42 protein-coding genes, 4 tRNA genes, 1 rRNA gene, 1 pseudogene and 1 CRISPR repeat array are annotated in these 54170 nt (G+C 39.2%); of the genes and pseudogenes, 32 read left to right on the top strand and 16 right to left on the bottom strand.

The window, feature by feature from the left end:
* Positions 1-157 precede the first annotated feature (157 nt).
* Complete coding sequence (gene hisS / locus ACYPZI_RS09375; protein ID WP_459600900.1) at positions 158-1525, top strand: histidine--tRNA ligase; 1368 nt, start codon at positions 158-160, stop codon at positions 1523-1525.
* Between the two features lie 236 nt (positions 1526-1761).
* On the opposite strand, the gene ACYPZI_RS09370 is transcribed toward hisS, so the two are convergent.
* On the bottom strand, positions 1762-2070 hold the full coding sequence (locus ACYPZI_RS09370; RefSeq protein WP_459600898.1) for a hypothetical protein: 309 nt from the start codon (positions 2068-2070) through the stop codon (positions 1762-1764).
* Between the two features lie 86 nt (positions 2071-2156).
* Between ACYPZI_RS09370 and ACYPZI_RS09365 the strand changes: the two genes are divergently transcribed.
* The 18 genes from ACYPZI_RS09365 (at position 2157) to ACYPZI_RS09280 (ending at position 19219) form a co-directional block, all read left to right on the top strand.
* Entirely contained in the window at positions 2157-2612 is a 456-nt protein-coding gene (locus tag ACYPZI_RS09365) for a GNAT family N-acetyltransferase (RefSeq protein WP_459600896.1), read from the top strand.
* Positions 2613-2848: 236 nt separating this feature from the next.
* The gene (gene rpsU, locus ACYPZI_RS09360; protein ID WP_459600894.1) at positions 2849-3040 is read left to right on the top strand and encodes a 30S ribosomal protein S21; all 192 of its coding nucleotides are present in this window, start codon (positions 2849-2851) and stop codon (positions 3038-3040) included.
* Positions 3041-3110: 70 nt separating this feature from the next.
* A complete protein-coding gene (locus ACYPZI_RS09355; RefSeq protein ID WP_459600902.1) occupies positions 3111-3992 on the top strand; it encodes a tyrosine recombinase XerC in 882 nt (293 codons plus the stop codon).
* A gap of 19 nt (positions 3993-4011) precedes the next feature.
* The gene (hpf, locus tag ACYPZI_RS09350; protein WP_459600892.1) at positions 4012-4311 is read left to right on the top strand and encodes a ribosome hibernation-promoting factor, HPF/YfiA family; all 300 of its coding nucleotides are present in this window, start codon (positions 4012-4014) and stop codon (positions 4309-4311) included.
* Positions 4312-4482: 171 nt separating this feature from the next.
* A tRNA-Thr gene (locus tag ACYPZI_RS09345) sits at positions 4483-4556 on the top strand.
* Positions 4557-4687: 131 nt separating this feature from the next.
* Positions 4688-4759 (top strand) — tRNA-Thr (locus ACYPZI_RS09340).
* Between the two features lie 80 nt (positions 4760-4839).
* Positions 4840-6027 carry an elongation factor Tu gene (gene tuf, locus ACYPZI_RS09335; protein WP_459600890.1) on the top strand — a complete coding sequence of 396 codons (1188 nt, stop codon included), beginning with the start codon at positions 4840-4842 and terminating at the stop codon, positions 6025-6027.
* A 51-nt stretch (positions 6028-6078) separates the two neighbouring features.
* Positions 6079-6150 (top strand) — tRNA-Trp (locus ACYPZI_RS09330).
* Between the two features lie 19 nt (positions 6151-6169).
* A complete protein-coding gene (gene secE, locus ACYPZI_RS09325) occupies positions 6170-6358 on the top strand; it encodes a preprotein translocase subunit SecE (RefSeq protein ID WP_459600888.1) in 189 nt (62 codons plus the stop codon).
* A 14-nt stretch (positions 6359-6372) separates the two neighbouring features.
* Positions 6373-6918, top strand: a complete 546-nt coding sequence (nusG, locus tag ACYPZI_RS09320) for a transcription termination/antitermination protein NusG (protein ID WP_459600886.1) — start codon at positions 6373-6375, stop codon at positions 6916-6918.
* A 62-nt stretch (positions 6919-6980) separates the two neighbouring features.
* Positions 6981-7424 (top strand): 50S ribosomal protein L11, encoded by a 444-nt coding sequence (rplK, locus tag ACYPZI_RS09315; RefSeq protein ID WP_459600884.1) that lies wholly within the window; start codon positions 6981-6983, stop codon positions 7422-7424.
* Between the two features lie 18 nt (positions 7425-7442).
* The gene (gene rplA / locus ACYPZI_RS09310) at positions 7443-8138 is read left to right on the top strand and encodes a 50S ribosomal protein L1 (protein ID WP_459600882.1); all 696 of its coding nucleotides are present in this window, start codon (positions 7443-7445) and stop codon (positions 8136-8138) included.
* Between the two features lie 20 nt (positions 8139-8158).
* Positions 8159-8671, top strand: coding sequence for a 50S ribosomal protein L10 (rplJ, locus tag ACYPZI_RS09305; protein ID WP_459600880.1), 513 nt, complete (start codon positions 8159-8161; stop codon positions 8669-8671).
* A gap of 42 nt (positions 8672-8713) precedes the next feature.
* Positions 8714-9088, top strand: coding sequence for a 50S ribosomal protein L7/L12 (rplL, locus tag ACYPZI_RS09300; protein WP_459600878.1), 375 nt, complete (start codon positions 8714-8716; stop codon positions 9086-9088).
* 101 nt (positions 9089-9189) lie between these two features.
* A complete protein-coding gene (gene rpoB / locus ACYPZI_RS09295) occupies positions 9190-13002 on the top strand; it encodes a DNA-directed RNA polymerase subunit beta (RefSeq protein WP_459600876.1) in 3813 nt (1270 codons plus the stop codon).
* A 117-nt stretch (positions 13003-13119) separates the two neighbouring features.
* Positions 13120-17403, top strand: coding sequence for a DNA-directed RNA polymerase subunit beta' (rpoC, locus tag ACYPZI_RS09290; RefSeq protein WP_459600874.1), 4284 nt, complete (start codon positions 13120-13122; stop codon positions 17401-17403).
* 217 nt (positions 17404-17620) lie between these two features.
* A complete protein-coding gene (locus ACYPZI_RS09285; RefSeq protein ID WP_459600872.1) occupies positions 17621-18451 on the top strand; it encodes an outer membrane protein assembly factor BamD in 831 nt (276 codons plus the stop codon).
* 18 nt (positions 18452-18469) lie between these two features.
* Positions 18470-19219, top strand: a complete 750-nt coding sequence (locus ACYPZI_RS09280; protein ID WP_459600870.1) for an NUDIX hydrolase — start codon at positions 18470-18472, stop codon at positions 19217-19219.
* A gap of 231 nt (positions 19220-19450) precedes the next feature.
* On the opposite strand, the gene ACYPZI_RS09275 is transcribed toward ACYPZI_RS09280, so the two are convergent.
* From ACYPZI_RS09275 to ACYPZI_RS09265, 3 genes are all read right to left on the bottom strand, one after another.
* Positions 19451-20125 (bottom strand): OmpA family protein, encoded by a 675-nt coding sequence (locus ACYPZI_RS09275; protein ID WP_459600868.1) that lies wholly within the window; start codon positions 20123-20125, stop codon positions 19451-19453.
* A gap of 32 nt (positions 20126-20157) precedes the next feature.
* A complete protein-coding gene (locus tag ACYPZI_RS09270; protein ID WP_459600866.1) occupies positions 20158-20487 on the bottom strand; it encodes a hypothetical protein in 330 nt (109 codons plus the stop codon).
* Between the two features lie 299 nt (positions 20488-20786).
* A complete protein-coding gene (locus ACYPZI_RS09265) occupies positions 20787-21446 on the bottom strand; it encodes a rhomboid family intramembrane serine protease (protein WP_459600864.1) in 660 nt (219 codons plus the stop codon).
* Between the two features lie 117 nt (positions 21447-21563).
* Here ACYPZI_RS09265 and ACYPZI_RS09260 point away from each other — a divergent pair, with 117 nt between their 5' ends.
* Positions 21564-22991, top strand: a complete 1428-nt coding sequence (locus ACYPZI_RS09260; protein WP_459600862.1) for a tetratricopeptide repeat protein — start codon at positions 21564-21566, stop codon at positions 22989-22991.
* A 56-nt stretch (positions 22992-23047) separates the two neighbouring features.
* Here the strand turns inward: ACYPZI_RS09260 and nagB are convergent, their stop codons facing one another.
* The 6 genes from nagB to ACYPZI_RS09230 all read right to left on the bottom strand — a co-directional run bounded on the left by nagB (position 23048) and on the right by ACYPZI_RS09230 (position 29442).
* Positions 23048-23857 carry a glucosamine-6-phosphate deaminase gene (gene nagB / locus ACYPZI_RS09255; RefSeq protein ID WP_459600860.1) on the bottom strand — a complete coding sequence of 270 codons (810 nt, stop codon included), beginning with the start codon at positions 23855-23857 and terminating at the stop codon, positions 23048-23050.
* 83 nt (positions 23858-23940) lie between these two features.
* A complete protein-coding gene (locus ACYPZI_RS09250) occupies positions 23941-25926 on the bottom strand; it encodes a glucosamine-6-phosphate deaminase (RefSeq protein ID WP_459600858.1) in 1986 nt (661 codons plus the stop codon).
* Positions 25927-25984: 58 nt separating this feature from the next.
* The gene (locus tag ACYPZI_RS09245; protein WP_459600856.1) at positions 25985-26806 is read right to left on the bottom strand and encodes an ROK family protein; all 822 of its coding nucleotides are present in this window, start codon (positions 26804-26806) and stop codon (positions 25985-25987) included.
* Positions 26807-27158: 352 nt separating this feature from the next.
* Positions 27159-27689 carry an REP-associated tyrosine transposase gene (locus ACYPZI_RS09240; RefSeq protein WP_459600854.1) on the bottom strand — a complete coding sequence of 177 codons (531 nt, stop codon included), beginning with the start codon at positions 27687-27689 and terminating at the stop codon, positions 27159-27161.
* An 80-nt stretch (positions 27690-27769) separates the two neighbouring features.
* On the bottom strand, positions 27770-28825 hold the full coding sequence (locus ACYPZI_RS09235; protein ID WP_459600852.1) for a DGQHR domain-containing protein: 1056 nt from the start codon (positions 28823-28825) through the stop codon (positions 27770-27772).
* Positions 28822-29442, bottom strand: a complete 621-nt coding sequence (locus tag ACYPZI_RS09230) for a hypothetical protein (RefSeq protein WP_459600850.1) — start codon at positions 29440-29442, stop codon at positions 28822-28824. Before ACYPZI_RS09230 ends, ACYPZI_RS09235 begins: the two co-directional genes overlap by 4 nt.
* 311 nt (positions 29443-29753) lie before the next feature.
* Between ACYPZI_RS09230 and ACYPZI_RS09225 the strand changes: the two are divergent.
* Positions 29754-29906, top strand: a pseudogene (locus ACYPZI_RS09225) (IS982 family transposase); the annotation flags it as partial.
* A 782-nt stretch (positions 29907-30688) separates the two neighbouring features.
* Positions 30689-32785 (top strand): ATP-dependent DNA helicase RecG, encoded by a 2097-nt coding sequence (gene recG, locus ACYPZI_RS09220; RefSeq protein WP_459600848.1) that lies wholly within the window; start codon positions 30689-30691, stop codon positions 32783-32785.
* On the opposite strand, the gene ACYPZI_RS09215 is transcribed toward recG, so the two are convergent.
* From ACYPZI_RS09215 to tsaB, 4 genes are all read right to left on the bottom strand, one after another.
* Positions 32778-34226, bottom strand: coding sequence for a tetratricopeptide repeat protein (locus ACYPZI_RS09215; RefSeq protein ID WP_459600846.1), 1449 nt, complete (start codon positions 34224-34226; stop codon positions 32778-32780). The two genes, recG and ACYPZI_RS09215, sit on opposite strands and share 8 nt — an antisense overlap.
* A gap of 62 nt (positions 34227-34288) precedes the next feature.
* Positions 34289-35977, bottom strand: coding sequence for a TonB family protein (locus ACYPZI_RS09210; protein ID WP_459600844.1), 1689 nt, complete (start codon positions 35975-35977; stop codon positions 34289-34291).
* Between the two features lie 18 nt (positions 35978-35995).
* Positions 35996-36358: a BlaI/MecI/CopY family transcriptional regulator gene (locus tag ACYPZI_RS09205; RefSeq protein WP_459600842.1), complete on the bottom strand. Its 363-nt coding sequence runs from the start codon at positions 36356-36358 to the stop codon at positions 35996-35998.
* Positions 36359-36437: 79 nt separating this feature from the next.
* Positions 36438-37151: a tRNA (adenosine(37)-N6)-threonylcarbamoyltransferase complex dimerization subunit type 1 TsaB gene (gene tsaB / locus ACYPZI_RS09200; protein WP_459600841.1), complete on the bottom strand. Its 714-nt coding sequence runs from the start codon at positions 37149-37151 to the stop codon at positions 36438-36440.
* A gap of 875 nt (positions 37152-38026) precedes the next feature.
* Here tsaB and rnr point away from each other — a divergent pair.
* From rnr to ACYPZI_RS09165, 7 genes are all read left to right on the top strand, one after another.
* Positions 38027-40183: a ribonuclease R gene (rnr, locus tag ACYPZI_RS09195; RefSeq protein ID WP_459600839.1), complete on the top strand. Its 2157-nt coding sequence runs from the start codon at positions 38027-38029 to the stop codon at positions 40181-40183.
* A gap of 106 nt (positions 40184-40289) precedes the next feature.
* Positions 40290-40982, top strand: coding sequence for an AIM24 family protein (locus ACYPZI_RS09190; protein WP_459600837.1), 693 nt, complete (start codon positions 40290-40292; stop codon positions 40980-40982).
* A 216-nt stretch (positions 40983-41198) separates the two neighbouring features.
* Entirely contained in the window at positions 41199-41738 is a 540-nt protein-coding gene (gene hpt / locus ACYPZI_RS09185) for a hypoxanthine phosphoribosyltransferase (RefSeq protein WP_459600835.1), read from the top strand.
* A 41-nt stretch (positions 41739-41779) separates the two neighbouring features.
* A complete protein-coding gene (locus ACYPZI_RS09180) occupies positions 41780-42352 on the top strand; it encodes an adenylate kinase (protein ID WP_459600833.1) in 573 nt (190 codons plus the stop codon).
* 79 nt (positions 42353-42431) lie between these two features.
* Positions 42432-43601: a GTPase ObgE gene (gene obgE, locus ACYPZI_RS09175; RefSeq protein WP_459600831.1), complete on the top strand. Its 1170-nt coding sequence runs from the start codon at positions 42432-42434 to the stop codon at positions 43599-43601.
* Positions 43602-43622: 21 nt separating this feature from the next.
* Positions 43623-44384 carry a DUF5040 domain-containing protein gene (locus tag ACYPZI_RS09170; protein WP_459600829.1) on the top strand — a complete coding sequence of 254 codons (762 nt, stop codon included), beginning with the start codon at positions 43623-43625 and terminating at the stop codon, positions 44382-44384.
* A 6-nt stretch (positions 44385-44390) separates the two neighbouring features.
* The gene (locus ACYPZI_RS09165) at positions 44391-45020 is read left to right on the top strand and encodes a 4'-phosphopantetheinyl transferase family protein (protein ID WP_459600827.1); all 630 of its coding nucleotides are present in this window, start codon (positions 44391-44393) and stop codon (positions 45018-45020) included.
* A 49-nt stretch (positions 45021-45069) separates the two neighbouring features.
* Here ACYPZI_RS09165 and pepE read toward each other — a convergent pair whose 3' ends face one another.
* Positions 45070-45780: a dipeptidase PepE gene (gene pepE, locus ACYPZI_RS09160; protein ID WP_459600825.1), complete on the bottom strand. Its 711-nt coding sequence runs from the start codon at positions 45778-45780 to the stop codon at positions 45070-45072.
* Positions 45781-45975: 195 nt separating this feature from the next.
* Between pepE and ACYPZI_RS09155 the strand changes: the two genes are divergently transcribed.
* On the top strand, positions 45976-46680 hold the full coding sequence (locus tag ACYPZI_RS09155) for a helix-turn-helix domain-containing protein (RefSeq protein WP_459600823.1): 705 nt from the start codon (positions 45976-45978) through the stop codon (positions 46678-46680).
* A 410-nt stretch (positions 46681-47090) separates the two neighbouring features.
* Here ACYPZI_RS09155 and cas13b read toward each other — a convergent pair whose 3' ends face one another.
* Complete coding sequence (gene cas13b / locus ACYPZI_RS09150) at positions 47091-50480, bottom strand: type VI-B CRISPR-associated RNA-guided ribonuclease Cas13b (protein WP_459600821.1); 3390 nt, start codon at positions 50478-50480, stop codon at positions 47091-47093.
* 208 nt (positions 50481-50688) lie between these two features.
* A CRISPR array of direct repeats spans positions 50689-51910; the repeat unit is 36 nt; unit sequence GGTGTATTTACCTTTCAAATATAAGGCTTCAACACC.
* A gap of 739 nt (positions 51911-52649) precedes the next feature.
* On the opposite strand from cas13b, the gene ACYPZI_RS09145 reads away from it, so the two are divergent.
* Positions 52650-52723 (top strand) — tRNA-Ala (locus ACYPZI_RS09145).
* A 273-nt stretch (positions 52724-52996) separates the two neighbouring features.
* A 23S ribosomal RNA gene (locus ACYPZI_RS09140) occupies positions 52997-54170 on the top strand; the annotation flags it as partial.

The raw sequence follows: 54170 nt of genomic DNA, 5'->3' as shown, positions 1-54170 counted from the left end.
CATAGACCACGGTAAATAATTACAATCTGTGGATCACACGCTGATACCACTCAGCCTATAAAGATAAGGGTGGTCTTGGTTTTTTATACAACTGGCCTAAAAATCGAAGATTTTTATGTAGGTTTGCAGTCCGAATAACAATTTGAACGATAAAGCTATGTCGCAACCTTCAATACCTAAAGGTACAAGAGATTTTTCGCCGGAAGAAATGGCGAAACGGAACTATATTTTCGATACGATACGAGAGGTTTACAAATTATACGGTTTCCGCCAGATAGAAACTCCGGCAATGGAAAACCTGTCCACGCTGATGGGAAAATACGGAGAAGAGGGGGATAAGCTTTTATTTAAGATATTGAATTCCGGAGATTATCTGAAAGATATAAGCGATGAGGAATTGACCGAAAGAAACGTGAATCGTTTGGCAACCAAGTTGAGCGACAAAGGACTTCGTTACGACCTGACAGTCCCGTTTGCCCGCTATGTGGTAATGCACCGCAACGATATTACTTTTCCGTTCAAGCGTTATCAGATACAGCCTGTATGGCGTGCCGACCGTCCGCAAAAGGGGCGTTACCGTGAATTTTTCCAATGCGATGCCGATGTCGTAGGTTCAGATTCCCTAATCAATGAAGTGGAACTGATTCAGATTATCGATGAAGTATTCAATCGTTTTGGTATCAGGGTTAGTATAAAACTGAACAACCGCAAGATACTTTCCGGTATCGCCGAGATTATCGGTGAATCGGATAAGATAGTGGATATAACCGTTGCTATTGACAAGCTGGATAAGATCGGTCTGGATAAAGTAAATGAAGAACTCGCATCGAAAGGTATTCCGCGAAAGGCAATAGATCAATTGCAGCCTATTATTCTATTGCAGGGAAGTAACGAGGAAAAGCTTGCGACACTGAAAACTGTTTTGCAGGCATCAGAGATAGGAATACAAGGTGTCGGTGAACTCGCCTTCATCCTCGATAAGTTGAAAATTGTAGGAGTTCGTTCCGATCTGGAGCTTGATCTGACTCTTGCCCGCGGCTTGAATTACTATACAGGCGCTATCATTGAGGTGAAAGCGTTAGACGTGCAAATAGGTAGTATTACCGGAGGCGGGCGTTACGATAACCTGACCGGAATATTCGGTTTGCCGGGAGTGTCGGGCGTTGGTATTTCTTTTGGAGCCGACCGTATTTTCGATGTACTGAATCAGTTGGATCTGTATCCGAAAGATTCGATACAGAACACGCAGGTGCTTTTCGTTAATTTTGGAGCGAAAGAAGAAGCACACATCCTTCCTCTGGTAACAAAGATGAGACAATCCGGAATTGCTACGGAAATATATCCGGAGCCGGCAAAGATGAATAAGCAGATGAAATATGCCGATTCGAATAAAGTTCCTTATGTGGCCATTATCGGTGAGAATGAAATGAATGAAAATAAAATCATGTTGAAAAACATGGTCTCCGGCGAACAAAGGTTGTTGAGTTTGGAAGAATGTATTTCAGCTATTAATGCACATCAGTAGTTGAATTAATATTCACAGGAACGAAGTGTATGTAATTAATTGTTCTATTATCTTCATCTGCGCGCAATCTTAGATTGCTTGTGTCCCTTTTGCCCAAAGCCGCAAAAGGAACCAAAAAGGCTTTTGCGCCCCGCTTCAACGTCCGACCCATAACGGACTTAAAGGCTAAACAAAAAAACTCGCTCCGGGTTTTGTAGTATACGAATCATTAGATAAGCTCAGACACGTTTTTGTTTTTAACGCCTTTTTCGTCCTATGGGTGCCCCGTACTTGAAGCTAACGGCGCGGCTAAAGCCAGACAAGGCAGGCTCTTGTCGTGCGTCAGCTTCCCGCGCATTAGTTCCGCAGGCGGGGGCACCCACCCGGTGCAGGCGGCGTAGAAAGGGACGGGGCGATAGCCCGTTCGTTCCTTTCAGCCGGCAAACCGGTTGTGGGTCGCCGAGGGACGAAGCGCTAGCTTTTTGCTTACTTTTGGGCAATGCCAAAAGTAAGGACAAGCCCGGCAGGGCGCGGCAGTAATGAGCATATGTTGAGAATATAAGCAATCTGTGATTGCGCGCAGCATAAAATAAAAGAACATTTTACACTACAATAATAACTTTAACTGCTGATTGGCATTATTAAGTGATTTATGAGAAAACCAATTATATGGAAAGTAAGTGCATTCGATGAGTTGTCGACAGGCGAACTTTATGCGATATTGCATTTACGGGGAAAAGTGTTTGTGGTGGAACAGAATGCCCCTTATCTCGATCCGGATTATAAAGACCAGAAGGCATTACATCTGCATGGGTATATCGATGATAAATTAGTAGCGTATTGCCGGTTATTTAAGGCTGGAGATTATTTTGAAGAAGCATCCATCGGCCGGGTAATTATTGCCGGGGAGTATCGTAAATATGGATATGGGCATGAACTGATGAAAAAAGCGATTGAAATAACGGAAGAAGTTCTCCAAGAAACTGCGATTACCATATCGGCACAGCAGCATTTGAAGCGGTTTTATGAAACCCATAGCTTCTATCAAGTGGGAGAAATGTATATTGAAGATACAATACCGCACATCCGAATGGAAAGAATAAAATAGAAAAAAGTCTTGGAAGTTAAGATTTTATATAATAAATTTGCAGCCCGAAACAGAGAGGAGGTTTGATGATCTTTTGAACATACATATAATTTGAGAGAATTAATGTCGCTTTAATAGCGGTGTTCATAAGATTATTAATGAAGATTCCTTATATATAAAATAGAGGCTATTATAGTCTTCACGTTTCCAGAAAAAATAGAATTAATAAAAAACAAAAAATAAAACAGAATACAATTATGATTATTGTTCCGTTAAAAGAAGGCGAAAATATCGAAAGAGCCCTAAAAAAATTTAAAAGAAAATACGAAAAAACAGGTGTTGTTAAAGAATTAAGAAGACGTCAGGAATTCCGCAAACCGTCTGTAGTTAAGAGAGAGCAAAGATTGCATGCTGTTTATGTTCAGGCAATGCATCGTTCTGAAGACTAAAACAGGTATTGTCTTTTTCACATAAAAATATTAACTTCGTCATTCACGATTGAAAAGTGGACGAATGATGTTGTTAATAGAGAAATATATAAAGTATCTCCGTTATGAAAAGAATTATTCTTTACATACGGAGATTTCTTATTCTAAAGACCTGCATCAGTTCTCTGAGTTTTTGTTGTTCCACTTTCCCGATGTCGATATTAAGTCTGTAGATAACGATCTTATCCGTATGTGGATTGTATCCCTGATGGAAGATAAAATGTCGCCCCGGTCGGTCAACCGGAAGTTGAGCGCACTCAAGTCGTTTTATAAATATCTGTTGCGGATAGGCGAGATGCCGGCCAATCCCATGAAAAGGATAGTAGGGCCTAAAAATTCAAAACCGATACCTGCATTTGTGAATAATTCCGATATGGAAAAAATATTGGATGAACCGGTGGTAGAAAATGGTTTTGAAGCTTTACGGAATCATATTATGATCGAACTGTTTTACGTGACAGGTATACGCCGTGCCGAACTCTTGGGGTTGAAAGATCTTGATATTGATTTCAGTTCCAGAACAATACAGGTTACAGGAAAGCGGAATAAACAGCGTCTGATCCCCGTTAGTGACAATATGCTGTTGCTGATAAGGCAATATATAGACGCGCGGAATGAAGAAATAGAGAACCAATCCGGCTATTTCTTTGTTAAGAAAGACGGAGAGAAGCTTTATCCGATGATGATCCATCGCATAGTGACAGAGAGTCTGAAGCAAATTTCAACACTATCGAAAACAAGCCCGCACGTTCTGAGGCATTCCTTTGCAACGAGTATGCTGAACAATGGGGCGGATATTAATGCGGTGAAGGAGTTATTGGGGCATTCAAGCCTTGCGGCAACTGAGATTTACACACATACTTCGTTTGAAGAATTAAAGAAAATTTATAACAAAGCTCACCCAAGAGCTTAAAAGTAAAGGAGGAAATATTATGAACATTGCAATTCAATCAGTGCATTTTGATGCGTCAGTCCAATTGAAAGAGTTTATAGAAAAGAAATTGTCTAAGTTGGATAGATTTTCAGATCTAATTATTGATGCAGAGGTTATTCTTAAGGTGGTGAAGCCTGAGATAGCAAACAATAAGGAAGCGTCTGTGAAGCTGAATATAAAAAGTGGGGAACTATTTGCGAACAAAATCGCGGATACGTTCGAAGAAGCTATTTCGTTGAATGTAGAGGCCCTTGAAAAGCAAATACTCAAGGTAAAGGAAAAGATAACCGCTAAATAAAAGTCGGGCTATAATATGTTATTCCTCAAGGTGGAATAGAAGATTTGATGCAAAAGAGAAAGCAGAAGAAAAATAAATACATAAAGTATTGTTATTCTAAAAAATAATTTCTAATTTTGTCGCCGTTTCGCTTCCGGAAAAGCAGAACGGTGGCGAAGTTAGACCTTTTGTGCCTCTTTAGCTCAGCTGGCCAGAGCACGTGATTTGTAATCTCGGGGTCGTTGGTTCGAATCCGACAAGAGGCTCAGCATTAAAGGATTAAAAAGATTAAGAGTGCTTTGCGCCTTATGGTTTTTAACTGTTTCTTTCAATAAATACTCCTGCGTAAATCAGATCTTATAAAGGATGGTTTTTATTGAAGAAAGTGTTTTAATCTGCCAATGTAGCTCAGTGGTAGAGCACTTCCTTGGTAAGGAAGAGGTCACGGGTTCAAGTCCCGTCATGGGCTCTAGTAAAATAGACCGACTTAATTACTTGATTCAAAATTGAATTAAATATATACATTAACTAAATAATAGAAGATTAATTATGGCAAAAGAACATTTTAACCGGGCGAAACCGCATGTTAACATCGGTACAATCGGTCACGTAGACCATGGTAAAACTACTTTGACTGCTGCTATTACTAAGGTATTAGCTGATAAAGGCCTTTCTGAAGTCCGTTCATTCGATTCGATCGACAACGCTCCTGAAGAAAAAGAACGTGGTATCACTATCAATACTGCTCACGTTGAATATGAAACAGCTAACCGTCACTATGCTCACGTTGACTGTCCGGGTCACGCCGACTATGTGAAAAACATGGTTACCGGTGCCGCTCAGATGGACGGAGCTATCATCGTAGTTGCTGCTACTGATGGTCCGATGCCTCAAACTCGCGAGCACATCCTTCTGGCACGTCAGGTAAACGTACCAAGATTGGTTGTTTTCATGAACAAATGTGATATCGTTGAAGACGAAGAAATGTTGGAATTAGTAGAGCTTGAAATGAGAGAACTTCTTTCATTCTACGATTTCGACGGCGATAATACTCCGGTTATCCGTGGTTCTGCACTAGGCGCTTTGAATGGCGTTGAGCCTTGGGTAAGTCAAGTAATGGAGCTTATGAATGCTGTAGATACTTGGATTCCGCTTCCTCCACGCGATGTGGATAAACCATTCCTGATGCCGGTTGAAGACGTGTTCTCTATCACTGGTCGTGGTACAGTAGCAACAGGCCGTATCGAAACAGGTAAGATCAAAACCGGTGAAGAAATTCAGATCATTGGACTTGGCGCTACAGCTAAGAAATCAGTTGTAACAGGAGTTGAAATGTTCCGTAAGATTCTTGACGACGGACAAGCCGGTGACAACGTTGGTCTACTTCTTCGTGGTATCGACAAAGAAGAAATCAAACGCGGTATGGTTATCACTCACCCGGGAAAAATCACCCCTCATACTACAATCAAGGCTGAGGTTTATATCCTGAAAAAAGAAGAAGGTGGACGTCATACTCCATTCCATAACAAATATCGTCCTCAGTTCTATCTACGTACTCTTGACGTAACCGGTGAGATCACTCTTCCGGAAGGAACAGATATGGTTATGCCTGGTGATAACGTGACTATCACAGTAGAACTAATCTATCCTGTGGCATGTAACGTAGGTCTTCGTTTCGCTATCCGCGAAGGTGGACGTACAGTAGGTGCCGGACAGATTACAGAAATTGTAAGCTAAGAATCTCTAATATAAAAGCCGGTTTTGCGACATAAGCCGGCTTTATAATCTACGGGCGTAGTTCAGTGGTAGAGCGTTGGTCTCCAAAACCAAATGTCGGGAGTTCGAATCTCTCCGCCCGTGCAAATAACTCAAAAGAGTGATGAAGAAAATAATTAATTATATTAAGGATTCGTATAGCGAACTTGTACACAAGGTTTCTTGGCCTTCTCGTGCAGAATTGACAAGTAGTGCGGTTATAGTCATGATAGCTTCCATTCTTATGGCTTTAGTTGTATGGGGTGTTGATTCAACATTTGAACGGGTGATTAAATTTTTCTATGGTCTTTAATTTTATCTAAAGCTATGACTGAAATCGAAAAGAAATGGTACGTCCTGCGTGCTGTTAGCGGAAAAGAAAATAAAGTCAAAGAATATCTTGAGGCTGAGATAAAGAAAACGGACTTAGCAAAGTATATTTCACAAGTTCTTATCCCTACCGAGAAAACTTATATTATGCGTAACGGAAAGAAGGTTCTGAAAGAAAGGGCTTATCTTCCCGGTTACATTTTAATTGAGGCGGCTCTTGTAGGTGAAGTCATCCACGAATTACGTAATATCAATTATGTAGTCGGATTTTTGCCTGATACGCAAAATCCTCAACCGTTGCGCCAATCTGAAGTTAACAGAATCTTGGGCACAATGGACGAGTTGGATGAACAGGAGGTGAGCATGGACGTTCAATACTATGTGGGAGAAAATGTGAAAGTGACCAATGGCCCTTTCTCAGGATTCTCTGGTATTATTGAAGAAGTAAATGCGGAAAAGAAAAAACTAAAAGTGATGGTAAAGATATTCGGACGGAAGACTCCGCTCGAATTGAATTACATGCAAGTCGAAAAAGAACAGTAAGTCTGGTTACGCATACCGATGTTCTATCTTAAGTTTATTAAAACTAAAAATTAAAAACAGAAATGGCTAAAGAAATTGCTGGACAATTAAAATTACAGATTAAAGGCGGTGCAGCAAATCCATCTCCTCCCGTAGGCCCTGCATTGGGTTCTAAAGGGATTAACATTATGGATTTCTGTAAGCAATTTAATGCCAGAACTCAAGACAAAGCAGGTAAGATATTGCCAGTGGTGATTACATACTATGCTGACAAGTCTTTTGATTTCATTGTAAAACAACCACCGGTAGCAGTTCAGTTGCTTGAAGCAGCTAAAACCAAAAGTGGATCGGCAGAACCAAATCGTAAGAAAGTAGCAGAAGTTACTTGGGATCAAGTACAAGCTATTGCTGAAGATAAAATGGGCGACCTGAACTGTTTTACACTGGAATCAGCCATGAAAATGGTTGCTGGTACAGCAAGAAGTATGGGTATTACCGTAAAAGGGGCTTTCCCTGATGTTAAATAATTAAACTTCAATTGAGAAATGGGTAAACTTACAAAAAATCAAAAGTTAGCTTTCAGTAAAATTGAAGCAGGGAAATTGTATACACTTAGCGAAGCGTCTTCTCTTGTAAAAGAGGTGACAACAACTAAGTTCGACGCTTCTGTCGACTTGGATGTACGTCTTGGTGTAGATCCACGTAAAGCTAACCAGATGGTGAGAGGTGTAGTATCTCTTCCTCATGGAACAGGAAAACAAGTTAGAGTTTTGGTATTGTGTTCTCCGGATGCAGAAGCTGCTGCTAAAGAAGCAGGAGCCGACTATGTAGGTCTGGATGAATATATCGATAAAATAAAAGGAGGCTGGACTGATATAGATGTTATCATCACTCAGCCTGCTATTATGGGTAAAGTTGGTGCTCTTGGACGTGTTTTAGGACCTCGTGGCTTGATGCCGAATCCTAAAAGCGGGACCGTAACTGTGGACGTTGCCAAGGCTGTACAGGAAGTAAAATCGGGTAAAATTGACTTTAAAGTAGATAAAGCAGGTATCGTGCATGCTTCTGTCGGTAAAGTTTCATTTACTCCTGAACAGATCAGAGAGAATGCAAGAGAATTCATAGCTACGCTTATCAAGTTGAAACCATCGGCAGCTAAAGGAACTTATGTTAAGAGTGTTTGTCTTTCAAGTACTATGAGTCCGGGTGTAAAAATAGACCCTAAATCAGTAGAAAATTAATTAAAAATTGACTGAAGATTATGAGAAAGGAAGATAAAAGCACTATTATCGAATCTATAGCAACTACAATCAAAGGTTATGATAACTTCTACCTTACCGACATTGCTACTCTTAATTCGACTAAAACAAGCGAATTGAGAAGGGAATGCGCCAAGCAGGAAATCAAATTGATGGTTGTAAAGAATACGCTGTTGCAAAAAGCATTGGAGTCTCTTGATGGTGACTATTCTGAGCTGAATCCGGTTCTGAAAGGTAACACTGCTATCATGTTTTCCAATTCTGCTAATGCACCTGCTAAACTGATTGCTAAGTACAAAAAAGAAGGAATCCCTTCGCTTAAAGCAGCGTATGTTCAAGAAAGTTTCTATGTAGGCAAAGAAAATCTGACTGCACTGGAAAACATCAAGAGCAAAAACGAACTTATCGGCGACGTTATCGGATTGCTTCAATCTCCGGCCAAGAATGTTATTTCGGCACTCCAATCAGGAGGCAATACCATTCATGGTGTATTAGAAACATTATCGAAAAGATAATAATTAAACAAAAGAATAATAACAATTTTAATTTATACAAAAATGGCAGATATCAAAGCTATTGCAGAACAACTAGTAAATTTGACAGTGAAAGAAGTTAGCGAATTAGCTGAAATTCTAAAAACTGAATACGGAATAGAACCAGCCGCTGCTGCTGTTGCAGTTGCCGCAGGTCCAGTTGCTGCTGCTGAAGTAGTAGAAGAAAAAACATCTTTCGATGTAATTCTTAAATCGGCAGGTGCTAACAAATTGCAAGTTGTTAAAGCTGTAAAAGAACTTACAGGACTTGGTTTGAAAGAGGCTAAAGATCTAGTAGACGCTGCTCCTAGCGAACTTAAAAAAGGAGTGACTAAAGATGAAGCTGACGCATTGAAAAAACAATTAGAAGAAGCTGGAGCCGAAATTGAACTTAAGTAAAAATAGTCCTGAAAAAGGATATTTGGTTAGGAACCTTCGAGAAGGAAGGTTCTTAACCTTTTTGCGTCAAAAATAATAAGTTCATCAAATTTGGTTATCAAATGTCTTCAACAAATACAAATCAAAGAGTCAATTTTGCTTCAATTAAGAATCCACTTCCCTATCCGGATTTTCTTGAAGTGCAGTTAAAGTCGTTCCAAGACTTTTTACAACTTGACACTCCTCCCGAAAAGAGGAAGAAAGAGGGGCTATACAAGGTTTTTGCTGAAAACTTTCCAATAGCTGACACAAGAAATAATTTTGTATTAGAATTTTTGGACTACTTTATAGATCCCCCACGCTATACTATCGAAGAGTGTATCGAACGAGGACTTACTTATAGTGTTCCTCTAAAAGCAAAACTAAAACTTTATTGTACCGATCCCGATCATGAAGACTTCGACACGGTTATACAAGATGTATATCTGGGGTTGATTCCATATATGACAGAAAAGGGTACCTTTGTTATCAATGGTGCCGAACGTGTGGTTGTATCCCAACTGCACCGTTCTCCGGGTGTATTCTTCGGGCAAACGATGCATGCCAATGGAACTAAACTCTATTCGGCGCGTATCATTCCGTTCAAAGGATCATGGATTGAATTTGCGACAGACATCAACAATGTCATGTATGCATACATTGACCGTAAAAAGAAATTACCTGTAACCACATTGCTTCGTGCTATCGGTTTCGAAAGCGATAGAGATATCCTCGAAATATTCGACCTGGCCGAAGAAATAAAGGTTACAAAACAAAATATTAAAAAAGTAGCAGGTCGTAAGCTTGCTGCCAGAATTCTGAGAACATGGATGGAAGACTTCGTCGATGAGGATACCGGAGAGGTTACTTCTATCGAACGTAACGAAGTCATTCTTGAACGTGAAACCGTTTTGGATAAAGATCACTTAGATCTGATCCTGGATTCTAATGTTTCTTCCATCTTGTTGCATAAAGACTCTCAGTACCTTTCCGATTTTGCTATTATTTATAATACATTGCAGAAAGACCCAAGTAACTCTGAGATTGATGCGGTACGTCATATCTACAGGCAGCTTCGTAGCGCGGAGCCTGCCGATGATACCAGCGCACGTGAGGTAATCAACAACTTGTTCTTCTCAGAAAAACGTTACGATTTGGGAGAAGTAGGTCGTTACAGGTTGAACAAAAAACTGGGACTTACTACTAGTACCGATATACGAGTTCTTACAAAAGAAGATATTATCGAGATTATCAAATATCTGATTGAGTTGATCAACTCAAAAGCGATAGTTGACGATATCGACCACTTGAGCAATCGCCGTGTACGTACTGTGGGAGAACAACTCTTCAATCAGTTTGGAGTCGGTCTTAACCGTATGGCACGTATCATTCGCGAAAGAATGAATGTTCGCGACAATGAAGTGTTTACTCCGATCGATCTGATTAACGCGAAGACAATATCTTCCGTGGTTAATACATTCTTCGGAACAAATGCATTGTCTCAGTTTATGGATCAGACCAATCCATTGGCAGAGATTACTCACAAACGCCGTATGTCAGCCCTCGGACCCGGAGGTCTTTCCCGTGAAAGAGCCGGTTTCGAAGTGCGTGACGTTCACTATACTCACTACGGGCGCCTGTGTCCGATCGAAACTCCTGAAGGTCCAAACATTGGCTTGATATCTTCTCTTTGTGTTTATGCAAAAATCAATGACCTTGGTTTTATAGAAACGCCGTATCGTAAAGTTGCAGATAGCAAGGTAGACCTTTCTGCTAAAGGCATTGTATATCTTGCTGCCGAAGAAGAAGAAGAAAAGCTTATTGCACAAGGGAATGCACCGTTGACTGATGATGGTTCATTTATCAACAACCGTGTTAAAGCTCGTAAGGATGCCGATTATCCGGTAATTGCTCCTGAAGAAGTAGAGTTGATGGACGTGTCTCCTACACAAATTGCTTCTATAGCGGCGTCTTTGATCCCGTTCCTGGAGCATGACGATGCTAACCGTGCGCTGATGGGATCGAATATGATGCGTCAGGCAGTGCCGTTGATGCGTACCGAAGCTCCTATTGTGGGTACAGGTATCGAAGGTCAGTTGATCCGCGACTCACGTACACAGATTGTGGCTGAAGGAGCCGGAGAGGTAGTATTTGTTGATGCCGATACGATTAAAATAAAATACGACCGTACTTCGGATGAAGAATTTGTCGCGTTCGACAATGCAATTAAGACATACTATATTCCTAAGTTTAAGAAAACGAACCAGAATACAACTATCGACCTTCGTCCAATTTGCCGCAAAGGAGATAGAGTAGTACAAAATCAAATTCTAACAGAAGGTTATTCTACGGAAAAAGGCGAACTTGCCATCGGTAAAAACCTGAAAGTAGCGTTCATGCCGTGGAAGGGATATAACTTCGAGGATGCGATCGTGTTAAATGAGCGTATTGTTCGTGAAGATATCTTTACTTCGGTTCACGTAGAAGAGTTTGCCCTCGAAGTTCGTGATACTAAACGTGGTGTTGAAGAACTTACTTCAGATATTCCGAACGTAAGCGAAGATGCTACAAAAGATCTTGATGAAAGGGGTATTATCCGTATCGGAGCCCGTGTAAGTCCGGGAGACATCCTGATTGGTAAGATTACACCGAAAGGAGAGTCAGATCCTTCTCCGGAAGAAAAATTGCTTCGTGCTATCTTCGGCGATAAAGCAGGTGATGTGAAAGATGCTTCCCTTAAAGCTTCTCCTTCATTGAAAGGTGTTGTCGTAGGAACAAACTTGTTCTCTAAGGCATCGAAGAAAGGTAAAACAAAACTTTCGAGCAAAGCATTGTTGCCTAAACTGGACGAAGAGTATGAAGAAAAGATGGCTAAACTGAAATCAATACTTGTAGACAAACTATTGGTGTTGACAGAAGGTAAAACATCCCAGGGGGTAAAAGATTATCTGAACGTAGATATTATAGCTAAAAGCAGTAAATTTACCAAGAGCGCTTTAGATAACATCGATTATGAATCTATACAGGTGAGCAACTGGACTACGGATGCTCATAAAAACGATCTGATCCGTGATGTTATCGTAAACTATCTGCGTAAATACAAAGAACTTGATGCTGAACTGAAACGTAAACGATTCGACCTGACTATCGGGGATGAACTTCCTTCCGGTATTGTTCAGATAGCAAAAGTTTATGTGGCTAAGAAGCGTAAGATACAGGTAGGTGATAAGATGGCCGGACGACATGGTAACAAGGGTATCGTATCGCGTATCGTGCGTCAGGAAGATATGCCGTTCTTGCCGGACGGAACACCGGTGGATATCGTATTGAATCCGCTAGGGGTACCTTCCCGTATGAACCTTGGTCAGATATTCGAAACAGTATTAGGTTGGGCAGGTAAAGAACTGGGTGTTAAGTTTGCCACTCCTATCTTCGATGGAGCAAGCCTTGACGATTTGAACGAATGGACAGACAAAGCCGGAGTTCCCCGTTATGGTAAAGTGCGCTTGATAGACGGAGGTTCTGGAGAGCAGTTCGACCAGCATGCGACTGTAGGTATCATCTATATGTTGAAACTCGGTCACATGGTAGAAGACAAAATGCATGCCCGTTCTATTGGCCCTTACTCATTGATTACGCAACAGCCTCTTGGAGGTAAAGCTCAATTCGGGGGACAACGTTTCGGAGAAATGGAGGTTTGGGCGCTTGAGGCATTCGGCGCTGCCTATATCCTTCGGGAAATCCTGACCATCAAATCCGACGACGTTGTTGGTCGTTCCAAAGCTTATGAAGCGATCGTGAAAGGTGAGCCTATGCCGCAATCAGGTATACCTGAATCACTGAACGTGTTGCTTCACGAAATGCGTGGATTGGGACTTAGCGTTACGCTGGACTAAATTATAAAAGCCGTTAGCTTTTAGCTTTTAGCCATTAGCTGACGGTTTCTAAATACTCTAACAAATACAGTTATTAGCTAATAGCTAATGGCTAGCAGCTTTAAAGGAAAAAAGTATATGGCTTTTAGAAAAGAAAATAAAGTAAAGAGTAGTTTCTCAAAAATCACTGTAAGTTTGGCTTCTCCGGAAGAAATTCTGGAAGCATCGAGCGGCGAGGTTTTGAAACCTGAAACGATCAACTATCGTACTTATAAACCTGAACGCGACGGCCTTTTCTGCGAACGCATATTCGGACCTGTAAAGGATTACGAATGTCATTGCGGTAAGTATAAGAGAATCCGTTACAAAGGTATCGTTTGTGACCGGTGCGGAGTTGAAGTTACAGAGAAGAAGGTTCGCCGCGAGCGTACAGGGCACATCCATTTGGTTGTTCCCGTGGCTCATATCTGGTATTTCCGTTCTTTGCCTAACAAAATGGGTTATCTATTAGGTATACCTACAAAAAAACTGGATTCTATCATTTACTACGAACGTTATGTGGTAATTCAGGCAGGTGTCAAAGTTGAAGACGGTATTGCAGAAAAAGACCTTCTGACAGAAGAAGAATATTTGAACATTCTGGATACTCTCCCTAAAGAAAACCAATTGTTGGATGATACCGATCCAAATAAGTTTATCGCTAAGATGGGAGCAGAAGCTGTTTATGACCTGCTGGCACGAATCAATCTTGATTCTCTGGCAAATACATTGCGCCATAAAGCGAGCACAGATACATCTCAACAACGTAAAAACGAAGCGTTGAAACAACTTCAGGTTGTGGAAGCATTTCGTGGTTCGAGAGGGAAGAATAAGCCTGAGTGGATGATCGTTAAGATCGTTCCGGTTATTCCGCCCGAACTTCGTCCTCTGGTTCCGCTCGACGGCGGACGTTTCGCAACTTCGGATTTGAATGACCTGTATCGTCGCGTTATTATTCGTAACAACCGTCTGAAAAGACTTATCGATATCAAAGCCCCGGAAGTGATCTTACGTAACGAAAAACGTATGCTTCAGGAAGCTGTCGATTCATTGTTCGACAACTCGCGTAAATCGAGTGCGGTTAAGACTGACGCTAATCGTCCGTTGAAATCGTTATCTGACAGTTTGAAAGGTAAACAAGGCCGTTTCCGTCAAAACTTGTTGGGTAAACGTGTCGACTATTCTGCACGTTCGGTAATCGTCGTTGGTCCTGAATTGAAAATGCATGAGTGCGGTATTCCTCAGGATATGGCAGCCGAGTTGTACAAACCGTTTGTTATCCGTAAACTGATCGAACGTGGTATCGTTAAGACCGTTAAGTCAGCTAAAAAAATAGTAGATCGCAAAGAGCCCGTGGTATGGGACATCCTTGAACATGTAATGAAAGGACACCCCGTACTTCTTAACCGTGCTCCTACACTTCACCGTTTGGGTATACAAGCTTTCCAGCCGAAGATGATCGGAGGTAAGGCCATTCAGTTGCACCCACTGTCGTGTACGGCATTTAATGCCGACTTCGATGGTGACCAGATGGCTGTTCATTTACCATTAGGTAACGAAGCTATATTGGAAGCACAAATGCTGATGCTTGCTTCCCATAATATCCTTAACCCTGCTAATGGCGCTCCTATTACGGTGCCGTCTCAGGACATGGTACTAGGATTGTATTATGTGACCAAAGCCCGCAGAGGTGCAGTAGGTGAGGGATTGACATTCTACGGGCCGGAAGAGGCTGTTATCGCGTACAATGAAGGTAAGGTAGATATACATGCTCTTGTTAAGGTATATGTAAAAGACCTTGACGAAAACGGAAATATAGTGGATGTAATGCGCGAAACTACGGTAGGGCGTGTTATTATCAACGAAATTGTTCCTTACGAAGTAGGTTATATAAATGAAGTGCTTTCTAAAAAATCACTTCGGGATATTATCGGTAATGTTATCAAGACTGTAGGGGTAGCCCGTACAGCTCAATTCCTTGATGAGATTAAAGATCTGGGATATACAATGGCATTCCGTGGAGGTTTGTCGTTTAACCTGGAAGACGTAATTATCCCTGCCGAAAAAGATACACTTATACAACAAGGTTATGACGAGGTTGAACAGATTCTGAATAACTATAACATGGGATTCATAACTTACAACGAGCGTTACAACCAGATTATCGATACATGGACTCACGTAAACTCCAGGTTGTCGAATATCCTGATGAAGCAATTGTCGGAAGACGACCAGGGTTTCAACGCGGTATATATGATGTTGGATTCGGGTGCACGTGGATCTAAAGAACAGATTCGCCAGTTGTCGGGTATGCGTGGATTGATGGCCAAACCTCAGAAGAGCGGGGCAGAAGGAGCTCAGATTATCGAGAACCCGATCTTGTCTAACTTTAAAGAAGGCCTGTCGGTGTTAGAGTACTTTATCTCTACCCACGGTGCTCGTAAAGGTCTTGCCGATACAGCTTTGAAGACAGCCGATGCCGGATATTTGACCCGCCGTCTTGTGGATGTTTCCCAAGATGTGATTATCAATGAAGAAGACTGTGGTACGCTTCGTGGTCTTGTTTGTACCGAATTGAAAAACAACGAAGAAGTCGTTGCTTCTCTTTACGAACGTATACTCGGACGTGTTTCGGTTCACGATATACAACATCCTCAGACTGGCGAGTTGATCGTTAAGTCGGGAGAGGAAATTACAGAAGAATCTGCTGCTATCATACAAAATTCTCCTATCGAGAGTGTTGAGATCCGTTCGGTTCTTACTTGTGAATCCAAAAAAGGTGTTTGCGGTAAATGTTACGGACGTAACTTGGCTACAGGACGCATGGTTCAGAGAGGAGAAGCTGTCGGTGTAATTGCTGCGCAGTCTATCGGGGAACCGGGTACGCAGTTGACACTTCGTACATTCCACGTAGGGGGTATCGCGTCAAACATTGCTGCTGAAAGCAATATAGTAGCAAAATATGATGGTGTTCTTGAAATAGATGATCTTCGTGTGGTTGATTCCTTGGATGAAGTAACGAAGAAAACTCAGATTGTAGTTAGCCGTTTGGTTGAATTACGTTTGGTCGATCCGAATACAAAGATAGTTCTCCTTACTCATAATATACCTTATGGTTCTAAGCTTTACTTCAAAGACGGAGCTAAAGTGAAGAAAGATGACCTGATATGTGAATGGGACCCGTTCAACGCTGTAATCATATCTGAGGCTACAGGACGTATCAAGTTTGAGAATGTAATAGAAAATATTACATACAAAGTTGAGTCTGATGAGCAAACAGGATTGAAAGAGAAAATTATCATCGAACCTCGTGACAAAACGAAGGCTCCTGAAGCACACATTTTGGACGAACAGGGTAAAACTATTAAAACATACAGTTTACCTGTAGGTGCTCACATAGTGAAAGATGATAACGATACTATCAAGGCCGGAGATGTTCTTGTTAAGATACCTCGTGCCGTAGGTAAGGCCGGTGACATCACGGGAGGTTTGCCACGCGTTACTGAGTTGTTCGAGGCTCGTAACCCGTCCAATCCTGCGGTTGTTTCTGAAATTGATGGTGAAATCTCATTTGGTAAGATCAAGCGCGGTAACAGGGAAATTATTGTTACTTCTAAATTAGGTGAGGTGAAGAAATATCTTGTTCCTCTATCGAAACAGATATTGGTTCAGGAAAACGACTTTATCAGAGCCGGTATGCCGTTGTCGGACGGAGCTACTACTCCATCGGATATATTGGCTATCATGGGACCTACCGCTGTTCAGGAATACATTGTGAACGAAGTTCAGGATGTATACCGCCTGCAAGGTGTGAAGATCAATGATAAGCATTTTGAAGTGATCGTTCGCCAGATGATGCGTAAGGTTGAAGTAATCGATCCGGGTGATACCCGTTTCCTTGAGCAACAAGTGATAGACAAATATGAAGTAATGGAAGAGAACGACAGGATCTGGGGCAAGAAAGTTGTTATAGATGCCGGTGATTCTAACATATTCGAAGCCGGACAAATAGTGACCGCCCGTAAGCTTAGGGATGAAAATTCTATGCTAAAACGTAGAGACCTTCGTCCTGTAGAGGTGCGCGATGCTATCCCCGCGACAGCTAACCAGATACTTCAAGGTATAACACGTGCTGCTTTACAGACCCAAAGCTTTATGTCTGCTGCTTCTTTCCAGGAAACAACAAAAGTATTGAACGATGCGGCTATAAATGCAAAAGTAGACAGACTGGAAGGCTTGAAGGAAAATGTAATTTGTGGACATTTACTTCCTGCCGGTACAGGTCAGCGTGAGTTTGAAAAACTTGTTGTAGGAACTAAAGAAGATTTTGACCGGATAGCAGCGACCAGAAAAACGGTTGTAGATTTTGATGCCGTAGAATAATTAATTATTCTTTTATATAGTTAGATAAAGGGACTGGATGTGATTTCAGTCTCTTTGTTTTTAATTATCATTCATCGGATCCCAAATCCTGATAAAATTAAGGTAGGTGATTGCAAATTCCCTACGACGGGTACAAAAATATAAAATGTTATGAAATATGATGGAAAAACTGAAAATAATTTGTATATTGTCGTGAGTTTAAGAATGAGATTTTCGAATGAAGATTATTTACATACACGCCCTTACAATATTATTTATTTTTCTATTAGCTTGTTCATCCGGTGATGACAGCGCTCAATCTCATTTAGATGCTGCCCGAGAGTATTACAAGAAGAAAGAGTTTGCTTTGGCTACTCAAGAAATAGACAGTATAAAAATCCTTTATCCCAGAGCTATAGAACAACGTAAAGCCGGACTCGCTTTGCTTGATTCCGTAAGAAGAGGTGAAAATGCAGATATTATTTACACTTGCGATTCATTGGTTAAGCTATTTGAACCAAAAGTGGAAGATACTAAAAAGATGTTTGTTTACCAGCGAAATAAGCAGTATCAGGAAGCAGGAAACTATATACCCGGAGAGCAGGCTTCTGATTATATCACATCTACATCACTACGTTCCGGAGTCTCAGAATCAGGACAATTATATATAGAAAGCGTATTTATAGGGATGCAAAGACATAATAAATTAAAAGTTTCACTCAAAGACGGAACTTTTACTGAAACACTTCCTGTTACCGATGATGGACTAAATTACCGTTTTTCGAATATGGGGAAAGGATATGAAGTTATTCGTTTTGCCGGAGCAGATGAGAATGGAGTAGGAAAATTCATTTCTTCTAACTCTGATAAATATTTGGCAGCTACCATTGGTGGAGGAGCCGGGAGTTATACGTATACCTTGTCGCAAATAGTTAAATCTGCGATAGCTAAATCATATCAATTATCAGTTATGATGATCCAGCTTGATAGCCTTAAGACCGAAAAGGAAAAAGCTGAATTTCGTATTTACAATTTAGATAATAAAGACAAAAAAACTACAGGTCTTTAATACAAGACTTTAATTCTTATGGAAAAGTATAATCCACTTTATGAACCTTCAGGCTCAGATCAGGATAAATATGTACCTGGTGTAACGATTAGTTGTGTTGCATTTTGCTTCGAGGCCGGAAGCCTGAAATTGCTACTGTGTAAGCCTAAGGAAGAAGCTGAATGGATATTACCGGGAGGGCTGATTGCCCATGATGAAGATGCGGATCAGGCTGCCCATAGAATCTTGAAAGATAAAATAGGAGTGAAACGTCCATTTATGAATCAATTTCATTTCTTTGGGGACAAGGATCGCACAGATGTTGTGGGAATGCAAGGTGTGAGTGAATCGGCTTTTCCCAGATTGATAAACCTCGCATATTATTCTTTGGTTAGAAATGAAGAGATCAAAGAACTCAGATCAAATAAGGATGAACTCAGATGGTTTCGTATAGGCGATTGTTTTTGTATAAATCCAGATCATAAAGAAATAATAGATACTTGCATTTTTACTATTCGTAGGCTAGTTGGATTTTTGCCTATTGGTTATGGACTACTTCCCGAAAAATTCACGATGCCTGAGTTACGTGTTATATATGAAACTATATTAGAAAGAAGTATTGACAGGCGTAATTTTCAGCGTAAGATATTATCGGCAGGGTATGTAAAGCCGTTACATGAGACGCGAAAAATAGGGGGGCATAAATCTCCCAATTTATATACGTTTGACAAAAAGAAATATGAAAAAGCTGCGAAGTTGGGCATACAACTGATGAGCAATAACCTCTGATGAAGATAATAAAAAAAGAGGCTGTCTCAAAAGTATTTTCTTATATCTATTTACATACGCTACGCTCCTGTGACCGTTGGTTGTCATGTTGAACGGAGTGAAACATCTCTTTTCCTGAGGAATGAGATCCTCCGTTGCACTCAGGATGACAAAGAGGATAACACTTTGATAGTGTAATTTTACTTTTGAGACAGCCTCTTTTTTTATTTTATAATTTACCTTATCCAAAGATTATTTACCTTGTTGAGCATCACGTAACATCTTTTCGTTTGGTATGATGTATACCTCTACACGGCGGTTTTGAGCTTTACCTGTAGATGTACTGTTGTCGGCAACAGGTTGGGTGGATCCAAATCCTTGAGACACCATACGGGTGCCGGAAACACCTTTTGTCTGAAGGAAATTGTACACAGCTTGAGCACGTTTTTCTGACAACGGATTATTGATCGCGTCGCTACCGGTAGAGTCTGTATGTCCATAGATTTGCACATCAGTATCAGGATTATTGACCAAAGATGCGGCAAAATGAGAAAGTGCATTCTGTGATGCGGCGTTTAATGTACTGGAATTTGTTGCGAATAGAATACCTGATTCGAAAGTAACTTTTATTGCTTGTCCATCATTGATAGATTCCACTTGCGCTCCATTAATTTTTTCAAGTTCTTTCTTTTGCTTATCCATTTTATTTCCGATGATAGCACCTGCGGAACCTCCTAATACAGCTCCGATACCGGCACCCCAGGCTGCACCTTTACCTCCGCCTATTATAGCGCCGATACCTGCGCCTAAAGCACCGCCTGCACCTGCGCCAATGCCCGTTCCTTTCACTGTGTCGCTAGCACCACAACTAGATAGTATAACCAAGCATGCTAAAATAATAGCTGCTAAAAATGAAAAATGTTTCATAATTAAAAAATTAAATTATTATATGTTTGTTGTCATTCAAAAATCCCGATAGATTCGCAATAAGCTAATTCGCCTTGGATGATAAAGGCAATATCTTCGGACTGGAAATCGTTGATTTTGTCTTTTTTTGTGTTTTTCAGAACATAAGCAATGATTTCATCCTCATCGATATTAACCATCTGGTTCTCATCTGTAGTATCTTCATCCATAAATCCTTTTTCGTCGTAGAATTCATATACGATATCAATAATATAATTGATCTCGTCGTTTGTGTATTTCCCTTTTATCTCTTGAGGAAGATAATTTTGTATGTATTTTACGGCATCATCCTCATCGTATTGTATCAAATCTTTATCGCTCATGTTTTGCCTGATTATGGATATTTGTATAGTTTTATAACAAAAAAACAATAGCTATGTTCAGTTGTTTGACTCCTTTTCGTTAAATAGGTTTAATTTAATAGAGTTTATATTGAATAAGAGTTTATTTTAATTGATTATCAAGTATTTACAAAATAATATATTTTTTAATATACTGAAAATAAGCAGTTTGATATTTTTTAATTATAACTAATTGATAATCATTAGTCTCAAAGTTTATTCTATATAATGTCTAATATTAAAATAAAGTTTGCATTGTTGTCACGACAAATATACATAATTTATTTTCTTTTCCAAACAAGGTAGGCGAGTACTATCAATGGTATAGTCATCAGACCTATGTATATCAGGTTTTTCAATAGCAATTCGGGGGCGAAGGCAATTGTCATGATAAGCCCTACGGCAGCCCCTCCCATGTGAGCGTCATGCCCGATGTTTCCAACATTTTTGAGCATACCGTAAATCGAAAATCCCAGATAAATTATACCAAATATCCATCCGGGAATAGGAATAGGGATGAAGAACATATATAAGTCCATTGTCGGGTATATGGCAATTGCTGCGAAGAGTATGCCTACGACTCCTCCTGACGCTCCTATCGCGCTATAATGATATTCTTTGCGGTGTATCCACAATGACAAGAGACCTCCTCCGACGATGGACAGAAAATAGATAGCAAGATATTGCCATATCCCAAACCCGTATATAATAATATCGGAGAAAAAATATAGGGTCAACATATTGAAAAGCAGATGCATCGTGTCGCCATGCAGTGTTGCCGATGTAATCAGCCGGTCCCATTGTTTCGATTTGCCCAGAATAGCTCCTACATTGAATTTATACCGGTCAAAGAAGGCCATGTCGCTGAATCCTTTGATACTGGTAATCACAGTTAATGCTATAATAACAAGAGGTAATATCTGAGGCAAATCAAAATTCATATATAGTTGCTTTTATAATTGGAACAAAGGTATAAAAAGGTTTTGATTTGGTTGCATTGTGATATTTCAAATAATTCATGTAAATTTGAAACTGTTAATTAGCAGAATATTACTCTTATGAAATCGATTTATATTTACTTATTCCTATTGTTATCTTGTACTTTATCAGCTTATTCGCAGACTTTGGAAGAAGCAAAAGATTTGTATTTGAAGAAAGAGTATGCGAAAGCATTACCGGTTGTTGAAGCTGAATACAAGGCAAAACCTGATGATGCCACTCTTAATCAATGGTATGGGGTTTGCCTGATGGAGACAGGTGGAGACCTTAATAAAGCAGAGGAATGCCTGTTAGTAGCATCTAAGAAGAAGATACAAGAGTCTTTTTTATATCTGGGTGTACTGTATGGAAAAGAATATAAGTTTGCGCAGGCTACGGAAGCATTTGGTAAGTATGAAGCCATGCTAAAGAAGAAAGATGACGCAGCACGTGCTAATCTCGAAGATAGACGAAAAGAAGTATCCCGTATTCACCGGATGGTATCGAATACGGAAGATGTACAGATAATAGATAGTGTAATAGTTGATAAGGATAAATTCCTGTCTGCATATAAGCTGAGTCTCAGCTCGGGGCATATCGATTATTTCCGAAAGGTATTTCCTTCCGAAAAGGCTGCGGACGCTACTGTCTATTTCAATGAAAAGGAGACTAAGATGTATTATTCCAAGCCGGATAAAGATGGTGCATATACTCTCTATTCCAAAGAAAAATTGTTGGATAAATATGGTAATGAAAAGAAGCTGTCCGAAAATAATTTTGGATTGGTGGGAAATGTAAACTATCCATATGTAATGACAGATGGTGTCACTATATATTTTGCAGCTCAGGATGAAGACTCTATGGGCGGTTATGATTTGTTCGTTTCGCGTTACAATATGAATAATGACAATTATCTTGCCCCCGAACGGCTGAATATGCCATTCAATTCCTTATATAACGATTATATGATGGTGGTGGATGAAGAGAAAGGGGTCGGTTGGTTTGCTACGGATAGATATATGCCGGAGGGAAAAGTTTGTATTTATACCTTTATCCCGAATAAAGTAGTGAAAATAATTCAGAGTGAAGATGATGCCTATTTGGCCGGAAGAGCCCGTATTTCTTCCATTAAAGATACATGGGCAAAGGACCGGAAGTATAAAGATTTAATCGCTTTAGCGCGAAAAGTACCTGTTGTAAAAACAGAGGTAACTCACGACTTTGAATTTGTTATCAATGACAAATATACTTATTATAAATTATCTGACTTTAAAAACAGGTCGGCATCGGGCACATATGCAAAGGCGTTGGATTTAATAAAAGACGGGAAGTATTTATCAGATGGCTTGGCTAAGCTTAGAGACTCATATGCTTCTTCACCGGATAATCAGAAACGGAGTATGACGGAGGAAATCTTGAACACGGAGAAGAAATTGGAACGATTACAAACAGAAATTAAAGAGCTGGAAATTCAGGCTCGGAATCAGGAAATACAGTCCCTGAAATGATATGGAATAAAATAGCCGGAAATTTTCCGGCCATTTCTATAAATCTTCGTTTACAATTAGAGTAAACTCGCAGGGTCAAGATTTTTACCCTCTATATCTTTAAAGTAATTATATGTGCCTACTTTCAGTTCGAATGTAGCCATCTCATCGCAAACGATAATCCCTTTCGGATGCATTTGCAATGCTGTGATAGTCCACATCTGATTAACAGCGCCCTCTACTGCCTGAGCCAATGCCCTGGCTTTGTTGTGCCCGTTGACCATAATCAGAACTTCCTTTGCATCCAACACAGTGCCTACACCTACCGTTACGGATGTTTTCGGCACTTTGTTTACGTCATTGTCGAAAAAACGGGAGTTTGCAATGATTGTATCCTGGGTTAGAGTCTTTATGCGTGTGCGCGAAGACAGGGATGAGCCCGGTTCGTTGAATGCTATATGCCCGTCAGGACCTATTCCGCCAAGGAAAAGGTCTACGCCTCCTACAGCCTTCATCTTCGCTTCGTAAGCGGCACATTCTGCATCCAGGTCAGGTGCGTTCCCGTTCAGTATATTTACATTTGCGGGGTCTATATCGATATGGCTGAAAAAGTTCTTCCACATAAAGGTATAATAACTTTCAGGATGATCCTGTGGTAAGCCTACATACTCATCCATATTGAAAGTAACTACATCGCGAAAGGAAACTCTTTTTTCCTGATAGTGTTTGATCAGAGCCTTGTACATTCCCATCGGTGATGAGCCTGTAGGCAATCCGAGTACGAAAGGTTTTCCGGCTGTTGGTTTAGCCGCGTTGATTTTCGATACTACATAATTGGCTGCCCATTGGGAGAGCAAATCGTAATTAGGTTGAATAATTAGTCTCATGTTTTATATTGGTTATGGTTATTGCAAAAAATATAACAAACCTTTCGCGGAAGATCCGGAAAGGTTTGTCACCTGATTTATGCTTATAGGGGATGATATTCCACAAAAGCTTCTATCGCTTCATATGAAGCCATTCCCAGTTGCCTGTATAATTCTGCCGTTGCACGGTTTCTGTCTTCGGAACGTTGCCAGAACAGACGCTCGTCGTTTCCTAAGAATGGAGCGCTTTCCATTTGCGACTGATGCTTCAGGATCGAATTCCTTTTCTTGCGAAGTTCTTCCGGAGAAATAGGAACTGCCATTTCTATATGGTCTATTTCCCACTCGGCCCATGCTCCGCGATACATCCAGAAACGACATTCCTTAAGCCATTCTGCACCTTCGTTTTTCAATTCGTCCACAGCGGCAAGTATTGCATCTAAACATACCTTGTGGGTTCCATGAGGATCGGCAAGGTCGCCCGCTACAAATACCTGATCCGGCTTTACCGACTCAAGATATTTTTTTACGATAATCGCATCTGTTTCCGATATAGGGTTTTTCTTTACGCGGCCTGTTTCATAGAACGGGAGGTCGAGGAATTTAATATTCTCATCCTTCACTCCTATATATCGGCATGCTGTAGTAGCTTCCTGGCGGCGGATATGTCCTTTAAGGAATAAAATATCAGGGGTGTCGACATCCCCTTCTTTCTTATCTTGCATCAAATATTGAAGGATCTCCGCATATTTTTTCTTCAGAGCTTCATTGTCTGCATCGTATTTTTTTCTGACATCTTCCAATAACAAAACGTAGCGTATAACTTCTTCGTCTCCCACTGCTATATTCCCGGATGTCTGGTATGCTATATGAACGTTGTGTTTTTGATCAACCAGACGTTTGAATGTACCTCCCATAGAGATAACATCATCGTCGGGATGTGGGCTAAATACGATTACCTCTTTAGGATACGGTTTTGCTCTTTCAGGGCGATTGGTGTCGTCGGCATTCGGTTTTCCTCCCGGCCATCCGGTTATGGTATGTTGCAGATCGTTGAAAATCTTAATGTTGACATTGTATGCCGATCCGTAAAGAGCCAATAGCTCTTCGAGCCCATTATCTTGATAATCCTTGTTTGTTAATTTAAGGATAGGCTTGTTTACTTTGAAGCATAACCATACAATAGCTCTGCGGGTAAGCTTGCTTGTCCAGTCGCAATTAGTTACTAACCAAGGGCGATTGATACGAGTCAGTTCATACGCGGCATTCAGGTCGATAATGACATTTGCATTTGGGTGAGCTTGTAAACAAGACGCAGGGACAGCATCCGAGATAACTCCTTCCACTACATCCTTCACACTTTTAGATTTGTCTTCACCCCATGCGATCAGAGCGATTTCTTTAGCTTTCATTATTGTCGCGATACCCATAGTTACAGCGCTCGGTGGAACCAGGTCAAGAGAACCGAATGTGTTGACTGCCTCTTTACGGGATTGTTGATCGAGCAGGATCAAACGTGTATGAGAAGATGTGCTGGAACCTGCGATATTAATACCGATGTTTCCCGCACGGCCTAATCCTAATAATAAATAATCAATACCTCCTGCTTCTGTTATTTTTTGCTCGTAAGCTTTACAGTAATTCAGAATTTCTTCTTTCGGTACAGATCCGTCCGGTGAGTATACGTTCTTAGGATCAATATTTACATGATTGATAAAGCTTTCTTTTAATAAACGCAAATTACTGTCGGATTGAGTAACAAGAGGGTAGAATTCATAAATGTTGAATATGATAACATTATTAAAACTTAATCCCTCTTTATGGAAGCGTATAAGCTCGTCATAGATTGTTAAAGGAGAGTGTCCTCCCGGTAATGCTAATACAAATGATTCTCCTTTACTTTGTTTTTCTTTTATTCTGTCGGCAATTTCTCTTGCAATGTGCAAAGAGGCTTCTACGGACGATTCGTAAATCTGTGTAGGAACTTTTTCAAAGCGGGTCAATGCTGACAGTTCAAATTCATTTTCGGGACGATAGTAGCGTTGAGATACCCTGTCCAAAACAATTTGTGAACTTAAATTTAATCTCATGTTAAATTATTTAAATTATTGTATTACTATATTAAAATATTTTCCCCTAAGTTTAATCTCAAACAACCAGAGCCGCTGCTCCCAGCAGATTGATGTTTTCTTTTTTCGAGAGAAGTATATTTACTCTCTCATCAGCATTTTTAAAAGGAAACACTGAAACACATTCATACATCTTTGTTGCAAAAAAATCATATCCGTTTATGATGTCTCCGCCCAAAATAATGGCTTGCGGGTCGTAAGTGAATAAAACCGTTTTTATCAGATTCCCAATATGTGATCCTAGTTCGTTCCACAAAGCTAATGTTTTAGCGTCACCTTGTAGAGCCAACTCATAGGCTTTTTCCGCGGTTGTATTATTTCTTGTAAAGAATTTCTGTCCGCAATAACCTTCATAGTCGGAGTCGAGATAAGGCAAACTGCCTATTTCTCCTGCTCCTGCATTATTTCCGCTATATAATTCATTATTAATGATTATTCCCGCGCCTACGCCTATACTGAGAATGATGCATACAATGTCGCGGTAAATAGTGCCTTCTCCATAATAGCGTTCGCCGAAAGCGAAGCAGTTAGAGTCGTTGTTTATAAATACGGGTACATTAAATTCTTTTTCAAGTATTTGCCTGAGCGGAACATCTTTCCACGGTATATTGATGGTATTTTTAATGATGCCTTTATCAGATTGAATAATGCCGGATACACCAACGCCGATTCCTCTGATATTAGAATTAAAGATACTGTGTATTGAATCCTTTATATGATTTATAATTCTTTCTTGCGATTGGTCGGTCTTGGTAGGGGTTTCGATCTTTCTGAAAATATGACCGCCATCTACGATCCCCAGTCGCATTTTTGTCCCGTTTATATCTATTCCGATTCTCATAATGTCAATATCGTAGGAGGGTAAAAACCGGCCTTTTTGCCTGCATATTTTTATATTTGTTTTCCATCTAATAGACATACAAATATATGCCCGAAAACTCAAATAAAAGAACTCTAAATGTTAATTAACAGATAAGATTCAAAATAAAATCTTAAAAACAGAATAAAGCCGGAACCGGTCGTTGTAAATATACTGATATTTTGGCATGAAACAGGGGTTTTGGTAAGTATTTTGAACACCCGCTGGCGCGGACATCTTGTGGTTGTCTTGCTCGAAGAGCAATCGTTCTTTTTGCTACGCAACACACCCCCTGCTCGCGCGGACTTCCAGTCCGTGTGTTGCGAAGCAAAACTCATTCAATAATAATTACATTTAACAAACCTTTCTCTCCCGAATAATCAACAGCACTGCTATATACATAATCTTCTGCCCGAAAAACCAAACCTCCTTCAACCGGATTATTATGCAAATAGTCCAACTTTTGATTAATAACCTCATTACTCCATAGTTCTATCGGATGGTTTTCTGTTGCCCAAAAACAATTACCTTCTACATCCCTAAATTTTTCCAATAACCACTTTTTGCGACTTTCTTGAGGATTATTACTGATTGCTTTTAATATTTCTCTGGATGTAAAGCCTTTAAAATCCCTCAATATATTTTGTAGCAAACACCCTTCCTCTGTTCTAACAATCAGATGAACATGATTGGTCATTATACACCATGCAAACAGTTCTAAGCCCTTATGGTTTTGGCAAAAATTCAAACTGTCAACCAATATATCTTTATATTCATTACGGGTAAAAACATCAACCCAATCTTTAACAGCAAAGCTGATAAAGTAAAGCCCATCGGGATTATGAAATTTATATCTTCTACTCATAATAGTTATAATCTATTTTTGCTACGCAACACACAGACGGGACGTCTGCGCGAGCACGGGAAATTATATTAATGAAATATTTATTGCTCTAGAGACTCAATAATTAACGAACTCAATTTAGTTTGCTGCTGTGCATTCGACGGGAAATGTTCACTATTCAATTTTAATTCTTTTTTATCAAGTAGATCTTTAAACCTTTCAAAACAATAACTGAAAAAGCTCTCCGTTAAATCGTCTCTTTCGTCCCCCTTCTTATACATTTCATTAAAAGCTCCTATTATAGCCCCGAATCCAGTAGTTTTCCATAAAATATTATCTTTTGGATTTTCCCATTCAGAAGGAAACGTATTTTTTAAAGCATTGAATAGGTTTAATAAAATTTTCAATATATATTGATCTTGTTGATTAATAAAATACTCTCTTAAAGGCAATGATTTATCATCTTTAAGCTCTTCATTCTTTTTAATTAATCGACTATCTAAATCAGGATTTTTAGATATTAACCTTAATAAATACTGAACAAATGTTCCCTGAGATAAGACGGCAATTGCTTGATCGTCTTCCTTTTTTCCTAACATTTTTAATCTGTTATAAAATGGGGATTCCTCCATCTTATTTAAAGAACGAGCTATTTCATGAGCTGTTTTTTGAGGGCTTCTATGTCTTGATAAAGCAAACAAATCATAAATTAGACTCATACTTACTTTTGTCTGCTTACTGTTTATAATTGAAAAAACATATGCTTTCTCTTCTTCAATCAAATTAAACATTAATATGATGGGTAGCTCAAATCGATTTGCATATCCAGACTTGGAAATACCTTTTAATCTATGTTGACCATCAATAACTTCTCCAATTATTCCTATTTCATCAATTAAGAATCCCTCGTCTACTATTTGTAACCCTGCATTAGGGTATACACTTATTATAATAGGGGTTGGGAATGTCGCATCAGGATCAGAACAATAATCAGCTATCTCGTTTATTCTATATTGGGATTCTTCTCGTTGTATGCCTTTATCTTTATCATCAAATCTAGATCTTACTTCAACAAGATTATTTAAAATATCGGCTCGAATCGCCGAAATATAAAAAGTACCGATGGGCTGTTCTATTTTTATAAATGGTATTTTCATATTTTATTTCCTTTATTATCTGTTGTTACACTTTCTAAATCATTACTAAGAGAGTCTCTTGCCTCATCGTCCATTTCTCTATAATCGTCGTTCAAATCTTTGTATTTCTCTTTATTTAAATCCAGTCTACTAACATTAAATGCATATAATGCTAGTATAATTGCAATTATAAAGAATATCAATTGACAAGTATCAATTGAATAATCAAGTGAGGACAAGCTTTCTATGTCGTAACTATTTGTAATGGATGTCGAATAAAATATTCCTGCAAAGAATAATGCAAAGATCAATATCGTAATTAATACAATTTTGATTGATTTAAAATGTGTAGGACTATTTTCCACAAAATTAATAAATAATGGACTTAGTAATGATGCTATTAAAACAATCGAAAATGTATAGAAGCTACCATTAATACTTTCTAAATATATTGATTGAATGAACGATAACTCTCCATTTAGAACACGTATAATAAGATTTATTATTGTCCCAATTTGGGAAGCTAGTATCGTAAACATAAACCATACGAAAAAAATCAATTTATTATTAGGTATGATTGTCCATGGCTTTAATAAGCCCTTCCAGAATGTGAGTTTGCCTTTGTTATTTCCTTCCATAACTAAAACTTAGATTATATTTTGTAAAATCAGATTTCCCGATACTCCCTAATCTTCTCCTCACAAATCCTCTTAGTAACCTGAGTTCCGTTTAAGAAAATCAATAAGAAAGTTGGTAAGTAAGAAATGATTTTGTATCTTTATAGTTGATAATCAATAAATTAAACAAATATATGAGCTTACTTACCAACGATAAAATTACGGAAATTTTCTGTGCGGCAGACGAATTTTGTAAAGAATATTCACAAGTTATTAAAGAAAATCGCACTTTATCCATCACAGACGGGAAGAGACATCGAAATCGTCAGCATGAAATGTCCGACAGTGAGATAATCACGATTCTCATTTTATACCATTTTGGCACGTTCAAAAATTTCAAACATTACTATTTCCATTACATCAAAGTACACCTGCGCAAAGAATTTCCCAAACAACTCTCCTACAATCGTTTTGTTGCCATCGAATGCACAGCGCTCGCGCAGACGTCCCGTCTGTGTGTTGCGTAGCAAACCTTTTGCTCTATCGAGCAAGACACGGACTAGAAGTCCGCGCCAGCAGGGGCCCCCCTCCGCTCGCACAGATGTCCTGTGCTTGTTGCACAAATGTCCGCACCAGCGAGGGAACTGAGATACAAAATTGAAAGCAAACTGCAACTTTTTTTCAGGGCAACCTATCAAAAAAGTGAAGAATGAAACGTTGTTTGGCGCCGGTTTTATCTATAATAGATAATTTGAAAATTTGAAAATGGCGCGAAGCGACAAAGGCTATAAGCTAACGGCTAACAGCTAATGGCTAATTGAGTGTGGAGTTTGTTACATTTTAGTTAAAAAGTTACGAGTAGACGAGATACGAGGTACAAGTTGTTGACTGTTGACTGTTGACTGACTACTGACTACTGGCTACTGCTGACTGTAGAGGTTTGTTACTTTTTAGTTAAATTCTGGTTTGTCATGCTGACGACAGGAAGCATCTCCTGTCTCTCGGAGATCGAGATCCTTCCCTGCGGTCAGGATGACAAAGAGGGTAGCCGCACGAGCAAGGGGCTAACAGCTAACAGCTAATGGCTAATTGAGTGTGGAGTTTGTTACTTTTTAGTTAAAAAGTTACGAGTAGACGAGATACGAGGTACAAGTTGTTGGCTGATAACTGATAACTGCTGACTGATAACTGGTTTTCGCGCCTCTGTTTTTTAGGATTGTACAAAAATCCCTATCTTTACCTGAAATATTTGAGATAAAGCATTTTGATGGCTGATTTTTCGCAAACGGATATTACATATTTGGCAGGGGTAGGCCCAAAGAAGGCCGAAATACTGAATAAGGAGATCGATGTGTTTTCGGTTGAAGACTTGCTTTATTATTTTCCATATAAATATATCGATCGCAGCCGGATTTACTTTGTTCACGAAGTAGATGGCAATATGCCCTATATTCAACTGAAAGGGCGGATTACGGCTTTCGAGACATTCGGCGAGGGACGGAAAAAGCGGTTAGTCGCTCATTTTACCGACGGCACAGGCTTTATCGATCTGGTTTGGTTTCAGGGAGCCAGGTTCATTGAGGATAAATATAAGGTAGGTCTGCCATATATTATATTCGGTAAGCCGACCATGTTTGGCGATAAGTTCAATATTGCCCATCCTGATATCGATCCGTACATCAATGAAGAAGAGCGTCCTTCGGGTTTGATGCCATACTACAACACGACAGAAAAAATGAAGAACCATTTTCTGAACTCGAAAGCAATTCAGAAAATCATGGCTGTGGCGTTTTCGTCTGTTGTAAAAAATCTACAGGAAACACTCCCCGAAAAGGTGATACAGGAAGCACGGTTGATGGATTTGAAATCTGCTATGCGGAATGTTCACTTTCCCGAAAATGCTTCTTTGTTGAGGGAAGCCCAATACCGGTTAAAGTTTGAGGAGTTGTTTTATATTCAGTTGAATATCCTTAAATATACGGCAGAACGTAAGTCGAAACTTAAAGGTTTTGTGTTCTCCAAGGTGGGAGACTATCTAAACTCTTTTTACGAAGACAACCTTCCCTTTCCTCTGACAAATGCGCAAAAGCGGATCATCAGGGAAATAAGGCAGGATATGGCGACAGGGGAACAGATGAACCGCTTGTTGCAGGGCGATGTCGGTAGCGGTAAGACCCTTGTGGCCCTGATGTTGATGCTGATAGCACTTGATAATGGTTTTCAGGCTTGTTTGATGGCTCCGACTGAAATACTGGCTACTCAACATTTTATTACCATTCAGGAATTTTTGCAAGGCTTGGATGTAAACGTGGAGTTACTAACCGGCTCTACCAAAAAGTCGGATAGGGAACGGATACATAGTTCTCTCCTTACCGGAGACTTGCAAATACTTATCGGCACTCATGCACTGATAGAAGATACGGTACAATTTTCGAATCTGGGTCTGGTTATTGTAGACGAGCAACATCGCTTTGGTGTAGCTCAGCGAGCAAAGCTTTGGCGTAAAAATGTAAATCCTCCTCATATTCTGGTGATGACGGCTACCCCTATTCCCCGTACATTGGCGATGACGGTATATGGCGATCTGGATGTGTCGGTTATTGACGAGTTGCCTCCGGGACGTAAACCCATTCAGACCATTCATCAATATGACAAAAAGCGAGGCTCTCTTTATGATTCGACTCGGAAACAGTTGCAGGAAGGGCGACAAGTGTACATTGTTTATCCGCTGATAGAAGAAAGTGAAAAACTGGACCTGAAAAGTCTTGAAGATGGATTTGAACATATAAAAGAAGTGTTTCCCGAATATACGGTCTGCAAGGTACACGGTAAGATGAAACCGAAAGAAAAAGAGGCTGAGATGCAACGCTTTGTCCGCAACGAAGCGCAGATAATGGTTGCGACCACTGTTATAGAAGTCGGGGTGAATGTGCCTAACGCTTCGGTAATGATTATCGAATCGGCTCAACGCTTCGGACTGTCACAGTTACACCAGCTCAGGGGGCGGGTAGGTCGTGGAGCAGACCAGTCATATTGTATACTGGTTACTCCATACGAACTGTCGGCAGAAACGAGGAAACGTATCGATATTATGGTAGAAAGCAATGATGGTTTCGAAATAGCTGAGGCCGACCTTAAATTGAGGGGGCCGGGCGATTTGGAAGGAACACAGCAAAGCGGTATTCCGTTCAACTTGCGGATAGCAAATCTTACCCGCGATGGTGAAATCCTTCAATTTGCCCGTGAAGTAGCCCAAAAAGTGCTGGATGATGATTCGCAGATAGAGAAGCCCGAAAATCTGATCTTGCGAAAGCAATTGCGCAAATTGAGCGGAAACAGATATAATTGGGGATTGATTAGTTGATTTTCAAATCTTTTTCTTCTAATACTGTAATTTTCCCGTTTTCTTCTTTGGTAATAATGGCTTTCCCATTTTCTTTCGAGATTGTCATTTTGGTATTATCCTTTTCGATAACGATCGGTTGAGATTGCTTTTTGCGGCTATTCTTTTTCCCTTTTTTCAATTCGAGAATATGCTCATCCAGCGCTTTGATTCTCTTTTCGGAGTCTTTAATTCTCCGCACGTTGTCATCATCTTCCGTTTTTTTCTTCAGACTCTCTACATAGTCAGATAGGGCATTCCGATAATAAGTATAGTATGTCAATGCATTTTGCGGGTCGTCGAGCCGGTCGTCGTATATATTGGCAACAGTGTAGTAAATATTCATTTGATTGTACTTGCTGTAATTCAGCGATCTGAGGTGAGCCTCGGCAGCTTCTTTGTATTGTCCGCTCTTTTCATAAGATAAGGCAAGGTTTTTATTACAGGAATATAATATGCTACTATCCGGTTTTAACCGGTCCAGCAGCCTGTTGAACAGAGGAATTGCTTTTTTGTGATCGGCCATTTGCATAGATGAGGTAGCAAGAGCAAAAAGAACCGTATTATTTGTTGTATCCTGCCTGAAAGCTTTGTCCAGATATACTTCCGAATTATAAAATTTATTACTCATGAAATAGGAAAGTCCGAGGTTTCGGTTTAACAAAAGGCTGGTGTCGCCTCTTTGTTCGCATACGAGGAAGCGGTTGTTTGCTTCTTCATAGTTTTCTCCGGCATAGTATAATAAAGCATTTAACAGATTGACTTGATGATTGGTGGTATCCATATCCATAAATGTCTGGGAGCATTCCTTGCCCTCGTTTAATAATCCGTATTGTAAATAAATATTGGTCAGGCTGGCAGTGGAAAATGCGTCTAATGGGTTTTCAGCTAATGTTTTTCTGTAATAGAATATGGCGCTATCGACTACATTCATCATCTCATAGCATTGGGCGATTTGTTTCAGCGTGTTGGCCGATTTACCCTGATCGTAGATTACATAAAACAGTTCGAGCGCTTTCTCGTATTTGCTTTGCTGAAACAATAGTTCTGCTTTTTGTATTTTGAAATAGATGTTGGCGGAATCTATCCGTATTAGTTCGTCGTAACATTCGACGCTCGCTTTGCGGTTGGCTATCGCCTGATAACAGGTTGCCAGTTCGGATAATATTTGTACATCGTCCTTATACTCTTTGTCGAGAAGTTCCAATATAAATATAGCCTTTTGGTATTCACCCAAAGCCTTATTGCATAATGCTTTTTGAAAAAGTAATTCCTTCGTTGGTTCTTGCGCTTCTATATATTCCGACGCCTGTTGGTATTGGAAGTTTTTCAGTAATTCGGCTAGGTGGTTTTCTTTGTTTTGAGAAAAAACAGAGAAAACGCAAATTGTCAATAAGCTTGCAAGGATGATTAGTCTTTTCATATAGTGCAGAGTTAACTAAAGAGCAGGCGTTAATACCCGCTCTTCGGTTAAATGAAAGGTCTTTATTTTACAGAAGGTTTGCTAATTGCTGTATCATCCTTCAACCGGAACTGGATAGGTAGATTAAAATATACAGGAACTGCAATGCCGTTTTGTTTTCCCGGTATCCATTTCGGCATACCGGAAACTACTCTTACAGCTTCCGCATCGCAATCAGGATCGATACCTCGTATAACAGTTACATTTGTTATGGTTCCGTCATCTCCTACAATAAACCGTAAGGTAACGCGTCCTTGTATACCTGCCTTTTGTGCTGTAACCGGATATTTAAGATTTTCCCTGACAAACTTTTGCATTTCAGCTTCACCTCCCGGAAAGGTTGGCATTTGCTCTACTGTAATGAAAGGTTTCTTCGTGTCTTTCGGGTCTCCCTTTTTTACTTCGGAAACGGTAATCTCACTTCCATAACCAACTACTACTATTGTGTTTTTATCAGGATCTCCTATGATAAATTTTTGTGATCCGGATAATTTGAATATTATAGGTATCGCGTAGCTTGCATCTACATTATTCCCATTAAGCTTGGCCGGTATCCATTTCGGCATGCTTTTTATTACACGTACGGCTTCTTTGTCGAGCGCCGGATCTGCTTTTTCAATAACACTGATATTAGATATTTCACCTGTGCTTTTTACTATAAAACTAACCAATATTCGTCCTTGCGTACCAGCTTCCTGAGCCGTAACAGGGTATCGGAGGTTATCTCTGATAAATTTATTCATTTCATCTATTCCTCCGGGAAATGAAGGAAGCTGATCTACTTGGTTTTGAGGCCTGTCAAACAATTCATCTGTTGCCGCCTTTATCAGATCCGGAGATGCCTGTACCGCGTTGCCTAAGAGTAGTATAGCTCCTATTGGAACAATTAGTAAATACTTTAAAGATGCTGCGATCGAGCTTTTTTTCTTGTTCATCATGGTTATTCGTTTTTTAAGTTGCGATATGTTGAAGTTATTAATGAGTGAGAACCCTGTGTTTTTATTAGATACTTGCAGAAGAATATATTGATATTCTTTTAAGTTGTATCCCCGATTGAGAACCTCCTGATCGGCGAGGTATTCGAGATTTATCTTTATTTCCTTTTTTATAAGCCAAGCAAACGGATTCCACCAGAAAAACGCGCATAATAATTCTGCCGTCAGATTGTCTATCGAGTGATATTGCCTGACATGAGCCTGTTCGTGAGCGATGATTTCTTTTAATCTGTGTGTGTCGCTATCTTCGGTATTGACAAAAATCCAATTGAAAAATGAGAACGGTGATAGCTGATTAGTCTTCATTTTTACAATCCTGTATTTTTGTATTTTTTCGGATTCGCAACCTGATCTTAATTTAATAATGCTTAATAACTGTATAATGAATTTGATCACACAGAAAGCCGAAATGATACATATACCTGTAAGTATGATGTTTTGAATATTTACCGGAGACGATTGTGTTTGCTCTTGTATTTCCGGCGTTATGTAAAAATCCGAAAGCCAGAAGGTGGGTATCTGTGCGGGAGCTTGGTCTTTTATCGGTATCTCTATATTAAAGGTTGGGAAGATCAATGAGAAAATTATAGCAAACAGAAAATAAAACCGTCTTAGCCTCAGAAAAGTATCTGCACGTAAGCATAGCATATATACCCCATAGAATATGGCTATAGAGATGGAGGCTTTTATCAGATATAAAATAATTGTGTTATCCATGGCTCGTTTCGATGATGATTACTTTTTGCCTTTTTCTATCATTTGCATAATTTCCTTGAGTTCTTCCGATGAAATTTTCTCCTCCTTAACAAAGAACGATACTAATTCTTTGTAAGAATTTTCAAAATAGCTCTTCACCACGCTCGACATGAATACTTTTTTGTACTCGTCTTCTTTTATTCGTGGACTATATACCCATACATTTCCGTATCTCTTTGAATTCAAATATCCTTTTTGCTCCAGATTTCTTACAACGGATGCTACTGTGGTATAAGGAGGCTTGGGATCGCTCATTTCATTTACAATATCTTTCACTACACACTCTTGTAGTTGCCAGATGTATAGCATAACTGTTTCTTCCTGATGGGTCAATTTTTCCATAAAATTTTATTTGCGTAATATTACTAATATTTCGTAAATATAGTGATAGTTTTTTATAAACAAAATATTTCTGTCTTTTTTAAGACTTTTTGTTTAGATCAGATAAGACTTTATTCTTAGGGGTAGTAGCCACAAATTCTTTCAGGTAGAACGGTTCGAAGTATGCTACATCTACAAATTCTTTTTTGTTGAAAGCTTCCTCTGCTAGCTCAACCATGTCTGTGGCTTTGGGATATATGTCGTCCAAAAATTGAGCATTTGGATGATATAGTACAGCCTTACATTTCTCTGCACCATTTCCAAAAAACAGTATTTGCCTGCCGGCTAAAAACTCAGAGAATGAATTTTCATCTATAATGTCGGCCGATACAGAACGTAATTCTTGTAACGAATTGTCATATACTGTGTCATATACCTCCATTCGTCTCGCGTCTATCATCGGGCAAAGGAGTGTGTGCTTTTTTGCCTCGCCTTGTTCAAGAACTCCATGAGCCATAATCTTTAATGTATGTATAGCGATAAGTGGAATGTTCAGCCCATAACAAAGACCTTTGGCTTCCGATACGCCAATGCGTAATCCGGTGTAAGAGCCCGGACCACAACTTACAGCAACGGCATCGGGTTTAGTGTTTGCTTTTCTCAACTCCTCGATAGCCTCATTGACGAACTGTCCCAGAAGAACAGCGTGCGAAGGGCCGTTTGTCTCTTCTTTATAAAATATAACCTGACTTCCGTTCGATACGGCAACAGAGCATACTTCGGTAGCTGTTTCTATACTTAATATATATGGCATTGTTTTTCTTTTTTTTGATAGAGAACAAAATTACATATTTTCTTTAATGATTATCCGCGAACTTACCACAAAAAACGATGTGATGATATACGTATGTCAGTAGTTAGTAGTCAGTAGTCAGTAGCCAGTCAACAGTCAACAACTTGTACCTCGTATCTCGTCTACTCGTATCTTTTTAACTAAAATGTAACAAACTTCTACAGTAAACAGTAGTTAGTAGTTAGTAGTTAGCGCTCAAAACTTAAAACTCATAACTTTTTAACTCCTGCTTTTCATTTTAACTAAAATGTAACAAACTTCTACAGTTATTTTTTAGCTGTTAGCCGATAGCTTTTAGCCGTTAGCCCCTTGCTCGCGCGGCTACCCTCTTTGTCATCCTGACCGCGGGGAAGGATCTCGATCTCCGAGAGACAGGAGATGCTTCCTGTCGTCAGCATGACAAACCAGAATTTAACTAAAAAGTAACAAACCTCCACAGTTAGCAGTTAGCAGTCAACAACTCGCCCCTCGTATCTCGTCTACTCGTAACTTTTTAACTAAAATGTAACAAACTCCACACTCAATTAGCCATTAGCTGTTAGCCGATAGCTTATAGCCTTTGTCGCTTCGCGCCATTTTCAAATTTTCAAATTCGCTAATTTGCTAATTATCTATTATAGATAAAACCGGCGCCGGAGAATGTTTCACTTTTGGCTCCGCCGATTTTGCCTCGCCTTCGCTTCGGCGATTGATAATTCAATTCATTTCTTACTTTTCACTGGATGTATGCAGATAATAATTAATTCTTTTTTGTACATTTGAATGCATAAAATGTTAAAACAAACAACCTTTTCGTTGTGAAAGTTGTTGATATATAATATAAAGTAACAATACATATGAGTAAGAAAAATGTGACACACAATACCGACAAACAAAAAACCAAAACGGATATAATAAATTCAGTTGTCAATTTCTTTAATAAAAATTCCGGAGAATCATTTAGCCATAAGCAGGTGGCGGAAAAGCTTGGTTTTAAAAAGCCCGCCGAAAAGCAGTTGATCGTAAATATCCTTTACGACTTACTGGATGATGCTTTTATTGTAGAGACTTCACGAGGGAAATATAAATCGAATAATAGAGGCTTGTTTCTTGAAGGAACTTTTGAAAGGAGGAGTAATGGCAAAAATTTCTTTGTGCCCGATGGCAGAGAAGAAAGTTCCCATGTATTTATCGCTGAGCGCAACTCGGCTCATGCCATGAATGGCGACCGGGTAAAAGTGCAGATGCTGGCTAAACGTAAAGGCCGTGATTCGGAAGGAGAAGTTGTAGAAATATTGGAACGCAGGCAGGTAACTTTTGTCGGCACGTTGGATGTCCAGAAGCAATTTGCCTTTTTGGTATTAGATAGTAAGATATTGGCCAACGACATATTTATTCCGAAAGAGAACCTGAAGGGCGGAAAAGATGGAGACAAAGCTTTGGTTGAGGTTGTAGAGTGGCCTCAACGAGCTAAAAATCCAATAGGGAAAGTACTGGACATTCTTGGTCAGGCAGGAGAAAATAATACAGAAATGAACGCTATCCTTGCCGAGTATGGACTCCCGTATAAATATCCGGAAAAGGTAGAAGCCGCCGCTAGTAAAATACCGGAGGAGATAACTGCCGAAGAAATAGCTAAGCGTGAGGATTTCAGGAATACGATTACTTTTACTATCGACCCCCGTGATGCCAAAGACTTTGATGATGCCCTGTCCATTAAAAAGCTGAAAAATGGCCGTTGGGAAATTGGTGTGCATATTGCCGACGTGACCCACTATGTGCAGGAAGGAGATATTATAGACAAGGAGGGTGAAAGCCGTGCTACATCTATTTATCTTGTTGACAGGACGATACCGATGCTTCCCGAACGTCTTAGTAACGGGCTGTGCTCATTACGTCCGAATGAGGAAAAACTATGCTATGCCGCTATTTTCGAGATGGACGACGATGCCAATATAAAGAAACATCGCATTGTTCGCACGGTGATAAACTCTGACAGGCGGTTTACATACGAAGAGGCTCAGACTATAATAGAAACCGGAGAAGGGGATTTCAAAGAAGAAGTCCTGAAACTGAACGATCTGGCGAAGAAACTTCGTGCGAAAAGGTTTGATAACGGGGCAATCGCTTTTGATCGCCATGAAGTCAGGTTCGAGATTGATGAAAAAGGTAAGCCGGTAAGCGTATATTTCAAGTATGCAAAAGAATCCAATAAGCTGATAGAGGAATTTATGCTGCTGGCCAATAAAACTGTCGCCGAATTTGTAGGAAAAGTTCCAAGCAATAAAGCAGCTAAAACTTTCGTCTACCGTATTCATGATGTGCCGAATGCCGAAAAGATGGAGAATCTATCGGAGTTTATCTATCGCTTCGGCTATAAAATAAAAGTGGATGGAAGTAAAACGGCCGTATCAAAATCTATAAATCATTTGCTGGATGAGGTAAGCGGTAAGCCGGAAGAAAATCTTATATCTACTATTGCTATCCGCGCTATGGCAAAAGCTATTTATTCGACCGCGAATATAGGCCATTATGGTCTGGCTTTTGACTATTATACTCATTTTACATCGCCTATACGTCGTTATCCGGATATGATGGTTCATCGCTTGTTGACTAAATATCTGGATGGAGGTCGAAGTGTAAGCAAGACTCTTTATGAAAGTAAATGCGAACATAGTTCGAGTATGGAACAATTGGCTGCGAATGCAGAGCGCGCCTCGATAAAATATAAACAGGTGGAATATATGTCCGATAAATTGGGACAGGTGTTCGATGCTGTTATATCGGGAATTACCGAATGGGGATTGTATGCGGAAATCAATGAGAATAAATGTGAGGGAATGGTTCCTATACGCGATTTGGACGATGATTTTTACGAATTCGATGAGAAGAATTATTGTTTGCGTGGGCGCCGCAATAAGCGGACCTATAGTTTAGGTGATCCGTTAAAAATTAAGGTGGCCAGAGCTAATCTGGAACGTAAACAATTGGATTTCGCATTGGTAGAAGATTGAATCTATTGCTTTTAAGACGTAATTATATTTTGTTTTTATAAATTAATTTATTATTTTCGATGATCGTAAAACTTATAAAGATTTATAAATTAAAAACCTTACACGTATGAACAAGTATTCTATTCAATCATTTATTCAGGAAACCGCGCAAGACGAAACAAAAAGTGACTTTTTTCAATTGGAAAGTCCTTATATGCTTGAGCTAAATATCAGTAACCAAACAGTAATGTTGAAAAAGGGAGCTATGGTGGCTTATACCGGTAACATTAAGTTTGAAAGAGAAGGTATGCTCAGTAAAGGAATTGGTAACCTGATTAAGAAAACAGTATCGGGCGAAGGTACTACAATGATGAAAACAAGCGGAACCGGAAGGGTTTACGCAGCTGATTTCGAAAAAAGAGTACGTATTCTTTATCTCGAAAATGAATCTATAAATGTAAATGGTAACGATATTCTGGCACACGAGCAATCTGTGTCGTCGGAAGTAAAAATGATGAAAAGCGTTGCCGGAATTATGGGTGGAGGATTGTTTCAGGCGCGCCTTAGCGGGACGGGACACATCGCTATTACAACACACGGTAATCCGATGACTTTGATCGTTAAGCCCGGTCAGCCGGTTTATACAGACCCAAATGCGACGGTTGCATGGTCGGGGAATTTGACTCCTACAATAAAAACAGATATCTCTCTTAAAACATTCATAGGCAGAGGTAGCGGAGAAAGCTTCCAGATGATGTTCGAAGGCGAGGGCTGGGTAATTATACAACCGTGTGAAGAAGTATACGGAAATCCGCAGTAACAATTTTAATAAAATATAGAAAGGCTGTGGGATTCCGTGGCCTTTTTTATTTTAGGTAATGTTTTGTGCCGGTATTGTGTCGTTTCGTGATAGAGATTAGTCTATTGATAGATAAATCTACAAGATAGTTGTATAAAAAAATTAATATATAATGGACAATTAACCGATTTATACTACTTTTGCATTTTAATAATATTTAAGACAGGTAAGTCCCCTATGAAGACGGTCAAAATTAAAGATAAAGAGTTCGAACTATTTCTTACTCAGGATGTAATAGAAAATGCCATAGACAAAGTCGCAGAGCAGTTGAACAAAGATATGGCAGGTAAGGATCCCTTGTTTGTTTGTGTATTGAACGGCTCGTTCATATATGCCGCCGAATTGATGAAACGGGTAACAATACCTTGTGAAGTTTCTTTCGTAAAAGTTTCTTCATATAAGGGTGTGACTTCTACCGGTAAGTTGAAAGAAATATACGGACTCGAAGAAGATATAAAAGATCGTACCGTAGTTATTGTTGAAGACATTGTCGATACAGGCCATACAATGGCTCTGATGCTTGAGCAGCTGAGCTGTGATGAACCGAAAGAAATATTTGTTTCTACTCTATTGTTGAAACCGGATGCTCTGAAACAGCCGGTCCAACTGGATTATGTGGCGCTGGAGATTCCTAATGACTTTATAGTAGGATATGGCCTTGACTATGACGGATATGGCCGTAACCTTTCTGATATATATAAAATAAAGAACTCATAACTTTTTGGATAGTCGTAACTCAGAGTTATAATCTCATAAAAATGTTAAATATAATAATCTTTGGAGCTCCAGGCTCGGGTAAAGGTACTCAGAGTGAGTATCTGATTAAGAAGTACAACCTTGCACACATTTCGACGGGTGATGTTTTGCGCGCTGAAATGAAGAATGGTACAGAACTTGGAAAATTGGCCGAAGGATACATCTCGAAAGGACAATTGGTTCCTGATGATGTTGTAATAGGTATGCTGGGGCATGTGCTCGATAGCAAGAAAGATGTTGCCGGTGTAGTATTTGATGGTTTTCCCCGCACGCTTCCTCAAAGTAATGCTTTAGATAATCTGCTGAAACAAAGAGGGGAAGAGGTATCTATAGTCGTTAGTCTTGAAGTAGAAGAACCTGAGCTGATAGACCGTCTGATAAAACGCGGACATCAATCGGGCCGTTCAGATGATAATCCGGAGACTATAAAATCGCGCCTCGACGTGTATAAGGATCAGACTTCCCCGCTGAAGGAGCATTATAAGAAAACAGGTAAACTTACCCCGATAAAAGGAGTAGGAACAATAGATGAAATATTCGACCTGATATCGGTGGCTGTCGATAAAGTAAAATAATAAATCAATAATATACAGGGGAAGTTATAAATCTTGAATGATTTATGACTTCCTTTGTTGTCTAAAAAAAGAATAAACGATGGCAGAATCGAATTTTATAGATTACGTCAAAATATATTGCCGCTCGGGTAAGGGTGGCAGAGGTTCTACTCATTTTCGCCGCGAGAAATATATACCGAAAGGTGGACCCGACGGAGGAAATGGTGGTGATGGAGGGGACGTAATTCTTCGTGCCAACCGCAACATGTGGACTTTACTCCATTTGAAATTTCAACGACATATACTGGCCGGACACGGAGAAAGCGGTTCGCGCAGGATGAGTACGGGTAAAAGTGGCGATTCTAAAATTATAGATGTGCCTTGCGGAACTGTAGCCTATGATGCCGAAACGGGAGAATATCTGTGTGATGTGACAGAAGACGGACAGGAAGTAATCTTGCTAAAAGGTGGTCGTGGGGGCTTAGGCAATACCCGTTTCAAGACTCCGACCAATCAGGCTCCGCGCTATGCACAACCCGGAGAACCTTATCAGGAACGCAAGGTTATTTTCGAGTTGAAGGTTCTGGCTGATGTCGGGCTTGTTGGTTTTCCGAATGCCGGAAAATCTACGCTGTTATCAGTTGTGAGCGCTGCTAAACCCAAAATAGCGAACTATCCGTTTACTACTCTCGAGCCAAAGATAGGAATTGTAGGTTATCGCGACTATAAATCGTTTGTAATGGCTGATATTCCCGGGATAATAGAAGGTGCCAGCGAGGGCAAAGGTTTAGGGCTTCGTTTCCTTCGCCATATAGAACGCAACTCACTGTTGCTGTTTATGGTTGATGGTGAAGCCACTGATATTCATCAGGAATACAGGATATTGCTTAACGAACTGGCTAACTACAATCCCGAGCTTCTCGACAAACGACGTGTGTTGGCTATATCCAAAGCCGATATGCTGGATGAGGAACTGATGGAGGCTTTGTCTGCCGATCTGCCGGAGATACCGCATATCTTTATTTCGTCTATCACAGGGTATAATATTACTACGTTGAAAGATTTGTTGTGGAATGAGCTGAATGCGGACGGAGAGTATAAGAAATCGTTTGAAGGCATGACTCACCGTAATCTGGACATCCGCACTGTAGAGTTCGAAGATGACGATGATATTCCGGAGGATGATTACGATGAAGAAAAATGGGATGAAGAAGATGATTTTGATGCTGACTTCTATTACGAAGAAGGCGAAGAATTTGAAGAAAAGTAAGGATTGCAGAATAGACCGATTATGAAAAAAATATTATTATGGCTCGTCCTTTTTGGAGTGTTAAGTGCCAATGCTCAGACCACTGAAAATAAGAAGTATACAATATTATTGACCGGAGCGTCGTTTGCATCATCCAACAATGGATGGTTCGAACTCGGATGTAAATATCTGGATGCAACCCCAATAAACAAAGCTATTCCGGGCGAAGCTATTGCCGATGCAGCGAATCATCTGATAAAAGGCGAGATGTATACAAGTAAGCAGCTCGAAAATATCGACGCCTTTGTTATCATGCAGGTGCATGATAAGGATGTAGCCAGTAAATTGGGGTTGAAAGAAAAATATCAGGACTATCCCACTCCATTTGACAGATCAAATTATGCAGCGGCTTACGACTATGTGATTAAGCGGTATATATCGGATTGCTATAATTTGAAATTCGATAAAGAATCTAAATATTATAATACAAAGAGTGGTAAACCTGCCATTATCGTGTTTTGCACTCATTGGCATGACGCCCGCACTGTTTATAATCCTGCCATCCGGGTTTTAGCCGCACGTTGGGGATTTCCGGTCATTGAGTTCGATAAGTATATCGGTTTTTCTAAAGAATCGTTGCATCCGGTAACGGGTAAGCAGTACAGCCTGATCTATTCGAATGATACAGAAAAGATAAATGGAGAAGAATTTGGCTGGCATCCTGCCGATGGGCAAGATAAATATACACAGCAGCGTATGGCCGCTATCTTTACAGAGTTGATGAAAACAGTTCTACCTTTTTAAACCATAATGCTTTATTCTAAAGAATATATAACGGAAACGACCCTTTTGGGAATTTGGAAAATTGAAGAAACTCGTGAAGAGTTGCTTTCTATGCTCTGTCATCATGAATGGATTCAAAATATATATTCCATAAAGTCAGAATCGCGTGTGTTGGAAATACTGGCCGCACGCGTATTATTCAAGGATCTTCTTGGAGAAGAAAAGGAAATCTACTATAATTCATCGGGAAAACCTTTTCTTACGGACGGATCATATCATATAAGTGTATCGCATACATGTGGATACGTAGGTGTCGCGTTGAATAAGGATAAATTACTGGGGTTAGATCTGGAGCAGATATCCGAAAAGATATTCAGGGTTCGCAGCCGGCTTATTTCTCCATATGAGTATATCGATAAGGATAACGAATTGATACATATGTTGCTGCATTGGTCGGCAAAGGAAGCGATGATTAAATTTTTGGATGTTGAGGGTATCGATATTCGCAAGCATTTGTTTATTGATCGATTTATTCCGCGCCAAAAAGGGTGTTTCCCTGCTTCGGAGAGCAGGACAGAAACTCATTATCAGTTCGACGTTTACTATCGGGTGGAAAAAGATTTTGTAGTAGTTTGCCTTGAAGCGAATGACTTTTAATAAAAAAGCCGACAATCTTTAGTTGCCGGCCTAAGCCTATATTCAGTTTTTACTTCTTCATTAAGAAGCTAAAATCATCTTTCTCCTTCAATTCTTTCGGCTCTTGTCCGTATCTGAATATCCGGGCGGATTTCTTACCTATCAGTTTTAAGTTCTTTCCTTCAAGTTGGAGCATTGTACCTTCGCGGAGCCCAACCACATACGTCTCCTGATTCTCTGTTATAAATTCACGTATCCGGTCTTCACGGGTTTCCCCGCCATGACCTTTGGGATGAGCATCCAGATAGTGAGGGTTTATCTGAAATGGAACCAGATCGATCACATCAAAACCTTTAGGGTCGATAATAGGCATATCATTTGTCGTGCGCAGGGTAGGGCATGCAACATTCGAACCGGCGCTCCATCCAATATATGGTACGCCTTTCTTTACTCTTTTGCCTATTAGCTTTATAATGCCGTTGTCCCGCATTGTCCGCACCAGTTTCCATGTGTTGCCGCCACCTACGACGATAGCCTCCGCTTCTTCAACGGCTTTTTTAGGATCATCGAAATGGTGGATGCTAACTACACTATGTCCAATTTCTTTAAAACGATTATTTACCTTTTCTTCATATTCATCATAAGAGAATGTCACCGCCGCGTATGGAATAAATAATGCTTTTACAGGCTTGTCTCCCAGAAAGTTCCTGATGTTAAACTTCGGGTAATCGAGATATGCTTCACCCGGATTTGTTGAATTGCTGATTAATAATAGTTTCATGGTTTTTATTTTATTTTTCTTTAATGACAAAGATAAAATAAAAAAGTTATTTCTTTCAGATAGATGCGGTTGCCCTGTTAAAAAATAGAATAAACATATATACTAAATTATATTTCGTATATTTGAACCGCTAAATTACGAATAAAAATCAAATGCTAAATAAATAGTTTTGTATTTGTGTATAATTAAATAATTATGGTCTATTTATTTAAAATACGTGAATTATGTGATAAGCGGGGAGTAAGCATGAAACAGGCAGCCTCAGACTTGGGTATGACCGAGCAAAGCTTACATAAGTTAATCAAAGCCAATTCGACCAAAATAGATACCCTGCTGGCCATAGCGGACTACTTTAATGTAGAGCCTGCCTATTTTTTCGACAAAACCACAGGCGATGCGAACCAGTATGTAAAAATAAAGCGTGAAGAACTGACGGGGTTGATAAAGAAAGTGCTGGCGTACTCGATACATGGCTTTGGCCTTATCAAACTCGAATGGGATGAAAAGGAAGGGAAATTTAACAGCTACTTCGATATACTGGATAAACAATATACCCCGACAAGCGAAGATTTAAAATATATTTCGGCTATTCTGCAAGATGAAAGAAACCTGAATATAAAAACTAATACAGATATACCCATAGAACTGACCGATAATACCACACCAAAAGATATCACAAGGCTTTTGATGACAAAAGACGAATTTGATTTTACTTCGGCTTACTATTACAGCATCAAGAAAGGGCAGGCACAGGAAGAATTACAGAGGCTTTCTTCTTTCATCGAAAAGCACCGTATAGAAAAAACGCCTTCCATTCAAAAGGATATACAGGAACTGCAAGACAAGATAAAATATTATGAGGGGAAAAGCATCATAGGTATGAATAAAAAACTTCTTTAGCAGATTGATTAGTGATTTATTTTATATTTTCAGGTTTTAATCCGTCTCTGGTACTAAAATATAAGAGAGGGAAGAGGGTCGTTGTATTTTAGCTATGCTGGAAAGTCTATATATAAGGGTTTCAGATGTGTGTTTGATTCGATTCTGTATACAATAAAGAAACAATGATGTTAAATTGGAGAATCTGGAGAAGTGCAAATGAAGAAAAGCATATTTTGAAAGGTGAGCTTATATTTGTATTCAATGCAAACTTTATGTACTTAACAATAAAGGTAAACTATTAGTATAGGGTAGTGATAAATCGCTATACTGACAATACTTGTAAAATTGACTTTATCAAGTTTGTTACATATACCGGAAGTTAATACGATATTTACAACAAATATGTGTGGATGAAAACTAAAATTCTCTTATTCAATCAAAGAATTATTAAAGGAATTAAATACTCGTAACAAATAATCACCGATTAATTCTTTATCATTTCGAGGTAATTGAGTTTTTATAATATCATATTCCGAGAAATCGGGTAATTGATTATGAGAAAGTCTATTACGGATAATAGCCAAAGGGTCTTTATTGCCTTTTTCAATATCTATCCTCTTCTGTGAATAATAATATTCTATATATTTTTTGAAGTGAGGATTTCCTTCTTCTAGCAATTTATCAGTTTCATTATTTTTTTTTGCAATCGTATAAATAGTATCTTCCAGCTTGTGCACAGCTTTAAAAAGTTCATACTTACGCACATACTCATAATTATCAACCTCCTTTATAAGTTCATCTATTGCTGAATAATTTCGGTCAGAGTAACTTAGCAATTTTATTATACGTTCATCTTTTTCTAATGCTCTATATTTGCCTAAATCTTTGAGTCTGATATTTATCACCGGAATTTTCCCGCTAAATAAATTAATATTAATTCTTCTTTCCAATAAATTAGATATTTTATATATATTTTCGGAGCAATCACCCTTATTTCTCTTACTCTGACTGTATGAAATCTGGATATTCTTTTGAATATTATCACGCTCAAGAAAAGCATCGGAAAGTGTTACATCTTCAGTAAATTTTATTCCTAATTCTTCAAACAGGTATTTTACTATCTGTAATAAATAATAATCTTGCCGGGCTATTTTGCGAATACGCTTTTCATTTGTAACGATACGTCTTTTCAGTTCGGTGTCAAAACCTGCTTTGTCATTAATATTTTCAGATATTTTGAACTCCTTCATCTCTACTATATTTTTATCTATATTTTTAATACGATAAGCTCTCGGATATCTATAGAATGCTTGCTTCGGAGCATCTTCTGCCAAGGCAAACCATGTCTGACGCCCTTCCTTATTTCCTTTTGATGAAAATTCTTTTTTATCATCGAACAAACCTCGTGGTAAATTGACAGGCTTTTGAAGTAAATTGCTGCGATAAGCAGTGTCTATGTAAGAATACTTGCTTCTATCGAAATGATCAAATATTTTGTTTATCTCTTTGCGAATAGCCTTCTGTTGATAGTTTCCTGTATTATTTTCAATTAGTAGAACATAGCTGCTGAGAAGCTCCTTTTTTTTCTTCAAATAAGAATTGTAAGCGTCAACCAAAGTCGCTTTTTGGAAGATTGCTTCTAAAGGAGAGTATTGAGATATGCTAATTCCCATCTCATCTTTGAGAAAGCTCTCTATATCTAGTTTTTTCTTATCATAAAAAGCCAGCAATGCTTGTAATTCCGCTTGATGGCGGCCTTTCCAATTTTTACGGTCAGCTTTAGAGACATATCTCTTTATGTCCTTTGCCAGCCAGTTTGCAGTTTCCCCAATTTCTTTAGAGTTCAGAATAAAAGAATTTTTTGAAGTATTCAGACTTTTTTTCTCTCTCTTTTTTTGTTCTTCTTTTTTTGAATTGAGCCAAATAAGTCTTTGATCACAATCTTCAATTTGTCTTTTGATGGCATTTGCCAACTTGAGATAATCTATTTCACCATTGGTCTTATTCTCTTTGATACTTCTTATAAAACGTTTTGGAGTATTCTTATCAGAAAGCTGACTATTATAAAGCTGACTATTATATTCAACCAATTTATATTGACTTTGTACCTTTCCCAATATCCTGTTCTCGATTCCAACACCGATGGGATTTGCAACTAATTCTTTTTCCGAATTAAGCTGCCTCTTTTTCTTTGAAGCCTCTTCCATAAACCGGTATATACAAGCAGCAAGTTCATTTATGCTTAGAAACGCATGGGGAGTATCCGATCGAATTATTTCATTAATATGTAATTCATTAAGAATTTCAATTTTTCTGGTTCTATCAATCGGGAAGTTCTGTTTCTCGGTAAACTTATCCAAATAGATAGGTATATTATTATTGTCAAGTACATAACTTACGTTGGGGTATTGCAACCATCCTTTTATTGGTTTTTCATCGGTTTCAGACTTAGTTGCAAAATATTCTTGTTTTGCTTTATGAACTTCCGATAATTTCCCAAATACTTTTATTTCTTCCTTAATACTGCGTTCAGTTGTAGTTTCTATACCTTTAAATGTTTTGGTGCGTGTATCATGGTTATATTTACCGAGTCTTAACTGAAAACGCAGAGTCCGGAAGCATGCAAACTCATCTAAGAAACGAATAGCAAAATAAGGGAATCTGTCCTGATAACGTTTTCGAATAATTAAGTGGCTTACAAGAGATTCTTCAGGAGTATTGCCGTCTTCGTCATTATCTTTGAAATACTCATTTCTATCCATGACAAATTCTTGTTGCTTATCTTCCGGAAGAACATCGAACAACTCGGCAGGACATTGACTTAATTCATCCACTATCTGTAACAGGAGAGCTTCTTTGCTAAATTCACTCCGTAAAGTATAACGAATACCTACATAACAAAAAACGGTATACGTCCAGCGTTTAACTAAGTATCGTAATTGGTAGCTAGCCTTAAAATTAGTAGTGTGATCCAAAAGATCTTCAGCATCTTTTCTTGATAAGAAGAGGCATAGAAAAAAAATAAAACCATTCGGGCTGAGTTTGCCTTCTTTTTCTGCCCTTTGGCTGTCCTTTAGTGAGAACCGCCCTGTATCTTTATCCTTGTCTAAAATCTCCGATACTGCCCTGTTTAAATAAATACTATGAAAATCTTCTTTCTTATATGTGGGATGTTTCTTTTTAAACTCCTTAATATCAAAACCCTCTTTCAACTTCTCAGTCTGGCGTAATGCCTCGACTTCTTGATTATGCTTTATGAAATTTTTTACAGCTTCTTGATAATCTTCTTCAAATTGTTTGGGTAAAGCCGGTTTGTAAATTGCATTTCTCAATCTACGATTACGCACAGTATGAGCCGCTTGTAATATTAAATAATCCAGCACACAGAAAACCTTTCTATCTAAATCTTTTTCATCATGGAACATGTGTGTATAATAATGCCTCAATATCATCAGGCTTTTGTATAGCAAGATAAGCTCACTCCGAAAAACATCCCGGGTTACAGGTGCATTTCCCTTATAAGATATTTCTCTTACAAAAGGTAAGAAGTTGGACAATAACGAGGTGCGGTAGTTCCAATCTGTTTGGCTCAGTTTATCATTGAAACTTTCATTAATCCAGGAGATGGTTTCAGCTGCATCGTTTTTGCCTTCGTTGGCTCTATTCACACCGTGTTCTATTCCACATCGTTTGGCCAGTTCTACCAATGCCATTCTAAAGTTGAGATCCGCCTGATTCAGAAATCCTGCAAAATAATGCTTATCTGTTTTATTCCTATAATCGTATGTTACAGATGATCTTTCGGTGTCTTTCTCCATGATTATTTCAATATTAGGTTATTTCTATAATGATCTATTAAAGGAATAAAATTACTGATATTTCTTTAAGTTCGAAGATGTTTCGCATCTTTTTTATAAACGAAAAAGGCGATCTCTTCAATCGTTTAAGAAATAAAAATTAGTATGGTGTTACCTATCAAATCTAAGGCTTTAACACCTCATTTCTTCGGCGATGCTCACGTGTATAGGTGTATTTACCTTTCAAATATAAGGCTTCAACACCTCCCGGAGCGGAAGTCGTTAAAACAACTTTGGTGTATTTACCTTTCAAATATAAGGCTTCAACACCTTCTCCCCTATCCTTAGGATGGGGGAGAGTGGTGTATTTACCTTTCAAATATAAGGCTTCAACACCGGTATACTTCGTAGAGCTTAAAGCACCGGGGGTGTATTTACCTTTCAAATATAAGGCTTCAACACCAAAATTTGTTGGCGATATCTCAACAGACAAGGTGTATTTACCTTTCAAATATAAGGCTTCAACACCGCGATTCTGCCATGGGCACTCTTGACTTAGGTGTATTTACCTTTCAAATATAAGGCTTCAACACCTATCTTTAGTTCTATCCCGGCTCCAAAGCCGGTGTATTTACCTTTCAAATATAAGGCTTCAACACCGGCCCAAACTCATCGGTCATCACATATCTGGTGTATTTACCTTTCAAATATAAGGCTTCAACACCTATGTAATGAGTTTAAAATGGCAGGACATAGGTGTATTTACCTTTCAAATATAAGGCTTCAACACCGTTGGTTGTAATTGGATTCGGGGTATGTGGGGTGTATTTACCTTTCAAATATAAGGCTTCAACACCTCCAGACTAGAGGACAACTTTGGAATCAAAGGTGTATTTACCTTTCAAATATAAGGCTTCAACACCGCGAATATGGAGTTTATCCTAGCGAATTTGGGTGTATTTACCTTTCAAATATAAGGCTTCAACACCGAAGTGTTACTATGTAATACAGAGTACAGGGGTGTATTTACCTTTCAAATATAAGGCTTCAACACCAGAGATAGCGGCGTATATTCATTCTGTTTTGGTGTATTTACCTTTCAAATATAAGGCTTCAACACCAGAGATAGCGGCGTATATTCATTCTGTTTTGGTGTATTTACCTTTCAAATATAAGGCTTCAACACCAGAGATAGCGGCGTATATTCATTCTGTTTTGGTGTATTTACCTTTCAAATATAAGGCTTCAACACCGTGCGCGCAAAGCGCGAAGTGGATCTCATGGGTGTATTTACCTTTCAAATATAAGGCTTCAACACCAGCTAATCGGAGTAAATTCTATATACGCAGGGTGTATTTACCTTTCAAATATAAGGCTTCAACACCTTTCAAAGATAACTATTTTTCTATCAAATAGGTGTATTTACCTTTCAAATATAAGGCTTCAGTATTTGGATAAAGCTCCGGATATTGAATCCCTAAATGTATTTTAATGAACTAAGATATAATTTTAGCTTTAAATTACAATAGGTTCTCTAATTTTGTCCTTATAACTAACTAGATTTTTACAATGTCATAGTTTTACTGTTGTTTTATCGAGAAATAGCTTTGAGCTAGTAAACAACTTTTAAACGGAAGAATAAATTGAGATGTTCAACGATGTAAAGTGTCATATAATATCGGTGAAACTAGTCCAACAATTGTCTAACCATTATACAACAAATAAAAACTTAAAAAAAGTTCAAAAAACAAGATAAATATAAACGGTTGTGCATAAAAGTTTTATCTTTGATATTCCTTGCATGCAGAGGCGAAATAATATAAAATGTAGAAAAATTTTGGTCTAACAATTTGGAAGTTTCAATAAAAGCCCTACCTTTGCATCCGCTTACCGAGAGAGGTACCGCAATCAAAGGAGATTTGAAGAAGAAAAGTATTGAAAACTTAGTTTGACAATAGAGACTTGAATTATAAGTAACATAAACGCTGGTTGTACAATTGTTAGACGAGAGCAAAAATATATGAAGCGTAACCCCGCTGATTATGAGTCCGTTTGGAGAGGTTAATCATAATCTGCCTGGGACTACCACGACGCGAGAGCGTCGTAATTAAGAATTAAGAATGAACAATAAAGAATCAGGATTGCTATCCATTCATAATTATTAATTCATCATTCTTAATTAAAAAAAACGGGGGATTAGCTCAGCTGGCTAGAGCACCTGCCTTGCACGCAGGGGGTCAACGGTTCGAATCCGTTATTCTCCACAAGGTTAATTAGGAATTAAGAATGAGGAATTAAGAATTAAGAATTAATTCATTATTATTAAATTTACATTAACGAAAAGATCTTTGACATGATGTATAAAAAAGAGCAAGAAAAGTTAGGTTAGCAATAATCTATCAAACCCGGGATTAGTTTTTAAGTTTAGGAGTATACTAGTTTACTGGTCATACCTAAACCAAAAACCGATCGAGTTTGGAGTAAAAAAAGTAACTAGTACACTAGTAAACTAAATTACTTTCAAACGAATAGGAAAAAAGAAAGTAAATAAGGGCACATGGGGGATGCCTAGGCTCTCAGAGGCGAAGAAGGACGTGATAAGCTGCGAAAAGCTACGGGGAGGTGCAAATAACCCTTGATCCGTGGATGTCCGAATGGGGCAACCCAACAGAGGAAGACTCTGTTACACTATTAAATAGTGAGCAAACGCGGGGAACTGAAACATCTAAGTACCCGCAGGAAAAGAAAACAAAAGTGATTCCCAAAGTAGTGGCGAGCGAACTGGGATTAGCCCAAACCAACGTTGTTTAGGCAAAGTTGGGGTTGTAGGACTGCGTTGTGGCAAGAAAGATTTGAAGTAGAACGTTTTGGAAAAAGCGATCATAGAGGGTGAAAATCCCGTATACGAATCAGATCCGAAGCCTAGCAGTATCCTGAGTAGCGCGGGACACGAGAAATCCTGTGTGAATCAGCCGGGACCATCCGGTAAGGCTAAATACTCCTGAGAGACCGATAGTGAACCAGTACCGTGAGGGAAAGGTGAAAAGCACCTCGAACAGAGGAGTGAAAAAGACCCTGAAACCATGTGCCTACAAGCGGTCGGAGCGCGAAAGTGTGACGGCGTGCCTTTTGCATAATGAACCTACGAGTTACTCTCACTGGCAAGGTTAACGGCAATTATGCCGGCAGCCGAAGCGAAAGCAAGTCTTAACAGGGCGATTGAGTCAGTGGGAGTAGACGCGAAACCAAGTGATCTACCCTTGAGCAGGTTGAAGTTTGGGTAACACCAAATGGAGGACCGAACCGGTAAACGTTGAAAAGTTTTCGGATGACTTGAGGGTAGGGGTGAAAGGCTAATCAAACTTGGAGATAGCTCGTACTCCCCGAAATGCATTTAGGTGCAGCCTCGGGTAAAGTATTATGTCAGGTAGAGCGACTGATTGGATGCGAGGGCTTCGCCGCCTATCAAGTCCAGATAAACTCCGAATGGGCATAATATATAACCGGGAGTGAGGGCATGGGTGCTAAGGTCCATGTCCGAGAGGGAAAGAACCCAGACCATCAGCTAAGGTCCCCAAATACATGTTAAGTTGAATTAACGAAGTATGATTACTAAGACAGCTAGGATGTTGGCTTGGAAGCAGCCATTCATTTAAAGAGTGCGTAACAGCTCACTAGTCGAGTGGTCGTGCGTGGATAATAATCGGGCAT

It is taken from the genome of Dysgonomonas reticulitermitis, assembly GCF_054601275.1.
Note: the sequence above shows the minus strand (reverse complement) of the source record. Positions and strands in the feature narration are given on the sequence as shown.

Bases quoted from the DNA above. Each gene is read 5' to 3' on its own strand.
- ACYPZI_RS09250 (WP_459600858.1), bottom strand. From the start codon at position 25,926: ATGAGATTAAATTTAAGTTCACAAATTGTTTTGGACAGGGTATCTCAA.
- ACYPZI_RS09285 (WP_459600872.1), top strand. From the start codon at position 17,621: ATGAAGATTATTTACATACACGCCCTTACAATATTATTTATTTTTCTA.
- ACYPZI_RS09165 (WP_459600827.1), top strand. From the start codon at position 44,391: ATGCTTTATTCTAAAGAATATATAACGGAAACGACCCTTTTGGGAATT.
- recG (WP_459600848.1), top strand. From the start codon at position 30,689: ATGGCTGATTTTTCGCAAACGGATATTACATATTTGGCAGGGGTAGGC.
- pepE (WP_459600825.1), bottom strand. From the start codon at position 45,780: ATGAAACTATTATTAATCAGCAATTCAACAAATCCGGGTGAAGCATAT.
- rpoC (WP_459600874.1), top strand. From the start codon at position 13,120: ATGGCTTTTAGAAAAGAAAATAAAGTAAAGAGTAGTTTCTCAAAAATC.
- ACYPZI_RS09190 (WP_459600837.1), top strand. From the start codon at position 40,290: ATGAACAAGTATTCTATTCAATCATTTATTCAGGAAACCGCGCAAGAC.
- ACYPZI_RS09275 (WP_459600868.1), bottom strand. From the start codon at position 20,125: ATGAAACATTTTTCATTTTTAGCAGCTATTATTTTAGCATGCTTGGTT.
- tsaB (WP_459600841.1), bottom strand. From the start codon at position 37,151: ATGCCATATATATTAAGTATAGAAACAGCTACCGAAGTATGCTCTGTT.
- ACYPZI_RS09215 (WP_459600846.1), bottom strand. From the start codon at position 34,226: ATGAAAAGACTAATCATCCTTGCAAGCTTATTGACAATTTGCGTTTTC.
- nagB (WP_459600860.1), bottom strand. From the start codon at position 23,857: ATGAGACTAATTATTCAACCTAATTACGATTTGCTCTCCCAATGGGCA.
- rplK (WP_459600884.1), top strand. From the start codon at position 6,981: ATGGCTAAAGAAATTGCTGGACAATTAAAATTACAGATTAAAGGCGGT.
- ACYPZI_RS09245 (WP_459600856.1), bottom strand. From the start codon at position 26,806: ATGAGAATCGGAATAGATATAAACGGGACAAAAATGCGACTGGGGATC.
- ACYPZI_RS09260 (WP_459600862.1), top strand. From the start codon at position 21,564: ATGAAATCGATTTATATTTACTTATTCCTATTGTTATCTTGTACTTTA.
- ACYPZI_RS09170 (WP_459600829.1), top strand. From the start codon at position 43,623: ATGAAAAAAATATTATTATGGCTCGTCCTTTTTGGAGTGTTAAGTGCC.
- obgE (WP_459600831.1), top strand. From the start codon at position 42,432: ATGGCAGAATCGAATTTTATAGATTACGTCAAAATATATTGCCGCTCG.
- ACYPZI_RS09180 (WP_459600833.1), top strand. From the start codon at position 41,780: ATGTTAAATATAATAATCTTTGGAGCTCCAGGCTCGGGTAAAGGTACT.
- hisS (WP_459600900.1), top strand. From the start codon at position 158: ATGTCGCAACCTTCAATACCTAAAGGTACAAGAGATTTTTCGCCGGAA.
- ACYPZI_RS09205 (WP_459600842.1), bottom strand. From the start codon at position 36,358: ATGGAAAAATTGACCCATCAGGAAGAAACAGTTATGCTATACATCTGG.
- ACYPZI_RS09235 (WP_459600852.1), bottom strand. From the start codon at position 28,825: ATGAAAATACCATTTATAAAAATAGAACAGCCCATCGGTACTTTTTAT.
- rnr (WP_459600839.1), top strand. From the start codon at position 38,027: ATGAGTAAGAAAAATGTGACACACAATACCGACAAACAAAAAACCAAA.
- nusG (WP_459600886.1), top strand. From the start codon at position 6,373: ATGACTGAAATCGAAAAGAAATGGTACGTCCTGCGTGCTGTTAGCGGA.
- ACYPZI_RS09210 (WP_459600844.1), bottom strand. From the start codon at position 35,977: ATGGATAACACAATTATTTTATATCTGATAAAAGCCTCCATCTCTATA.
- tuf (WP_459600890.1), top strand. From the start codon at position 4,840: ATGGCAAAAGAACATTTTAACCGGGCGAAACCGCATGTTAACATCGGT.
- rplA (WP_459600882.1), top strand. From the start codon at position 7,443: ATGGGTAAACTTACAAAAAATCAAAAGTTAGCTTTCAGTAAAATTGAA.
- ACYPZI_RS09230 (WP_459600850.1), bottom strand. From the start codon at position 29,442: ATGGAAGGAAATAACAAAGGCAAACTCACATTCTGGAAGGGCTTATTA.
- hpt (WP_459600835.1), top strand. From the start codon at position 41,199: ATGAAGACGGTCAAAATTAAAGATAAAGAGTTCGAACTATTTCTTACT.
- ACYPZI_RS09155 (WP_459600823.1), top strand. From the start codon at position 45,976: ATGGTCTATTTATTTAAAATACGTGAATTATGTGATAAGCGGGGAGTA.
- rpoB (WP_459600876.1), top strand. From the start codon at position 9,190: ATGTCTTCAACAAATACAAATCAAAGAGTCAATTTTGCTTCAATTAAG.
- secE (WP_459600888.1), top strand. From the start codon at position 6,170: ATGAAGAAAATAATTAATTATATTAAGGATTCGTATAGCGAACTTGTA.
- cas13b (WP_459600821.1), bottom strand. From the start codon at position 50,480: ATGGAGAAAGACACCGAAAGATCATCTGTAACATACGATTATAGGAAT.
- ACYPZI_RS09365 (WP_459600896.1), top strand. From the start codon at position 2,157: ATGAGAAAACCAATTATATGGAAAGTAAGTGCATTCGATGAGTTGTCG.
- ACYPZI_RS09270 (WP_459600866.1), bottom strand. From the start codon at position 20,487: ATGAGCGATAAAGATTTGATACAATACGATGAGGATGATGCCGTAAAA.
- ACYPZI_RS09265 (WP_459600864.1), bottom strand. From the start codon at position 21,446: ATGAATTTTGATTTGCCTCAGATATTACCTCTTGTTATTATAGCATTA.
- hpf (WP_459600892.1), top strand. From the start codon at position 4,012: ATGAACATTGCAATTCAATCAGTGCATTTTGATGCGTCAGTCCAATTG.
- ACYPZI_RS09280 (WP_459600870.1), top strand. From the start codon at position 18,470: ATGGAAAAGTATAATCCACTTTATGAACCTTCAGGCTCAGATCAGGAT.
- rplL (WP_459600878.1), top strand. From the start codon at position 8,714: ATGGCAGATATCAAAGCTATTGCAGAACAACTAGTAAATTTGACAGTG.
- rpsU (WP_459600894.1), top strand. From the start codon at position 2,849: ATGATTATTGTTCCGTTAAAAGAAGGCGAAAATATCGAAAGAGCCCTA.
- ACYPZI_RS09240 (WP_459600854.1), bottom strand. From the start codon at position 27,689: ATGAGTAGAAGATATAAATTTCATAATCCCGATGGGCTTTACTTTATC.
- rplJ (WP_459600880.1), top strand. From the start codon at position 8,159: ATGAGAAAGGAAGATAAAAGCACTATTATCGAATCTATAGCAACTACA.